This window comes from Pseudophaeobacter sp. C1-32P7 (assembly GCF_041008775.1).
Classification (GTDB): domain Bacteria; phylum Pseudomonadota; class Alphaproteobacteria; order Rhodobacterales; family Rhodobacteraceae; genus Phycobacter; species Phycobacter gallaeciensis_A.
Genome location: NZ_JAXGFR010000004.1, coordinates 281,292 through 335,536, shown reverse-complemented (window position 1 = coordinate 335,536; position 54,245 = coordinate 281,292). Strand labels below are relative to the sequence as shown.

Below are 54,245 nucleotides of genomic sequence, written 5' to 3'. Positions count from 1 at the left end.
ATATTTCCTGTCTCACGTCCTATCCCGGCGGCTGTCTCAACCCGAGAAATCGTAGAACCGTTTAGCGTGCAAAAAAGAATCACGCTTCAGCTCTGCTGTGGTTTGCGCCTCTTCATCGACGCCCCACTGCTCTTCCTGCCAGCGTTCATCCAGCCGGGACAACTGCCAGATCTCCTCGGCGTCGCGCCAGTCCATAGCGGCAGCAAAGCCCAGGATCAGAGACCCCGACATCCCCACGAGATCGTGAAACCCAGCGAGCTGAAATGGGGTCATCCCATGCACCCGGGCGCGCAGGTCAGCAATAGTGGCCGCATCCTGCGGCTGATGAAGAACACCGCTGCGCGGATACAAGCGTGCGCCCAGCGCCTCATGCGCCCAGTCGAGCGCCGGATCCCATTCCTCGGCCTGACGCGCGACCAGTTCCTTCGGGCTGTCGGCCCGGTAGCACAGCAAATCGGAATCGCCATATTCAGCCAGCATATCGGCCACTTCGGCGTGCTGATGGGTTACCTTGTCGATGGCAGCATTGGCCGAGCGGGTAAAAGGCATGGTGGCGGGATTGACCGATTCGGTCTGCGCGTCCCACTCCGCCGCGATGGCTTCGGCCATCTGCTGCGAGGGGACTTCAAGCAGAGCCTTTGCCGGGGTTTTAACCCGGCGCCCGTCCAGTTCAACGGTATAGCCGTCATCCGTTTCGGCGACTGCCGTGGCTTTCCAGAATCGTTTCGGTGCCCATTCGCTCATTGTCTTATGCCTTCCAGATCTTCTCTAGCAGCGGTTCCAACTCGGTAAAACTGCCGATCATATGGTCTGCCTGCAGCCGCTCTGCCGGGTGATAACCCCAGTCCACCGCGATGGTGGTGACCCCGGCCGCGCGGCCCATATCCATATCAAAGCTGGTATCGCCGATCATCACCGCATGGCGCGCGTCCACTCCGGTTTCAGCGAGCGCCGTCAGCACCATCGAGGGATGCGGTTTGGACGGGTGGTGATCGGCCACCTGCCGGGTCACGAAACAGTCCAGATCATGCGCCGCGATCAGCGCATCGAGGCCCCGCTGTGATTTCCCGGTCGCGACACCCAACAGGTATTCGGGCACCGCGTGCAGGGCGTCCAAAGCCTCCCGTGCGCCCGGAAACAGCGGCGAGTGCCCCGCCCCTGCAGCCTGGCGCGCCGACATATAAGCCTGCTTGTAACCGTCCACCAAAGCAGCCTGCGCCGTTGATCCCGCCTCGGGCGCCAGCTGTGCCATGGCCTGCGGCAGCGACAGCCCGACAATCGACAGGACCGCATCGCGCGAAGGTGCGGGCAGATCCACCGTCGCAAAGGCCGCGCTCATCGCGCCAGTGATGGCCGCCTGACTGTCGGCAAGGGTGCCATCCACATCGAACAGTACCAGCCGCAGCGGGGCACTCATAGGAGGCCCTCGAACGGATCCTCCGCCGCCAGATCCTCGGTCCAGCCAAAGGTATCCCAGCTGTCTTTCATATGCTCGGGCAACGGCGCGGTGACCGAGATCTGCTTTTTCGTCACCGGGTGCTCAAACGCCATCCGGCGGCAATGCAAATGCAGCTTCTTGCTGATGATGCCACCCAGTTGTGCGCCCCAACCGTCGCCCAGGTTTTCCTGACCCGAGCCACCGTATTTGCCATCGCCGACAATCGGATGGCCGATTTCGGCCATATGCGCGCGCAGCTGATGGGTGCGGCCGGTGACCGGCTCCATCGCCACCCAGGACGCACGCCCCGCCACCCGGTAGAGCGTGGCATAAAAGGTATGCGCCCGCTTGGCGCCTGGCGTGCTGTCGATCTCGGAAGGGTGCACCGCGATCATTTTTTCGCCTTCGCCGCTGCGACCATGGCCGCCCGCCTTTACAAGACCAGCCTTGATTTCGCCCAGGTATGGCGTCGGAACGCCGGCAACCAGCGCCCAGTAGATCTTGCGCGTGTTGCGATGGCGGAAGGCGGCGGTCAGCGCCTGCGCGGCTGCCCGGGTGCGCGCCAGAACCAGCACGCCCGAGGTATCCTTGTCCAGCCGGTGCACCAGTCGGGGTTTTTCGTCATAGCCAAAGCGCAGAGCCTCGGACAGGCCATCCACGTGTTTGGTGGTGCCACTGCCGCCCTGCACTGCCAACCCGTGGGGCTTGTTCAGCACGATGACATCGTCGTCTTTGTAGATCACGCAATCGCGGATCATCTTGGCATCCGCATCCGAAATCCGCCGCTTTTCCGGCGTGACCGGCTGGTGGTCGGCCGACGGCAGCGGCGGCACGCGCACGGACTGCCCGGCCTCAACACGGGTGCTGGCCTTGACCCGGCCACCGTCAATGCGGAGCTCACCCTTGCGGCACATCTTCTCGATGCGGCCCTGGCTGACATGTGGGAACAGGCGCCGCAGCCAGCGGTCCACGCGCTGGTCCGCATCCTCTTCGGTGACGGTGATTGTCTGAACGCCGCTCATGCGAAAACTCCTCTGGCGGCCATCAGGCCCAAAAACAGACCGCCAACAGACAGTCCCACAGACAGCACAATATAGAGAGCCGCCTGCCCCATTGCACCCCGTTCGATCATATTCGCCGTCTCAAGCGAGAAGGCCGAGAAGGTCGTGAAGCCACCCAGCATGCCAGTCATCACAAAGGGGCTGAGATGGGTCAGCCCCTTGTGCGCGGCGGTGACAGCAAAGACCCCCATGATGAAGGAGCCGATCACGTTGACCGTGATGATGGCCAAGGGAAAATCGCCATGGCCGAACAGTCGGACCACGCCAAGCCCGGTAAGATAGCGGCAGGCGGCCCCAAGGGCGCCGCCAAGGGCGACATATAGAACGGTGAGATACATGCGCGGTCTGTCGCGCGGTGGGCCACGGATGTCAAGTTTTCAACGCGCAAGGCGGCCAAACGCAAAATTCATGCCAACCTTCCAGTGGGTGGATGTCTTGTCAGACCTGCAGGCCCCCTTAGTTTGTCAGCCATCCACTGGGAGGAGACCCTTATGCCATCTCGCCGTTCCTTTCTCGCCAGCATTGCCGCGCTGCCGCTTTTGCCCCGCAGTGGCTGGACCGCGGCGCCGGTTCAGCTGGCGCTGGCGCCCCTGCAGCAGCAGATCGCGCCCGCGCAATATGGCAAGACAGATCTTTGGGGGGTGAACAGCAGCATGCCGGGACCGGCCCTGCAGGCCCGGCAAGGGGACCGGCTAAAGGTTCAGGTCAACAACGGGCTGCCGCAAGAAACCTCGATGCACTGGCACGGCATCCGCATTGAAAACGCCATGGACGGCGTACCGGGGCTGACGCAGGACCCCATCGCGCCGGGCGCAGAGTTCACCTATGATTTCGCCCTGCCGGATGCCGGGACCTATTGGTATCATTCCCACGCCCAGTCGGTCGAACAGGTGGAGCGCGGCATTCAGGGCCCGCTGATCGTTGCCGAACAGGACGCCCCCGATGTAGATCAGGATCTTGTGCTGATGCTGGATGACATCCGCCTCACGCAGGATGCGGCGGTGGACCCGGTGTTCGACCACCCCCACGACATGTCCCACGCCGGGCGCATGGGCAATGTGATGCTGACCAACGGACAGATCGAGGCGCGCTACCCCGTGCAGCAGGGCGACCGGTTGCGCCTGCGGCTGATCAACAGCGCCAATGCCCGGATCTTTGCCCTTGGGCTGCAGGGGCTGACAGGTTGGATCATGGCCTATGACGGCATGCCTCTGACAGCGCCGGAAGAGATCCCCGACCAACTGCTGCTGGCACCCGCACAGCGGATCGACCTGATCGTCGATGTGACGGCCGACGCGGGCGAGGATGCCTTTCTGGTGCAGTTCGAACGCGATGGCGGTTACGCGCAGGCGAGCTTTCCGGTCTCTGCCGGAACCAAGAGCACCCGCAACATGCCCGCACCGCTCCCACCCAACCCGGACCATGCGATCACCCTCGGCAATGCGCGCAGTGCGACCCTGCGCATGGAGGGCGGCGCCATGGGCGGCATGCGGGCTGCTGAGTGGCAGGGAGAGACGCAAGGCATGCGCTCGCTAGCGCAGGCAGGTCAATTCTGGGCGCTGAATGGCGTGGTCGGGCGACCGGACGCCCCGCTTGTGCGCGCGTCCATTGGCGAGACGGTCAAACTCACCATGATCAACGACACCGCCTTTCCCCATGCGATGCATCTGCACGGCATGCATTTTGCCGAAGTCCTGCCGGGCGGCAGGCTTGGTCCCCTACGCGATACGCTGCTGATGATGCGCGGGGAGACGCGGACCGTCGCATTCAACGCCCACAACCCCGGCAAATGGCTGCTGCATTGCCATATGCTATCGCATCACGCGGCGGGCATGGGCACCTGGGTCGAGGTCACCGCCTGACCTGATCCGCCCGTCACCCGGTCAACTGTTCCGCTGTAGCCGCAGCTTGGCAAAGAACTCGGTCCGCCGTTTCAATTCTCGTTCAAAGCCGCGCTCGACGGGCTGATAGAGAACCGGGCGTTTGACGCCTTCGGGGAAATAGTTCTGCCCGGAAAAGCCATCCTCGGCATCATGATCATACTGGTAGCCCGCGCCATAGCCCTGTTCGGTCATCAGCTTAGTAGGGGCATTCATGATATGTTTCGGTGGCGGCGTGCTGCCCGTTTCCTTGGCCAGACGCCGGGCGGCCTTGTAGGCCATGTAGCCCGCATTGGTCTTTGGGGCGAGTGCGAGGTAGATCACCGCCTGCGCCAGCGCCAGCTCCCCTTCCGGGCTACCGAGCCGTTCGTAGGTCTCCCAGGCTTGCAAACAGACAGCCTGCGCCTGTGGGTCCGCCAGCGCGATATCCTCGACCGCCATCCGGGTCAGCCGCCGGGCCAGAAAACACGGATCCTCGCCGCCCTCCAGCATGCGCGCATACCAGTAAAGCGCCGCATCGGGATCCGAGCCGCGCACGGATTTGTGCAGCGCCGAGATCAGGTTGTAATGCTCTTCGCCGGATTTGTCGTATTTCGCCGCCCGCCGCATAAGCCGGGTCGCCAGCGCCTCGCGCCCAAGCGGCGCCTCAACCCGCCAGGCAGAGACCTGTTCGATCAGATTGAGCAGCGCACGCCCATCGCCATCCGCCATTTCCTGCAGGGCGTCGCGCGCATCGCCGGTCAGCGGCAGCGCCCGGCCGAGTTCCTTCTCGGCGCGCTGGGTCAGCAGTTCCAGATCCGCCAGCGGCAGGCGTTCCAGCACCAGCACCTGTGAGCGCGACAACAGAGCGGCATTCAGCTCAAAACTCGGGTTTTCGGTGGTGGCCCCGACCAGAAGGATGGTGCCATCCTCCATATGCGGCAGGAAGCCGTCCTGCTGCGCCTTGTTGAAACGGTGGATCTCATCAACGAACAGCAGCGTGCCCTGCCCGTTGGCGCGCCTGTGCTTGGCCGCCTCGAACACTTTCTTCAGATCGGGGACGCCAGTGAAGATGGCCGAGATCTGCACGAAATGCAGATCGGTTTCCTTAGCAAGAAGCCGCGCGATGGTGGTCTTCCCCACCCCCGGCGGCCCCCAGAACACCAAAGAGGACAGTGATCCCGATGCCAGCATGACACCCAGTGGTGCCTCCGGTCCCAGCACCTGCTGCTGGCCGATCACCTCGGACAGGGAGCGCGGGCGCAGCCGGTCCGCCAGCGGCCTGTTCGGTTCTTCGCCGCCCGTGGGCTGTGGCGCGTCGCTGTCAAAAAGATCTGCCATGGATCAGAGCCGGAAACGCAGGCTGACGCGCTGCCCGCGCCGCAACAGGTCGATAACCAGCCAGCCCTGCGTGCGGCCCATCAGATCGACCACATTCTGCGGCGCCGTGACCGCTTCGCCGTTGATCCCGAGCAAGACATCGCCCCGCTGCAGCCCTGCCCGTGCGCCATAAGGCCCCGGATCGGCGATCACCACACCTTCGGCCGTCAACGGCAATTGCAAATCCACGATGAGCCGCGGGTTAATGCGCGCCACCGTCAGCCCGGGCAGTGGGCTGCGTTCGCCCAGTTGCACTGGGTCGGCCGCAGGACTGTCCGGGGCGCTGTACATCTCGACCCGCACCACTTTTTTCTCACCGCCGCGCCAGCGCGCCACGTCCGAGCTGCCGCCCAAACCGGCAATGGTCATGCGGAACACCATCTCGGACGGTGAATTTACCGGCTCTCCGTCCACCTCGATCACCACGTCACCAACCTCAAACCCGGCCTTGGCAAAGGGGCTTTCGGGGTGGAGTTCGGAGATTAGCATGCCTTCAGGGCGTGGCATCCCCAGCGAGGCCGCCAGATCCGCATCCACCGGCTGCCCGGTCATCCCCGCCCAGGGGCGCTGAAAGCTTTCCGCGCCCGCGCGGGCCTGATGCAGGAACTCCCGCACCAGATTGGCCGGAATGGCAAAGCCGATGCCGTTGGATCCGCCCGAACGGCTAAGGATCCGTGTGTTGATCCCGATGAGCTCGCCATTCACGTCGATCAGCGCCCCACCAGAGTTGCCGGGATTGATCGGCGCGTCGGTCTGGATGTAATAGCCAAAACCTTCTCCGGTGCCGGTGCCCGTGCGCGCCAGCCCCGAAATGATACCGCTACTGACCGTCTGCCCCACACCAAAGGGATTGCCGATGGCCAGGGCCAGTTCGCCGACCTCAACCTGATCGCTGTTGCGCAGACTGAGGAACGGCAGGCCCTCTGCATCTTCAAGCCGCAGGATCGCCAGATCGCTGGCCTGATCTGCGAGGACCACGCGGGCGTCATATTCGTGCCGGTCAGTGGTCACGACGCGGATTTCCGTCGCCATTCCAACCACGTGGTAATTCGACACAACGATGCCATCCTCGGCAAGGATCACCCCCGACCCCAATGAGTTCTGCACCCGGGGGCGCGGGTTGGAAAAACTGCGGAAGAAATCGTCAAAGAAGGGATCGCCCGCAAAAGGCGATGCCTGCGGCGCCTCGGTCACGATCTTGGCGTAGATATTGACCACTGCGGGGGCCGCCTGTTTCACAAGCGGCGCAAACCCAAGTGAAATCTCAGCCTGCGACTGCGGCACCCGCATTTCGGCGGGGGCCTGCGTCCCCAAAGCAAGAGCCAGCATCAGAGCGGTCAAAACAGCGCGGATCATATCGCCTCCATTCCTCGGTCAGAACAGGATATGCGGAGGCTGGCAGCGGAATGCAAGCGCAGCAACGGCGCCAGTTGCGGTCCCCCGCCGGACCGGCACGCGAGCACAGAATTGAAAAAGCCCCTGCAGGCACAGCTGCAGGGGCCAGAATGACAGACCGTTGTGGCCTGCAATTTATTATTCGTCGTCGGCAGCCGCTTCGGCTTCGGCAACGCGCGCCTTGTCGGCAGCGCCCTTGGCATTTACGTCGCGGTCAACGAATTCGATGATCGCCATCGGCGCCATGTCGCCATAACGGAAGCCGGCTTTCAGGATACGGACGTAACCGCCCTGACGATCCTTGTAGCGCGGGCCCAGAACGTCGAACAGTTTCGACACATACTGGTCTTCCTTCAGACGCGAGGCGGCGTTCCGGCGGGAGTGCAGGTCGCCTTTTTTCGCCAGCGTGATCAGTTTTTCAACGATCGGACGCAGTTCTTTTGCCTTGGGCAGAGTGGTTTTGATCTGCTCATGCTCAATGAGCGAGCCAGCCATGTTTGCAAACAGAGCCTTGCGGTGCTCATGGGTGCGGTTCAGGCGGCGATATCCACGTGCGTGACGCATTTTCTAGTTCCTTCTAAAGGTTTTGCTTTGTCTGTCAGCCGATGCGTGTCAGCTGCTCTCCTTGGGGCGGGTTTGCCCTGATTGTCCCCACCAGCGTGGGCATTTGTAGTTGGGGAGGACTTTCGCCCTCCCCTTATTCTCAGAACGAATCTTCGAATTTCTTGGCCAGATCTTCGATGTTGTCCGGCGGCCAGTCCTCGACATCCATGCCAAGGTGCAGGCCCATGCCCGACAGCACTTCTTTGATCTCGTTCAGCGACTTGCGGCCGAAGTTCGGCGTACGCAGCATCTCTGCTTCGGTTTTCTGGATCAGATCACCGATATAAACGATGTTGTCGTTCTTCAGGCAGTTCGCCGAACGCACCGACAGTTCCAGTTCGTCCACTTTCTTCAGCAGAAGCGGGTTGAACTCGAGACCATCGTCCTCGTCCTGGCGGCCAGCCGATTCCGGCTCGTCGAAGTTGACGAAGATCGACAGTTGGTCCTGCAGGATGCGCGCAGCATAGGCCACGGCGTCGTCCGGCGTAACGGAACCATCGGTTTCAACCTTCATGGTCAGCTTGTCATAGTCCAGAACCTGACCTTCACGGGTCGGCTGAACGTCGTAGGAGACCTTTTTCACCGGCGAGTAGATCGCATCGATCGGGATCAGACCGATGGGTGCGTCTTCCGGCTTGTTCTTCTCTGCCGAAACGTAGCCTTTACCGGTGTTGACGGTCAGTTCCATGAACAGGTCCGCACCATCGTCGAGGTGGCAGATCACGTGGTCACGGTTCAGAACTTCGATACCGGCGCTTTCCGAGATATCACCAGCGGTGACAACTGCGGGGCCTTTGGCATTGATCGACAGGCGCTTGGGGCCTTCGACTTCCATGCGCAGCGACACACCTTTGAGGTTCAGGATGATGTCGGTGACATCTTCGCGAACGCCAGCGACGCTGGAGAATTCGTGCAGAACATTGTCGATCTGAACGCTGGTGATGGCTGCGCCTTGCAGCGAGCTCATCAGGACGCGGCGCAGCGCGTTGCCCAGTGTCAGACCAAAACCACGCTCAAGCGGCTCTGCAACGATGGTTGCCTGCCGTGCGGGGTCATTGCCCGGCTTCACGTCAAGCTGTGTCGGCTTGATCAGCTCTGCCCAGTTTTTATGGATCATGCAGTCCCTCCATTCCTGTCCGTACCCCATGTCCGAAGGTGCAGACGCCCGAGGTTTAAAATGACGTACTGGGGCCCGACAAATCAAGCGGGGCCCCAGCGAAAGTCGTAAATAATTAGACGCGGCGGCGCTTTGGCGGGCGGCAGCCGTTGTGCGCGATCGGGGTCACGTCACGGATCGAGGTGATGTTGAACCCGATTGCGGCCAGGGCGCGCAGTGCGGATTCACGACCCGAACCGGGGCCCTGAACTTCGACTTCGAGGGTTTTAACACCGTGATCCTGAGCTTTTTTGCCTGCATCTTCTGCAGCCATCTGCGCCGCATAGGGCGTGGACTTACGGGAGCCCTTGAAACCCATGGTGCCAGCGGAGGACCAGGAAATCGCGTTGCCCTGAACGTCAGAGATCAGGATTTTGGTGTTGTTGAACGAAGAGTTCACATGTGCAACGCCGGTGGCGATGTTCTTGCGCTCTTTACGCTTCGTGCGGGATTTATCGCGTGCCATTGATCAAACCCTCCCTTACTTCTTCTTACCAGCGATGGCCTTTGCGGGGCCTTTGCGGGTGCGAGCGTTGGTGTGGGTCCGCTGACCGCGAACGGGCAGGTTACGACGGTGGCGCAGGCCACGGTAGCTACCCAGGTCCATCAGACGCTTGATGTTCATGGTCACTTCGCGACGCAGGTCACCTTCAACGGTGTAGTTTGCGTCGATGTGCTCACGGATGGCCAGAACTTCGGAGTCGGACAGCTCGTTGACGCGACGGGTTGCGTCGATGCCAACGGCTTCACAGATGGCTTTCGCCGAAGTGTTGCCGATTCCGGTGATATAGGTGAGGGCGATGGGGACCCGTTTGGCAGTCGGGATGTTTACGCCGGCAATACGTGCCACGTGTCACTTTCCTTTTCGTTGCGGTTCCGTAACTCCAGAACCTTTTTTCACAACACCTGATGTCGCCCCGAGAGGCTTTTCATCAGATAATGTATCGAGGTACTCACGCGGCACGGAATCGGGCCGCGTGGATTGATTCCCAAGAGGGATGGGCTTCCCTATTGAGAATTCCGCATGTCGTCAACCCGGCGCCCGGCGGAAACGTCAAAGTTTATGGGCCCAGGGGCAACATCCTTCCACATCGCCTGTACCGTGCCCGGACGACGCTAATCGGTGCAGGAATAAAACCGCGTCGTGTATTCGTTGCTGTCGAACAGTGCGATCTCCCCCGGGGCTTCTTGGGTCATCACGAAGGTAAACAAGGTTGGCATGAAAACCGGCCCGGGCGTCTGGCAATGCCCCACATGGGTCGTGACCTGATAGCCGTCCCAATGATACTGCAGATCCGGCTCGAAACTGCAGAAATACTCCATTGAGCTGAAGCCGTCCTCCTCCAGGATCAGCCCACCGTCATTGGCAAAATCCATCAACCGGTCCTGCTCCTCTGCGTTTGTCGGGCAGGCGGCGGGATCATTGACGAAATAACGTTCGGCAAATCCGGGGGACGTCGTCGCCAAACAGAGAACAGCCGCGGCGGTGATCATGGAACGGGTGGGTGTCGTCATTGGCAAGGTCCTTTTACAAGATCCGCCCACCCTCCCCTGTTCGCCTTTCCAAAAGGAAAAGAGCCGGGACATGCCCGGCTCTTTTTTCATTCTGTGCTGACATTTCAGATCAGCCGAGGACCTTGGCGATAGAGGCCTGAACCTCGTCGATGGATGCCAGACCGTCGATCTTGTTCAGCTTGCCCTTGGCATAATAGTAGCCGATCAGCGGCGAGGTTTTCTTGTAGTATTCCATCAGACGGGTCTTGAGGCTTTCCTCATTGTCGTCCGCGCGCCGCTTGATGTTGCTGCTGCCGCAGTTGGCGCATTTGCCATCGGCGGGCCAGGGTTTGGTTTCATCATGGTAGACTTCACCACAATCGCCGCAGGTCGACCGCCCGGTGATCCGCGCCACCAGCGCTGCATCGTCCACCGCCATTTCAACAACGGCGTCCAGGCTCTGCCCCATCTCGGCCAACAGGTCGGTCAGGGCATCTGCCTGCCCCAGCGTGCGCGGGAAGCCGTCAAAGATGAAACCACCCTCGGCGCCTTCGGCGATCTTTTCGCGGATCAGACCAATTACGATCTCATCCGTGACCAGCTCACCGCGGGCGATGACCTCGGCTACCTTCTTGCCCATCTCGCTGCCGCTGGCCTGCGCATCGCGCAGCATGTCGCCAGTGCTAAGCTGCACCATTCCCCGGGTTTCGACCAGATGACGGGCCTGCGTGCCCTTACCCGCGCCCGGCGGGCCCAAAAGAATAATATTCATCGACGAGCGGGCCCCCGTTTTGTGCGTTTCTTGCTGCGGCCACGCAGCTGGCTTTTCTCGATCAGACCTTCGTACTGGTGCGCCAGCAGATGGCTTTGCGCTTGCTGAATCGTGTCCATCGTGACCGAAACAACAATCAGAACCGAGGTGCCGCCAAAGTAGACCGGAATGGCGAACTGACCGCGCAGGATTTCCGGCAGCAGGCAGACAGCCGCCAGATAGGCCGAGCCCAGAACCAGAACGCGGTTCACAACGTATTCGATGTACTCAGCGGTCTTCTTGCCGGGACGGATGCCAGGGACAAAGCCGTTCTGGTTCTTCAGGTTCGTCGCCACTTCATCAGGTTTGAAGGAGACGTTGAAGGTGTAGAAATACGCGAAGAACACGATCATCGACACGAAGAACAGGAGGTACAGCGGCTGACCGGGGCCGAAGTTGGCCAGCAGCCAGGACATCACCGGACCAGAGGCCGAACCCGCCGAGAAGGTGGAGATGGTGGTCGGCAGCAGCAGCAGCGAGGAGGCGAAGATCGCCGGGATCACGCCCGCCGGGTTCACCTTGACCGGCAGGTGCGACGAGCCGCCATCATAGACCTTCATGCCCACCTGACGGCGGGGGTATTGAATGTGAATCTTGCGCAGGGCGCGTTCCATGAAGACCACAAACATGATTACCGCGACAACCATCACGATCACGCCAATCAGAACCGCCGGGCTGATGGCACCGGAGCGGCCGGAGGCAAAGAACTGCGCGATGGCTGCGGGAACCTCGGCGATAATGCCGACAAAGATGATCAGGGAGATACCGTTACCGATGCCGCGCTGGGTGATCTGCTCGCCCAGCCACATCAGGAACATGGTACCGCCCACCAGGGTAATCATGCAGGCCAACCGGAAGTACATGCCAGGGTCGGTCGCAAGATCGCCGGACTCCAGCGACACCGCCAGTCCGTAGGCCTGCGCCGTTGCCAGCGCGACGGTACCGTAACGGGTGTACTGGTTGATCTTCTTGCGGCCCTGATCGCCTTCTTTTTTCAGCTGTTCCAGCGCCGGAACCATGGAGGTGAGCAGCTGAACGATGATCGATGCCGAGATGTAAGGCATGATCCCGAGGGCAAAAATGCCCATCCGTCCAAGCGCACCGCCGGTAAACATCGACACCATGCCGCCGATGCCCTGCCCCGCCGACTCCATAAATTCGCGCAGTGCCGAGGCATCAATGCCCGGGACCGGAATGAATGTGCCAAGACGGTAGACGATCAATAGGCCGAGGGTGAACAGGATGCGGTTGCGCAGATCCTTGGCCTTGCCGAGCGCGGACCAGCTGGTGTTCGCCGCCATTTGTTCTGCTGCTGATACCATGAAATGGGTCTCTTTTTGCGAAAACGCCGCCCGGAACCGTTTTCCGGCTCGGGCGGCGTATGGAAAAACTGTGACCTATGTAAGCGGCATCGACGCCGCTCACAAGCCGTTACTCAGCAGCAGCTGCTGTCGCCACGGTCAGGGTGCCGCCCGCTTTTTCAACTGCCGCGATGGCAGATTTGGACGCGCCGGTCACGGTGATGTTGGATTTGGCCGAGAAATCGCCTTTGGCCAGGATCCGCACACCGTCTTTTTTGCGGCGCAGCAGGCCCGATTCGACCAGCGAATCTTCGGTGATGGTTGCCGCGTCCAGCTTGCCCGCGTCGATGAACTTCTGGATCAGGCCCAGGTTCACAACAGCGAAAGTCTTGCGGTTCGGCTTGGTGAAGCCACGCTTAGGCAGACGCTGGTAGAGGGGCATCTGGCCGCCTTCGTAGCCATTGATCGAAACACCCGAACGGGATTTCTGACCTTTGATACCACGGCCACCCATTTTACCTTTGCCGGAACCCGGGCCACGGGCCACACGGGTGCGTTTCTTGGCGGCGCCGGGATTGTCGCGCAGTTCATGAAGTTTCATATCGCTTCTCCTTGCCGGATGTGACCCCTGAAGCGTAAGCGGGCCAACCTCGGCTCTTCTTGATTGTTGATTCTGTGGCTTGGATTGCCACCGGGGGCGTATAGACGCTGTGCCGGGCGATATCAAGCCCTGCCTCCGGGTACGCCCCCCCTGTCCGCCCCAGGCTTCCCGCGCAAGGCGACGCCAGACAAATTAAAAACGCCCCTGCGCAGGGCAGAGGCGTCTTTCGATCCCGGCCAGTCCGGGGGAGGCAATAAGTCAGGCCGGGCTATGGTGTCCGATCAGTTACCGTAGGCGTGCAGCCGGGCAATGTTGCTGATATCGCAGCGCCGCACGCCGATATCGGCCAGCTCGCGGTTGGACAGGTTTTCCAGTTCCGCATAGGTGCGCCGATATTCGGACCAGCGGGCCAGAGTGGTGCGGAAGTTCGCAACTGCGGCGCGGATGCGGGCGCCAAAGGAATAGGTCTGGGTAGCGGAAGTTGTATAGGCCATCGTCGTCGTCCTTGATCTCGGCAAAACCGGGATCCCTTCCCGGCTGGTCGTTCATGTCTGTTTTGTGACACCGGGGAGATAGGTCGCATTTCATGACCTAACAACCGACACTAGCGTTTGACCGCTATGCGTTTTCGGAATAGCTATAAAACAGGCGATAATGGGGATTTTGCCCCCATCCATGCAGATAATCGCAAATCTCCCGAGAAATCCGTTGAGTTACGTGAACTGCTTCACACTTCGCGCTTGCGCATCGTGATAGCGGGCAGCGAATTGTAACAGTTTTTTAACAAGGCGGTTTCGGAATGATTGCGAGTCGGGACCTCGGTATAGCTACCTCTTATCTCAACTCAGGGGCCTACAAACCGGCCCTGAAGATTGCAAAACGCCTGCAAAAGACGACTCCGCGGGATCCACAGCCATTTAACATCGCTGGCATCTGTCTTTCGGCCATGAACAAGCTGCCCGAGGCGATCGCACAGTTTCAGCGCGCGATGAAGATTGACCCCGGCTTTGTTGACGCCCGGCACAACCTTGCACAGACGTTGATTCTGGCAGGGCGCCACGCTCAGGCGGTCAGGGTCGTCGAACCCTTGCGTGATGGCGACGCGACAGCCTGTTTTTTTCTGGCTCAGGCCCATGTGCAACTGGGCGATCTCACCGCGGCAGAGGTTGCGATCAATCAAGCGGTGACCTTGCGCCCGTCATTTGCGCCTGCCCAAAATCTGCGCGGCCTGATCCTTGCCAACCTCGGCGAAGAGACGGATGCAATCGCGGCCTACGAAGCGGCGCTAGCGCTCGATCCGAACAACGTGGAAACCCTCGTCAACATCAGCCTCCCGCTGGCCCGCCAGAACAGACACGCCGAAGGCCACGAGATGGTTGAACGCGCCGTTCAGCTCGCGCCCGAGCACATTGGTGCCCGGCTCCGGCTCGGAACCTCATTCATCGAGGCCGGACGGTTCGAAGAGGCCAAAGAACAATTCCGGGCTGTCCTGGCCCTGCAGCCCGCGCAGACACAGGCGTTTGAACAATTGTCGCTGTTGCTCGACAGGGACGAGATGAAAACCCTGGTCGGCCCCGCACAAAAGGCGCTCGGCAAACTCCGCTCAGGCTCGGTCGAAGCTGCCGAACTGCAGTTTGCCTTATCCCGGATCGAAGATGCCACTGGCGACCGGCAGGCCGCCGCCAAGGCGCGCGAGCGTGCAAACGGTATCCTTGCAAAACAAATGCCCTATGACGCAGAGGAGGACACCCGGCAGACTGAGCGCATCCTGAGCCGCTTTCCGGACATCACTCCCTCTCCGACCGACAAACCCGACGGACCATATCCCATCTACGTCCTCGGCCTACCCCGCTCCGGCACCTCGCTGGTCGAGGCAATGCTGAGCCGCCTGCCAAATGTGGAAACGATGGGCGAACGCGCGGCAACCGGGTTTCTGGTTCAGGATTTCGTGAGCAACGACATTCCGTTTGATGCCGAGGCGGCGCGCATCTTTGCCCATAAAGATGCAGCGCGGCTGCCCCCCTGCCCTGACGATACCCGCGCCTATGTCGACAAGATGCCGGAAAACTACCGCTACATCGGGTTTCTCAAAACGGCCTATCCGCATTGCAAGATCGTGCACGTACGGCGTGACCCACGCGACGTGGCCTTGTCGATGTGGAAATCGCACTTCACCGGTACAGCCCTGTCCTACACCTACGACCAGACGGCCTTGGCGTGGCGCGTCGGCCTATATGCGCGCCTCATGCATCACTGGCAAACCGTATTCCCGGATCAGATCCTGACGGTCGACTACGAAGACCTTGTTGCAGACCCGGTGGCGGGCAGCCGCGCAATTGCAGAATATTGCGGACTGGATTGGACCCCGGAAATGGCCGCGCCAGAAGGCAGCAGCGCCCCGACATTGACGATGAGTGCATCGCAGATCCGCCAGCCGGTTCACCAAAGATCCATTGGCAGTTGGCGTGCGCAGGCCGATGAACTGGCTGAATTCCTTGAGGCCCTAGACACGAGCCTCTGGCCGGATCTCGCGGACTGATCTGACGCCTCCGCGCCCAGTTCACTTTTCGCAAAGCCCAGCAGAGACCGTTCAAACGAAAAACGCCCCCGCAATGCGGAGGCGTTTGTCAGACTATGCCGGGTAAGGCTTAGCCTTTTTCTTCGACGATCTCGACCATGTGCGAAATCTTGTTGATCATGCCACGCACGGCCGGGGTGTCTTCCAGCTCGCGGGTTTTATGCATCTTGTTGAGGCCCAGACCGATCAGCGTCTGACGCTGTTTGGCGGGGCGACGGATCGGGGAGCCGATCTGCTTTACAACGATGGTTTTAGCCATGTGTCCGTCTCCTTACGCTTCAGCGGCTTCGGCAGCCGGTGCTTCGTCCCGCTTGGGCAGGATGTCGGCGACCTTTTTGCCACGACGCTGTGCAACGGCACGCGGGCTCTGCTCTTTGGTCAGGCCGTTGATGGTTGCGCGGATCATGTTGTAGGGGTTCTGCGAGCCGATCGACTTGGACACAACGTCCTTGACGCCCAGCATTTCGAACACGGCACGCATCGGACCACCGGCGATGATACCGGTACCTTCCGGAGCGGTGCGCATGACGACCTTGCCGGCACCGTGACGACCGTTCATGTCGTGGTGCAGGGTGCGGCCTTCTTTCAGCGGCACACGGATCATCTGACGCTTGGCCTGCTCGGTCGCCTTGCGGATGGCCTCGGGCACTTCTTTCGCCTTACCCTTGCCAAAGCCGACGCGGCCTTTCTGATCGCCTACGACGACGAGCGCGGCAAAGCCGAAGCGCTTACCGCCTTTAACGGTTTTCGACACGCGGTTGATCGCAACCAGGCGATCTGCAAATTCCGGTGTTTCTTCTTCGCGGCGGCCACGGCCACGGCGGTTTTCACGTTCTGCCATGAGGCATTCCTTTCTGACTGGCGCGTCCAACAGGCGGGGCGCCGGTTATCTCAATCCTGGTGAGGGACCCCATGCAGGCTCCCTCCCGGATCATCGGGGCGGCGAAACCGCCGCCCGCAAGTCTTAGATCTTCAGACCACCTTCACGCGCAGCGTCGGCCAGAGCCTTCACCTTGCCGTGGAACAGGAAGCCGCCACGATCGAAATAGGCCTCGGAGACGCCTGCCGCCTTGGCACGCTCGGCGATAACCGAACCCACTTTGGTGGCTGCTTCGACGTTGTTCTTGCCAACGAAGCCGAGATCTTTTTCCAGGGTCGAGGCCGCTGCCAGGGTCTTGCCCTGCACATCGTCGATCAGCTGAACCGAGATGTTCTTGTTCGAGCGGTGCACGGACAGGCGTACACGGCCTGCGTTGACCTTGCGAAGTTTGTTCCGGACGCGCAGGCGACGCTTCAGAAACAGGGTACGTTTGCTGTTTGCCATTTTGCTTGTCCTTACTTCTTCTTGCCTTCCTTGCGGAAGATAAACTCACCCTTGTAGCGGATGCCTTTGCCTTTGTAGGGCTCGGGACGGCGCCATTCGCGGATTTTCGCCGCGACTTCGCCCACCTGCTGCTGGTCGTTACCTTCCACAACGATTTCGGTCTGCTTCGGTGCGGTAATGGTGATACCTTCCGGAGCTACGAAGTCGACGTCGTGGCTGTAGCCGAGGTTCAGTTTCAGGGTGTTGCCCTGAACCTGCGCCCGGTAACCCACACCCTGGATCTCCAGCTCTTTTTTGAAGCCGGTGGTCACGCCGGTCACGAGGTTCGCGACCATGGTGCGGGACATGCCCCACTGCTGACGGGCACGTTTGGACTTGCCGCGCGGCTCGACCATTACAACGTTGTCGTCAACGGACAGGGTGACGTCGTCGGTGGCGGTGAAGCTACGGGTCCCTTTCGGGCCTTTCACTTCTACGGTCTGGCCGGATACCGAAGCGGAAACGCCGCTGGGCAGTGCGACCGGTTTTTTACCAATACGGGACATCTGTAAGCCTCCTTAGAAGACGGTGCAGAGCACTTCGCCGCCGACGTTGGCTGCGCGTGCGTTTGCGTCCGACATCACACCCTTGGGGGTGGAGACAATCGACACGCCCAGGCCCTGACGGACCGACGGGATGTCATTGACGCCCATGTAAACGCGACGACCGGGTTTGGAAACCCGCTTCAGTTCACGAATGACAGGTTCGCCATCGAAGTATTTCAGGCTGATTTCAATAGCCGGGTGGCCATTTTCACCAGTGGTCTTCTCATAGCCGCGGATGTAGCCCTCGTCCGCCAGCACATCCAGAACCCATGCCCGCAGCTTGGAAGCCGGGGTCAGGACGGTGGATTTACCGCGCAGCTGAGAGTTACGGATACGGGTGAGCATATCGCCGATAGGATCGTTCATATCTGTCTCTCCCTTACCAGCTCGATTTCACCATGCCAGGGATCTGGCCGTTCGAGCCCAGTTCCCGCAGAGCGATACGGCTGATCTTCAACTTACGATAGTAAGCGTGCGGACGGCCGGTCAGCTGGCAGCGATTGTGCAGACGAGTTGCCGACGAGTTGCGCGGCAGTTTCGCCAGTTTCAGACGCGCTTTGAAACGCTCTTCCATCGGGCGGTTTTCGTCATTCGCGATTTCTTTCAGCTCGGCGCGCTTTGCGGCATATTGTGCCACCAGGCGCTCGCGCTTCTTTTCGCGTTCGATCATGCTTTTCTTAGCCATGTCTCTTCCTTCCCGCGCTTAGCTGTTGAAGGGCATGTTGAAAGCTTTCAACAGCGCCTTTGCTTCCGCGTCGGTTTTCGCGGTGGTGGCAATCACAATGTCCATGCCCCAGGGCTCATCGATCTTATCGAAATCGATTTCCGGGAACACCATGTGCTCTTTCAGGCCCATGGCGTAGTTGCCACGACCGTCGAACGAGTTACCCGATACGCCGCGGAAGTCACGGATACGAGGCATTGCGATGGTGATCAGGCGGTCCAGGAATTCGTACATCCGTTCGCCGCGCAGGGTCACCTTGGCGCCCATCGGCATGCCTTCGCGAACGCGGAAGCCGGCGATGGAGTTCTTGGCCACAGTGGTCAGAGCTTTCTGGCCCGCGATTGCGGTCAGGTCAGCCTGGGCCGACTTGGCTTTCTTGCTGTCTTTGACGGCAGCACGACCACAGCCGATGTTCAGAACGATCTTGTCCAGCTTGGGGATCATCATCTCGTTCTTGTAGCCGAATTCCTCTTTCAGGGCGCCACGGATGGTGTCCTTGTAGAGATCCTTCAGACGCGGGGTGTAGTTAGCGGAATCAAGCATCGATCACGTCCCCCGTGGTCTTGGCAAAACGCACTTTCTTGTCGCCTTCCATGCGGAAGCCAACGCGGGTTGCTTTGCCGTTTGCGTCCAGCAGAGCCAGGTTCGACAGGTCGATCGGCAGTGCCTTGGGCAGCCGGCCACCCTGTGCAGTCTGGGACTGACGGGTGTGGCGGATCGCCATGTTCACGCCGTCAACAACAGCTTTACCGGCTTTGGGATCAACGGAGGCGATGGTGCCTTCTTTGCCCTTGTCCTTACCGGCCAGCACGACGACCTTGTCGCCTTTGCGGAGTTTAGCAGCCATGATTACAGCACCTCCGGAGCAAGCGAGATGATTTTCATGAAGTTCTTCGCGCGCAGCTCACGAACAACCGGGCCAAAGATACGGGTACCGACCGGCTCGTTGTTGTTGTTCAGGATAACGGCAGCGTTGCGATCGAAACGGATCGCGGTACCGTCTTCGCGGCGGACTTCTTTGGCGGTACGTACGACGACGGCCTTACGGACGTCACCTTTCTTTACGCGACCGCGCGGGATGGCTTCCTTGACCGAGACGACGATGATGTCGCCAACGGATGCGTATTTACGCTTGGAACCACCCAGAACCTTGATGCACTGAACTCGGCGAGCGCCGGAGTTGTCAGCGACATCCAGATTTGTTTGCATCTGGATCATGTGGTTTCTCCCGACCTTTGGGGCAGCGATGCGTGCTGTGATCCCCCAGGGTTTCGACTGTGCTAAAAAGCCTAGTCGCCAGGAGCCTCAAGTGAGGCTCTTAGGCTTCCAGAACTTCCCAGCGTTTCGTTTTCGATTTCGGCGCGCATTCGATGATGCGTACGGTGTCGCCGACCTTGAAAGCGTTCTTTTCATCGTGAGCCCGATACTTCTTGGACTTACGGATGGTTTTCTTCAGAACCGGATGCGTAAAGCGGCGCTCGACGGAAACGGTAACGGTTTGTGCGTTTGCGTCGCTGGTCACAACGCCTTGCAGGATACGTTTGGGCATCTCAGAGGCTCCTTATTCAGCTGCCGCAGCGGCTTTTTCGTTCAGGATGGTTTTAACACGGGCTGCGTTACGGCGCGCGTTGCGCACTGCAGCGGTGTTTTCCAGCTGACCGGTTGCCTGCTGAAAGCGCAGGTTGAAGCTCTCTTTTTTCATGGAGGCAAGCAGATCGCGGAGTTCATCCACGGTCTTTTCGCGCAGATCATTGGCGTTCATCGCCTTTGTTCCTTTTCCTTGGCACCAGAGGGCCCCTTTTGATGGGTCACCCTTACGTCTGGTGGGTTATGTAGCCCGCGCCCGAAGAGTTCAGGGCACAGAAAATGGATCACCGCGACTCATCACTGAGCGCGGTGATGGGTTCATATAGGAGAGTTGGTGGTTGGGGGCAAGGGAAAGATGCAGCTTGTGCCAAACGGGCGGCAGAGAACCACACAAGTCTATGCGCACAACTCAGTACGCCGTTTAAAGTCAGCCTGGAACGGGCTGACTGCCCGGGCCGCGCCCAACCCTCCCGACAGGGAGGCGCTTCACGCCCGCCCAGGGTCAGGCACTGCACTCATGTTGCGCAAATCCCAAGCAAGCAATGGACTCCGCCCGTTCGCGCCTGAAATGATCCCCCAGATCACTTCCAAGACGGCGCTCACTCCCACTTATAGTTGAAGCTCACCGAAATCCGCTCTTCCTCGGCCATGTTCAGCGGCACCTCATGGCGGATGAAACTTTCCCAGAGCAGCACATCGCCCACCTTGGGAGACTGATAGACGAATGTCTTCAGCTCCTGACGGCAGTCCTTGCGGCGCGGCGGGTGGGCCATCATCATCGCGTGGCGCGGGTCTTCCAGCTTCAGGGCGCTAGCGCCTTCGGGCATCGACACATATGTGGTGCCGGAGATTGCCGAATGCGGGTGGATATGGCTGGCGTGTGTACCGCCCTCGGGCAGAATGTTGATCCAGAGATCCTCCAGCACCAACGCGCGATCATCCAGATCCAGTTCCAGGTCCTCGGCAAAAGCCGCCACATGGGCATCCAGCGATTTCACCAGATCGGCGAAGATCGGGAACCGCCAGGGCAGATCCGTCAGCGAGGCATAGGAGGTATAGCCAGGATAGCCGTTCTCCTCGCACCAGTCCTGCCCGGCTTCATCATCACCGGCGATGACAAGGCAGGAGTTTTCAAGTTCGCCTGCGTCGATGTTCGGCCCGTGTTCGGACAAAGCAGCGCGGTAGAGACGGGTAACGAAGAGAGAGTCGATCTGTGCCATAGCTGCCTTTTATCCCTGCCCGGCGCACTTTTGCGAGTCCCAATTGGCTGCACCCCGCGCAATGGAATCCACTGCGGACAACGCCCACCACATTACAACATATATCAGCACGGCCAGCCATGACACTCTGGCAACCCTGCCATGCCCAGACCGCCACTGGGGCGCAACACAATATTAGCGCGGCACTGCTACCCTGACCCAGTATGACCTGAGTTCCGGTTGTCACCTAGCATCCCTATCTACCGAGTGCCCCACTATGAAGTTCAAAGTATCCATCAATCTCGCCATCCTGTCGATCATCGTGCTGGCCGCCGGCATCATGTTCACCCTGGCGGGCATTTCTCTTTATACCCATCAGGTTCGCGACGACATGCAAGTCCGGGCCGCTGAGATCGAAGCGGTCGACATGTCTCTTGTCGATCTGGAGCAGCAGTTTCTTTCGGCCCGCCGTGCTGAAAAGGATTTCCTACTGCGGAAGGACGAAAAGTACACTGAGCGCCATGCCGCGATCATGGATCAACTGGCCTCGACCTTTGACGGCCTGAAGCAAAATATCGCGCAGGTTCCCGAACTGCGGTCTACTGCCGTCACGCTGCCTGAACTGGAAACCGCGATCGCCGCTTATGGGGCAGCCTTTCTAAGTCTCGCGGTCAGCAACCGGCGCCTGGGGCTTGATGAAAACGACGGACTGCAGGGCAATCTGCGGACTGCGGTGAAGAACGTCGAGACCGAGTTGCAGGGCCTCGAACAGCCCGAGATGCAGGTCAAGATGCTGATGATGCGCCGCCACGAGAAGGACTTCATCATGCGCAAGGATCCGAAATACCTGGATCGGTTGAATGCACGTGTCGATGAGTTCCACGCCTTTCCCGAAAGCTATTACGCGGATCGCGCGCAGTTTCAGTTGATATCGGATCTGATGGACACCTATTAGACGTCTTTTGCGGCCTATGTTGATGAGACCCTGAAAGAACAGGATCTCCGGAAACAGATGTCAGAAACCTATGCAGCTGCGGAACCTTTGGTCGAAGCCCTGCACAAAGAGTCCCGTATCGTCATGAGTCAGATCCTTGCCGACACTGCCGCGATCAGCGAACAGGCCGCCAGTAACTCGACCCGCGCAGGTCTGGGCGGCGCAGCTGTTTTCATTGTGCTCGCGCTGCTTCTGGCCCGCGGGATTTCCCGGCCCCTGAAACGCACTGACAGGGTTCTGAAAAAGATGCGGGAAAACGATTTCACCCCTGCACTGCCCGTGACCCCTATCCGAGAAATCTCGGCAATCGCCGAGGCGGTTGGTGACTTCCGCAAGGACGAAGAGATTAAGCACCGTATGACCAAGGACATCGCCCGCGTCATCGACGCCTGCGCCGAAGGTGACTTTTCCAAACGGGTCGATACCGCTGGTAGCAGCGGCATGTTCGCAGAACTGGGCAACGGAGTGAACGCCATTGGCACCGTCGCCGAAAGGGGATTGAAGGACGTTCAAGAGGTGATCGGCGGTCTGGCAACCGGTGACTTGAACCAGGCGATGCAACCGGGGCAAAAGGGCGTGTTCCGGGAAATCTCTGATGCGATTGACCACCTGACCAACAGCCTTGATGGCATGATCCGGCAACTGACCGGCAGCAGTGAAATGCTGAACAACACCGCCAACGAGATTTCATCCGCCATGAACGATGCCTCGCGGCGCGGCGAAACCTCAGCCGCCGCGCTGGAAGAAACCGCCGCCGCGCTGCAGACCGTCAGCGACACGGTGCGTGACACGGCCTCCAGCGCGCAGGACGCCAAATCGCTGGTCGACAATGCGCAGAACAATGCAGAGGGCACCCGCTCGATCGCAGAACAGACCGTCACGGCCATGCAACGGATCAAGGACTCCTCGGATGCGATTTCCAAGATCACCGACATGATCGACGATGTCGCCTTCCAGACCAACCTGCTGGCGCTGAACGCCGGGGTCGAAGCCGCCCGCGCCGGAGAAGCTGGACGCGGCTTTGCCGTGGTTGCCTCTGAAGTCCGCGCGCTGGCACAGCGCTCATCGGATGCCGCTCAGGAAATCAACAACCTGATCAACACCAGCCGGGGCGAGGTCACCGTCGGCGTGAAGCTGGTCGACGAGACTGGCGAGTCCCTTGCAAAGATCGTTCAGACCATCATCCAGGTCGTGGAGCGCATGAATACGATTGCCGACAATACGGTGGAGCAGTCCAACGGGCTTGACTGAAGTCAATGTCGCTGTCGACTCGCTCGACAAAGACTCCCAAAAAAGTGCGGCCATGCTGGAGCAAACATCCGCTGCGGGTCAGCTGTTGCAACAGGAGGCCCACCGCCTGTTCGAGGCAATCTCGGGCTTCCGCCTGAAAGGCAGCCCCGCGCACCATGGCTCTGCCCCAGCCGCCCAGCAGCAAGACGATTGGGCCGCATAGGCCGGACGCTCTGGTCCTGCCCCCCGGCTTGACGCCTTGACGCGCAAGACGATGGCCCTCTCTGCACTCCGCCGAGCGGGCCATTTACTGCCTTCCCGACACTACGCAGCGCACCACGCCATACTGCCGTTCGCCTCAGGAAGGCAGACGGATTTTCCGGGAGTGACCACAAAGAAAAACCCCCGCCAATTTCTCGGCGGGGGTTTCTGATTTTCCAAAGAGCCTGGGCTTACCAGTCTTCGCGAACCACGACGCGGGTCTTGATCGGCAGCTTCATCGCAGCAAGGCGCAGAGCCTCGCGGGCGATGTCGTCATTGACGCCATCGATTTCGAACATCACGCGACCGGGCTTCACTTTGCATGCCCAATAGTCGACGGAACCTTTACCTTTACCCATACGAACTTCGACGGGCTTGGAGGTTACCGGGGTATCCGGGAAGATCCGGATCCAGACACGACCCTGACGCTTCATGTGACGGGTCATGGCGCGACGTGCGGCTTCGATCTGACGGGCGGTTACGCGCTCGGGCTGCAGAGCCTTGAGACCGTAGGTGCCGAAGTTCAGGTCAGAACCACCTTTGGCGAGACCGGAAATCCGGCCTTTGTGCATTTTGCGGAATTTCGTACGCTTTGGTTGAAGCATCTCATCCCCTCCTTAGCGACGACCGCCACCAGCACCACGGGGTGCAGGGCCGTCCTGGATTTCCTGAGACTTACGATCACGCGCCTGCGGGTCATGCTCCATGATCTCGCCTTTGAAGATCCAGACCTTGATCCCGATGATCCCGTAGGGGGTCATGGCTTCGGAGTGAGCGTAATCGATGTCGGCGCGCAGGGTGTGCAGCGGCACACGACCTTCACGGTACCATTCGGTACGGGCGATTTCAGCACCACCCAGACGACCCGCGACGTTCACCCGGATACCCAGGGCGCCCATGCGCATTGCGTTCTGAACGGCACGCTTCATCGCGCGACGGAAGGACACACGACGTTCCAGCTGCTGAGCGATGGACTCGCCAACCAGCTGTGCGTCCAGCTCGGGCTTGCGCACTTCAACGATGTTGAGGTGCAGTTCCGAGTCGGTCATCGCTGCCAGCTTCTTGCGCAGGACCTCGATATCGGCGCCTTTTTTGCCGATGATCACGCCCGGGCGCGCGGTGTGAATGGTCACACGGCACTTCTTGTGGGGGCGTTCGATGATCACGCGGGCCACACCGGCCTGCTTGCACTCTGCCTTGATGAACTCACGCAGTTTCAGATCTTCCAGCAGAAGATCACCGTAGTCCTTGGTGTCGGCGTACCAACGGCTGTCCCAGGTGCGGTTCACCTGCAGGCGCATGCCGACCGGATTGACTTTATGTCCCATTAGGCTTGCTCCTCAACTTGACGCACCTTGATGGTGATCTCAGCGAACGGCTTCAGGATCTTGCCGAAACGACCACGGGCCCGCGGGCGACCGCGTTTCATGGTCATGTTCTTGCCAACCCATGCCTCGGCGACGATCAGTTCATCGACGTCCAGGTTGTGGTTGTTCTCGGCGTTCGCGATGGCGGACTGAAGGCATTTCTTCACGTCCTGCGCGATCCGCTTGTTCGAGAAAGTGAGGTCGGTCAGAGCCTTGTCCACTTTCTTGCCACGGATCATCTGAGCCACCAGGTTCAGTTTCTGCGGGCTGGTCCGAAGCATGCGGGTTTTCGCCATTGCTTCGTTGTCGGCCACGCGGCGGGGATTTTGTACCTTGCCCATGACTTACTTCCGCTTCGCTTTCTTGTCCGCAGCATGACCATAATAGGTCCGGGTCGGCGAATACTCACCGAACTTCTGACCGATCATGTCTTCCGAGACGTTGACAGGGATGTGTTTCTTGCCGTTGTACACACCAAACGTCAGACCCACGAACTGGGGCAGAATGGTGGAACGACGCGACCAGATCTTGATCACTTCATTGCGGCCCGATTCACGCGCAGCTTCGGCTTTCTTAAGCACATAGCTGTCGACGAAAGGACCTTTCCATACAGAGCGAGACATAGATTAACGTCCCTTCTTCTTGGCGTGACGCGAGCGGATGATCAGCTTTTGCGACGCTTTGTTTTTGTTGCGGGTGCGCTTACCCTTGGTCGGCTTACCCCACGGGGTCACCGGGTGACGACCACCCGAAGTCCGGCCTTCACCACCACCGTGCGGGTGGTCGATCGGGTTCATAACGACACCACGGACCGAGGGACGCTTGCCCTTGTGGCGCATACGGCCAGCTTTACCGTAGTTCTGGTTGCTGTTGTCAGGGTTGCTGACGGCACCAACGGTGGCCATGCATTCCTGACGGACCATGCGCAACTCGCCCGAGGACAGGCGGATCTGAGCGTAGCCACCATCACGACCAACGAACTGAGCATAAGTACCGGCTGCACGGGCGATCTGGCCGCCTTTGCCGGGCTTCATTTCGATGTTGTGAACGATGGTACCGATCGGCATGCCCGAGAACGGCATTGCGTTGCCCGGCTTGATGTCTGCCTTCGCGGAGGCGATGACCTTGTCACCTACTGCCAGACGCTGCGGAGCAAGGATATAGGCCTGCTCGCCGTCTTCGTACTTCACCAGTGCGATGAAGGCAGTACGGTTGGGGTCATATTCAATGCGCTCGACGGTCGCGGCGACATCAAATTTATTCCGTTTGAAGTCAACGATCCGGTAAAGACGCTTTGCGCCACCACCACGGCGGCGAGAAGTGATCCGTCCGGTGTTGTTCCGGCCGCCCGATTTGGTCAGACCCTCAGTGAGAGACTTGACCGGACGCCCTTTCCAAAGCTCCGAACGGTCGATCAGAACCAGCCCACGCTGGCCCGGCGTCGTCGGTTTATACGACTTAAGTGCCATGCTTTCTGTCTTCCGTTTAGCGTGCAGTGCCTTAGGTTCTTGTCTTTGGCACCGCTATGTTAAAGCCCCCTGATGTGCCGCATGCGGCGGGTCAGGTGACCGATCTGAAGGGCCCCGAAGGTCCCAGGTTATTCGTGATCCCGACAAAAGAGACAGCCCCGGACGAATCCGAGGCCTTCAGGATTGCTGCCGTTTAGCAGAGGATGCTGGGGGTGGCAATGGGTAAGGCACATCCCATACAATGGGTAGGCACGATGTAGCATATTATTGCATTTCTCCCCCAGAAGCACACGTAGGCAAAGATTTTAGAGTATTTGACATGAGCAACAACCGCAGCACCAAACGTCCAAAACCCGAAATAGTGGATCGTGTTTTGGACGCTTTTTTCGTTTTCTCAGGAGATCCGCTGCTTGATCAACTACAGCGTCACCAAAATCAAACTCTACCGTGGGACCGCTGCACCACAGCCGCGTTCGAAGGCTTGCAGAGCATTATTCACGCAGCCGGTTTGCCATTTGAGTTGACTCAGCATTCTGTTTTACAGCGCCAATTTGACAGTCTACATACCGCTGAAAGGATCGAGGGGTTGAAGGAGGCGTCCCCCGGCGCTGGTTTGTCGCCCTCACAGGCAGCTTCAGCTCGTTCACGAGCCGAAAATAGAATGAGCGAGTTTCTTTACAGTTCTGAAGGTAGTGATTGGCTCCGAGACAGTGTTGTGTTTCAGCTTAACTCACATTTGGATACGCCAAAGCTTCGCATGGCTTCCCAAGAACTGCTAGTTCAAGCAGTTATCGGCAGTTGGACTGTATTCGAAAGCTTTGCTCGCGCTTTCATTATCACGTGGGTGAACTTAGATCCCACACGGGCATCCATCATCGTGAACGCGAAAGACTTAAGGGATGTGTTCGGCAAACAAGTGGTCAGCATCGAAACGATGGATGAACATGGGTTCAACCTCTCGAATTCGATGGGCACGGCGCTATTTTCAGGTCGGCGTTTAGATGGTCTAGCGACCACAAAAAAATCTTTAAGGCGCTATTCAACTCATCCAAACTACAGTCCTCGCTTGGCGAAGATCTTCATCTTCTAAACCAAAAGCGAAATCTATTTGTGCACAATCGGGGAGTAATTGACACCAACTACGTCACACATGTTGGCGATCAACTAGCCATTGGGGAACGACTAGTACTGAGTGCTGCTGATGTTGAACAAGGCTTACTGGCAGTTAACAAGGCTATGGTTGAAATTCTTTCAGTAGCAAAACAACTTTACGAAAGAAATTAGAGCATTCCAAACTCAGTGAAATCAGAGGCTACTTCCCTCAACGCACCCCAACGAAAAAGGCCCCCGCTTTCGCGAGGGCCTTCGATCTTTTCAAAGGAACAGATCTCAGAGTCCGGTGGACACGTCGATGGTGTTGCCTTCTTCCAGGGTCACATAGGCTTTCTTCACGTCCTTGCGACGGCCGATCTGGCCGCGGAAACGCTTGACCTTACCCTTGGTGATGGTGGTGTTGACCGCTTTGACCTTCACACCAAAGAGGGTTTCAACCGCCTCTTTGATCTGGGGTTTGTTGCTGTCGATCGCCACTTCGAACACCACTGCGCCGTTTTCGGACGCCATGGTGGATTTCTCGGTGATGATCGGCTTGCGGATCACGTCGTAGTGTTCTGCCTTCGCGCTCATTTCAGTCGAGCCTCCAGTGCTTCGACACCCGCCTTGGTGATCACCAGGGTGTCACGCTTCAGGATGTCATAGACGTTTGCACCCATCGTCGGCAGGATATCCAGACCGTCGATGTTACGCGATGCTTTGAGGAACCCTTCGTTCACGGCTGCACCGTCGATGACCAGCGCGCGTTTCCAGCCCAGGTTTTTCACCTGTTTGGCCAGAGCAGCGGTCTTGCCCTCTGCGGTTGCGTCCTCGATCACGACCAGTTCACCGGCTTTCGCCTTGGCGGACAGCGCGTGGCGCAGGCCCAGCTTGCGGAACTTCTTGGTCAGCTCGTGGCCGTGGCTACGCGGGGTCGGGCCCTTGTAGATACCACCCTTGCGGAAGATCGGTGCGTTACGGTCACCGTGGCGTGCGCCGCCGGTGCCCTTCTGGCGATAGATCTTCTTGGTCGAGTAGGAGGTTTCCGAGCGGGTCTTGACCTTGTGGGTACCGGCCTGCGCGTTGTTGCGCTGCCAGCGGACCACACGGTGCAGGATGTCCGCACGCGGCTCCAGACCGAACAGGTCTTCGGACAGTTCGATGTCGCCTGCCTTGCCGCCGTCGAGTTTGATCACATCAAGTTTCATGCTTCACCACCTTCCGCGGGAGCTTCCGCCGGTGCTTCGGTTGCTGCTGTCTTCAGAGCCGCCGGGAAGGGCAGACCTTCGGGCGCTTTCTTCTTGACGGCATCCTTGACGGTTACCCAACCGGATTTCGGACCAGGTACGGCACCTTTGATGAACACCAGGCCACGGTCGGCGTCGGTCTTGACGACTTCCAGGTTCTGGGTGGTCACGCGGGCAGCGCCCATGTGGCCGGCCATCTTCTTGCCTTTGAAAACCTTGCCGGGATCCTGACACTGACCGGTCGAACCGTGCGAACGGTGCGAGATCGACACACCGTGCGACGCACGCAGACCGCCAAAGTTCCAGCGCTTCATGGCGCCTGCGAAACCTTTACCGATCGAGGTGCCGGTCACGTCCACTTTCTGACCTGTCAGGAAGTGTTCGGCCGAGATTTCGGCGCCAACTTCGATCAGGGCATCGGCGGGCACGCGGAATTCAACCAGCTTCCGCTTGGGTTCAACCTTTGCAGCAGCAAAGTGGCCACGCATCGCCTTGGAGACGCGCTTCACTTTGGCCGAGCCTGCGCCCAGCTGAACGGCGGTGTAGCCGTCTTTGTCTTCGGTGCGTTGCGACACGACCTGCAGACCATCCAGGTGAAGAACGGTCACAGGGATCTGCTTGCCGTCTTCCATGAACAGCCGGGTCATGCCGACTTTCTTTGCGATAATACCAGAGCGCATATTCATTACCCTCCGATCTTACGACTGCAGCTTGATCTCGACGTCCACGCCAGCGGCGAGGTCGAGCTTCATCAGCGCGTCCACGGTCTGGGGAGTCGGATCAACGATGTCGAGCATGCGCTTGTGGGTGCGGATCTCGAACTGGTCACGGGATTTCTTGTCGACGTGGGGGCCACGCAGAACGGTGAATTTCTCGATCTTGTTCGGAAGCGGGATCGGGCCACGAACCTGCGCGCCGGTGCGCTTTGCAGTGTTCACGATTTCCTGGGTGCTGGCGTCCAGCACGCGGTAATCGAAAGCCTTCAGCCGAATGCGAATGTTTTGACTTTGCATTTCGTCAGCCTTTTATAGGCGTTGGAGTTGAGAGGAGGGCCCACGACCACCGCACACCCTCATCGAACCCAAAAGGCGGGAATCACCCCGCCTTGATATTCTCATTGAGAACTCGCGCGTCTTAAGCCTGCAGCGGCGGTATTGCAAGGGTAAATGAGGCCCGTGGGAATGCTCCCACGCTTTGGGCCCACCTCAGAAGCCATTACGGCGATCGGGCAAGGTCACTCCCCAGAAATCTTGCCGTCCCGTGTTAAAAACTGACGCAGAGCGGCCAGTGGCCCTAGTGGCGCTCTCCAAGTCCGGTTAATCTTGCGCAACGCCTCACAACGGACAACCCAATAGTGCCGCCTCACAGCCCCGAAACCGAGCAAGTTCTGCTGATTGCGCGCAGTATCGCTGGTGAAACCGGTCATGCGCTCCTGGCGCGCCTGGTTGAGGCCCTGAGCGAGCATCTGGATGCAGCCTTCGTCGCAGTCACCTATGGCGAAGGGGTGCCCCCCACCCACGCGCGGGCGCTCTACGCTCTGCAGGACCACAAGGTTGCTCGCGGGATACGCTACGAATTGCAGGGCACCCCCTGCGCCCGGGTATATGCCGGGGAGGTGGTGATCATCCCCTGCGGGATTGCCGACCTTTATCCCCGCGAAGCGAGGTTTGAAGGCTACATAGGTATTCCACTTCGCGACACCACTGGCGAGGTCACCGGTCATCTGGCTGTATTTTCCAACCAGGAGATCAAGGAATCCGAGATCGCCACCGCGATATCGACAATTTTTGCCCTGCGCGCCGAGGCCGAATTGCGCCGTCTCTCCGTGGAAAAGGAACGAAAGAAGCTAATCGCGGATCTCGCGCGGATGAACCGGCGCCTGCAGCAGGGCTATTCCGAGGTGCGGCGCGAAAACGCGGAAAAGATCGCGCTCATGGGTTTGATTGCCCACGATCTGCGCAGCCCGCTGGCCGCAGTCTTGTCGCAGGCCGAACTCGGGCTCGCCAGAACCCGCAGCAACGCGCCGGACCAGGCCCGGATCGAAACTGCATTTCAGAAGGTCATCGACAATGCGGACCGAATCGCGCAGTTGATCGACGCGACGCTGGACCGGGCTAGGGTTGAAGGCGAAGCGCTGCGCCTGGACCGCAAGCCGGTCGATCTGACCGGCTTGCTGCACATTGCAGCCGAAGCCAACCGGGAAGAGGCTGCACGCAAATCGATCTCCTTGTCCGTCGACCCACCGCAGCGGACCATCGCAGAGGTTGATGAAACACTGGTCATCTCTGCCATCGACAATCTGATTAGCAACGCCGTGAAATATACCTATCCCGGAGGCGAGGTCCGGATTTCGGTCGCGCAGGAAGGTGAAAGCGTCACCGTTGCCGTCTCCGATACCGGTCAGGGCCTGACGCCAGACGACCTGACGCGCGCCTTCGGCCGTTTTCAAAGGCTTTCCGCGCAGCCAACGGATGGTGAAAAGTCCACTGGCCTGGGACTCGCGAATGTACGCGAAATTGCCTGTGCGCATGGCGGCAGCGCTCATGCCGAAAGCGAAGGCCCGGGAAAGGGAAGTCGTTTCGTTCTGACGCTGCCCTGCCATCCGGACATTCAGCCCGCGCCCAGAGCCTAAGGCGTTCTGTCGTCTCAACCAAGAATACACCGGCCCGCAAAACCGCCCGGACGCCCCGCGTTTGTGCTGCGTCTGGGCCGCGCCCGACCAGGTCTCCGGGCGCGCGCCTGATCCGATCAAATCCGCCGAAGGCCAAACGGTTTCATTGCCGAAGCGGCCCCTGCCCTGCTCAGCTTTGTACACATAGGAAAAGGGCCTCCCAAAGGAGGCCCTTTCCATCCACAATCAGGAGACCTGATTACTCGATGATCTTCGACACAGTCTTTCTGGTGCGTCTCGGGATCATCGCGTTCAAACAAAAAGGGCGCCACTGGGGCGCCCTTTCCGTTTGATCATTCGCGAGTGCGAATTACTCGATGATCTTCGACACAACGCCAGCGCCGACGGTGCGGCCGCCTTCGCGGATGGCGAAACGCAGACCGTCTTCCATCGCGATCGGGGCGATCAGTTCAACTTCGAACTTCAGGTTGTCGCCCGGCATCACCATCTCGGTGCCTTCCGGCAGGGTCACGGTGCCGGTCACGTCGGTGGTCCGGAAGTAGAACTGCGGACGGTAGTTCGCAAAGAACGGGGTGTGACGGCCACCTTCTTCTTTGGTCAGAATATATGCTTCTGCCTCGAATTTGGTGTGCGGGGTCACGGAGCCCGGCTTACACAGAACCTGACCACGCTCAACGCCGTCACGGTCAACGCCGCGCAGCAGCGCGCCGATGTTGTCGCCGGCTTCGCCGCGGTCCAGCAGCTTGCGGAACATCTCAACACCGGTGCAGGTGGTTTTCTTGGTGTCGTGGATGCCGACGATTTCGATCTCGTCGCCCACGTTGATCACGCCGCGCTCAACACGGCCGGTCACAACGGTACCACGACCGGAGATCGAGAACACGTCTTCGATCGGCATCAGGAACGGCAGGTCAACGGCACGCTCGGGGGTCGGGATGTACTCATCCACAGCCGCCATCAGTTCCTTGATTTTGTTTTCGCCGATTTCCGGGTCACGGCCTTCCATCGCCGCCAGAGCGGAACCTGCGATGATCGGGATATCGTCGCCCGGGAAGTCGTAGGAAGACAGCAGTTCGCGGATTTCCATCTCGACGAGCTCGAGCAGCTCTTCGTCGTCGACCTGGTCAACCTTGTTCATGAACACGACCAGCGCCGGAACGCCAACCTGACGCGCGAGCAGGATGTGCTCGCGGGTCTGCGGCATCGGGCCGTCAGCTGCGTTCACAACCAGGATCGCGCCGTCCATCTGCGCCGCACCGGTGATCATGTTTTTCACATAGTCGGCGTGGCCGGGGCAGTCGACGTGGGCGTAGTGGCGGTTCTCAGTCTCGTATTCCACGTGGGCGGTCGAGATGGTGATGCCGCGGGCTTTTTCTTCCGGTGCGCCGTCGATCTGGTCGTAGGCTTTGAAGTCACCGAAGTATTTGGTGATCGCTGCGGTCAGCGTGGTTTTGCCGTGGTCAACGTGGCCAACGGTGCCGATGTTGACGTGCGGTTTATTACGCTCAAACTTTTCCTTAGCCATGGTGGCCTCCTTTTGATTGGAAGAAGGTCCGCGCGGGCCGCGAACCTTCCAATGTCATGACGCTTACGCGTATTTCGCCTGGATCTCGTCCGAGATGTTCTGCGGAACCGGATCGTAGTGACCGAACTGCATGGTGAACTGGGCGCGGCCCGAGCTCATCGAACGCAGGGTGTTGATGTAGCCGAACATGTTCGCCAGCGGCACGTTTGCGTCGATCGCAATCGCGTTGCCGCGGGGCTCCTGGCCGGACACCTGACCACGACGGGAGGTCAGGTCGCCGATGATACCGCCGGTGTATTCTTCCGGGGTGATCACTTCGACCTTCATGATCGGCTCCAGCAGCTTGGCGCCAGCTTTGCGCATGCCTTCACGCATGCACATACGTGCTGCGATTTCGAAGGCCAGAACGCTGGAGTCAACGTCGTGGAACTTACCGTCGATCAGGGCAACCTTGAAGTCGATCACGGGGAAGCCAGCCAGCGGGCCGCTATCCATGACCGAGTTGATGCCTTTTTCAACACCGGGGATGTATTCCTTCGGAACAGCACCACCAACGATGCGGGATTCGAAGGAGTAGCCTTCGCCGGCTTCTGTCGGCGAGATGATCATCTTCACCTCGGCGAACTGGCCCGAACCACCCGACTGTTTCTTGTGGGTGTAGGTGTGCTCGACCTCGTGACCGATGGTCTCACGGTAGGCAACCTGCGGGGCACCGATGTTGGCTTCAACCTTGAATTCGCGCTTCAGGCGGTCAACCAGGATGTCCAGGTGAAGTTCGCCCATGCCCTTCATGATGGTCTGACCGGATTCCAGGTCAGTTTCCACGCGGAAGGACGGGTCTTCGGCGGCCAGACGGGCCAGACCCTGGGACATTTTTTCCTGGTCAGCCTTGGTTTTCGGCTCAACCGCGATCTCGATCACCGGATCGGGGAAGGTCATGGTTTCCAGAACCACCGGGTCGTTGACGGCGCAGAGCGTGTCACCAGTGGTGGTGTCTTTCAGACCAGCCAGCGCGATGATGTCGCCCGCGAACGCTTCCGTGATTTCCTCACGGTCGTTCGAGTGCATCATCATCATCCGGCCAACGCGCTCTTTCTTACCCTTGGTGGAGTTCAGAAGGGTATCACCCTTGTTCAGAACACCGGAGTAGATGCGGGTAAAGGTCAGCGAACCGACGAAGGGGTCGTTCATGATTTTGAACGCCAGGCCCGAGAACGCCATATCATCATCCGCGCGGCGCGGGATGTTACGGGTTTCGGTTTCGTCACCGGGTTTGAAGCCCATGTAATCAACAACGTCCAACGGGCTGGGCAGGTAGTCGATCACGGCGTTGAGCAGCGGCTGAACGCCTTTGTTCTTGAATGCGGAACCGCCCAGAACCGGAACGAAGTCCAGCGCCAGGGTGCCCTTGCGCAGCAGAGCGCGCAGTGTTGCAACGTCGGGCTCTTCACCTTCCAGGTAGGCTTCCATGGCGTCGTCGTCTTGCTCGACGGCCGCTTCGACCATCTTGCCACGCCATTCGTCGGCCATGTCCTTCAGGCTGTCACGGATCTCGACCTGCACCCAGGAGGCGCCAAGGTCTTCACCCTGCCACAGCCATTCCTTCATGGTGACCAGATCGATCAGGCCTTCCAGCTCGTTCTCGGCGCCGATCGGAATACCAACCGGAACCGCGCGGGCGCCGGTGCGGTCTTCGATCATGTTGACGCAGTTGAAGAAGTCAGCACCGATCTTGTCCATCTTGTTGACGAAGACGATGCGCGGAACCTTGTAGCGGTCAGCCTGACGCCACACGGTTTCGGTCTGCGGTTCAACGCCAGCGTTGGCGTCCAGAACACAGACTGCACCGTCGAGAACCGCCAGCGAACGTTCAACTTCGATGGTGAAGTCAACGTGGCCGGGGGTGTCGATGATGTTCAGGCGGTGCTTCGGCGTGTCAGCAGTTTCGCCATCTTCGGTGCGTTCCCAGAAAGTGGTGGTCGCAGCCGAGGTGATGGTGATGCCGCGTTCCTGCTCCTGCTCCATCCAGTCCATGGTGGCTGCACCATCGTGCACCTCACCGATGTTGTGGGATTTGCCGGTGTAGTACAGGATACGCTCCGAGCAGGTGGTCTTACCTGCATCGATGTGCGCCATGATACCGAAGTTACGGTAATGGTTGAGTGTATAGTCGCGTGCCATAGGTCTAAGCCCCTTGGGTTACCAGCGGTAATGCGAGAAGGCCTTGTTGGCCTCTGCCATCTTGTGGGTGTCTTCGCGCTTCTTCACCGCGGTACCACGGGACTGGACCGCGTCCAGCAGCTCGCCTGCAAGGCGCTCTTCCATGGTGTTTTCGTTGCGGCTACGGGCGGCTTTGATCAACCAGCGGATTGCGAGTGCTTCGCGGCGCTCCGGGCGAACTTCGACCGGCACCTGGTAGGTTGCACCACCCACGCGGCGCGAACGAACTTCGACGGCGGGTTTCACATTATCCAGAGCTTCGTGGAAGACTTCCACGGGAGCGCGTTTGATCTTGGCTTCAACGCGATCGAACGCGTTGTAGACGATTTTTTCTGCGACCGATTTCTTACCATCGATCATCAGGTTGTTCATGAATTTGGTCAGAACGCGGTCGCCATATTTGGCGTCGGGCAGAACTTCGCGTTTTTCAGCAGCGTGACGGCGTGACATCTGTGCTTATCCTTCTTCTTACTTAGGACGCTTCGCGCCGTACTTGGAGCGACGCTGCTTACGGTCTTTGACGCCCTGGGTATCCAGAACACCGCGAAGGATGTGGTAACGCACACCGGGAAGGTCTTTTACACGACCGCCGCGGATCAGAACCACAGAGTGTTCCTGAAGGTTGTGGCTTTCACCCGGGATGTAGGAGATGACCTCGAAACCGTTGGTCAGGCGGACCTTCGCAACTTTCCGCATAGCGGAGTTCGGTTTCTTCGGCGTGGTGGTGTAAACGCGCGTGCAAACGCCACGCTTCTGGGGGCACTGCTCCAGATGCATGGATTTGGAGCGTTTAACTTTCGGCTGCCGCGGCTTGCGGATCAGCTGTTGGATCGTTGGCATTCCGGTCTATTCCCCGTTTCGCAACTTTCATGTCATGCACGCGCAAGGGCGTGCGGCTCATATTTCCGGCACTTACGCGTCCGCAAGCGCAAAAACCGCAATCGTTCCCATTCCGAGGTGAACGACGCGGTGGGTCTACAGAGGATCCGGACGATAAAACTGTCCGAACCTTGATCCACTACAATAGTGATATCGGCTTTAGGGGCGGCCCCCGGATGCCGGATAGGCGCGCGTATATGGGGAGTCGCGGAGCTTGTCAACTGTCAGGCGCCCAGTGACGCCCAGGGTCGGCGGATGGCTGCACGGGAACACGCCGCTGGCAATACTTCCCCTGCCACACCCGCTGTCTTGTCGCATCGGTACGGGCGATGCATAGTTCAACGGGCCGCAATCAGATTGGGCCATACGCTTACTCAGGACGCCCCATTCATGCAAGTCATCGGTCTTTGTCGTTTTTCTTATCCCGCGATTGGCGGCTTTCAGGTTGAACATGCCAGCCTGGAGGAGCGCATTGCCTACCTTTATGCCGAAGACCGTCTAGAGGAGCGGTTCCAACTGATGGAGACCGTCGCCCTGCCCTGTCTGCGCGAACAGACAGATCAGGATTTCGAGCTGAACATCGTCATTGGCGACAGCCTGCCGAAACAGCACCGGGAGCGGCTTCAGGACATCACCGCCGACATACCGCAGGTCCGCATTCACAGCGAACCGCCGCGCAAACAGCGCCAGGTAATGAAAGAGATCCTCAACAAAGCCCGCCGGGATCCAGACGCGCCGTGTCTGCAGTTCCGGCATGACGACGACGACGCAGTGTCGGTGGATTTCGTCGAACGTCTCCGGCAGACGGTTGAGGATTGTTCTGGCCTGGTCGAAAAGAGCAAAACGGTCGCCGTTGATTTCAACCGTGGTTATGTGGCCGAGGTTGGGGCGTCCGGGATCGCCGCGACCGAGATACACCGGCCCTACTATGTCGCTTCGCTTGGCATGTATGTGCGCGGCGGCTGTAACCTGACGATCATGAACTTCGCGCATGAGAAAATCCTGCGCTTCATGCCGACGGTCACCATCAGCGATCAGCCGATGTTCGTTCGCACCCACAATGGCTATAACGACTCGCGCCAGAAACGGGTCAAACCGGTGCCCGTCACCCCGCTGACGCCGGATCAGGTGGGTGAGTTTGAAGCGCGATTTGCCATCCGGCAGGATGATCTCAAACGGGTCTTCGCGGCTGACTAGCCCCCACGCTTTTGTTTTTGTACCAGGGATCGCATGTTATGCAGGTTATCGGATTGTGCCGCTTCTCTTATGTAGGGCACGGCGGCTACAAGCAGGAGCACGCCAGCCTTGAGGAACGCCGTGCCTATCTTTATGCGCCCGAACGGCTTGAGGAGCGGTTCCGCCTGTTCGAAACTGTCTGCCTGCCCTCGGTCATCGGTCAGACCGACGCGGATTTCCAGCTTCTGGTCGTGGTCGGTGAGTGCTTTCCCCTCCCCTATCTCGACCGGCTGCTGACCCTCACCGAACCTTTGCGGAATGTGGTCATTTCCGTGCAGCCGCCGGGCCGTCACCGGCGGGTGATGATCCAGATGCTGAACGACGCGCGCGAAAACCCGGATGCGCCCTGCCTGCAGTTTCGTCTAGACGATGACGATGCGATGGCGGTGTCATTTGTGGAACGGCTGAAACAGGCGGCGCAGGACCTAGAACCGGTCTGGCCGCGCTATCCGATGACCACCATCGATTTCAACCGCGGCTATGTCTATCGCGCCAGTGCCGATGGGCTGGCGATCAAACCGGACCGCTACCCCTACACTGCGCTTTCTATGGGAGTCGTAGTGGCGGGCGGGTCCAACCAGACGATCATGCATCACGGCCATCATACCCTTTGGCGGGTCACACCAACGCTGACCATTCCGGATGGCGACATGTACCTGCGCGGTTACAACAGCTTCAACGATTCCCGCTCCAAGGGGCGCGGCAAGGAGATCAACGTCACCCCTGTCACACCAGAGGAAGCGCACCATCTGAAACAGACCTTCAACGTCGATAGCGCCGCAGTCGCGCGGGCGTTCTCATCTCCCGGTCTGCTGCCGCTCCCGGTAGAAGGTGAATAGGCCGGCCGCCACAACGACAGCCGCGCCGGTCAGAGTAAGCACACCCGGCCAATCACCAAACACTGCCCAGCCGAGGAACAGCGCCCACAACAACCCGCTGTACCGGAAGGGCGAGACCACGGCGACGTCTCCGACCCGCATGGTCATGACCGAAAACAGATAGCCGGCAAAGATGAAGCAGGCCGCCCCCATAAGCAGACCCAGATGCCAGCCCTGCATCGGCCGCCAGTCCTGCTGGGTGCTGTAGATCAGGCCAAAACTCAGCACTGTCAAAGAGGCCATCAACGTCACCGTCATCGACGGAACCGCAGCCGACATCCGCCGGGTGAACAGATCCCGGGCCGTGACGCAGCCAACCGCACCCAAGGCATATAGGGACGCGCCATCGAACCCCTCTGGCCCCGGCTGCACGATCAGCAGCATACCGCAGAACCCCGCAAGGATCGCGGCCATGCGCCGCCAGCCGATGCTTTCGCCAAAGAACAGCGCCGCCCCCAGCGTCACGGTCAGCGGCAGCATTTGCAAAACCGCCGTCACATTGGCGAGCGGCATCAGCATCAGCGCGCTGAGGAAGAGGTAAGTCGCCCCCGCTTCGGACAGACAGCGGCCCAAAACCAGCATCCAGTCGCCCCGTGGCAGGTTCATCCGCAAGCTGCCCAGATAGCGCGCCAGCAGGAAAATCAGCAGTGACGCAACCCCGCCGCGGACCACAAGAATCTGCGACAGCGGCAGATCCGCCCCCACAGATTTCACCAGCGTATCATTGAAGGTAAAGGCCGCCATGCTGCCCATCATCAACAGGGCACCGGTCTGATTGGGTTTCATGCGCTATACCGCCTTCAGCTGCGACAGCGTCAGACCGAAATGGCGTTGCAGCGCGCTGTCGATCTCTTCCTCGGCCATCTGATGAGTGATCCCTTTTTGGGTGGGATCAGATTTATTGTCACCATGGATAGTGCGCAGGAAAGACGGCACCGAAATATCCGAATAAAGGCTGTAATGCCGCGCCAGTTTGCGGTGGTTGAACTTGTAGGGGTTCGCGGCGCTGCCAACCGGGGTCACCAGCGCGGTGCCTGCCGACAGGGGCGCCTGTTCGACCGCGTCGAAGACCTCCGGCCCATCCAGCGTCGCCCGCATGTAAAAGCCCCGGTTATAGGCAATGACAAAAGCACCGCCTTCGGGTTGCAGCGGCAGGATCCCAGCCGCCAGACGTTTTGTGCGTGCCACAAAATCAATATCAACCGCGTCATCATCATCCAGACGGAACAGGATGCGGTGACTGCCCTCCCCTGCCGGAATGGAATCATACCCCCGGCGTAACAGCCGGTAATGATTGCGGGTTCCAACCGGACGGCAATGCAGATTGGGATGGGGGGCCAATAGCGCCTTCAGTCTTTGCATATAGCGATCAGGCATCGACGCCGCAGTCAGCACCACTACGTCAAATTCGGGATCGCTTTGCCGAAGCAGCGAAGGCAGGCACAGCTCTTCGAAAACGCGAAAGCGGAGCTCCATCCGGTCCTCGGAAAACAGATGTGCCGCCGTTTCCTCCAGTGTGCTGAAGCGTTCGGAATAATAGGTAGGCGTAAGAACCGAGAACCGGACCAGTCCAACCATCTTCAACTGCTCTGACATTTCCCCTCCCCCGGCTGCGCGCACAGAAAACACCGGGGCGCAGCACTTGGGAAGAGGCATTCGCCGGTTGGGGGACGTCAGACAAAAGAAAACCCCCGCGCCATCGGCGCGGGGGCATTCATTTTCAAAAAGTCAGTCGACGGATCAGTCGCGGCTTTCCGGTGTTTCCACCAGATTGTCGAAGTCGCCACCGGACACGTCGTCCTCCATCACCGGAGCGGCCAGGGCAGCTGCGGCCTCGGCTTCTTCGCGGCGCGCTTCCAGAACCACATTGTCGCGGGACTGAGCGATATGGCGCATCTGCTGGGTTGCGCCACCGGTACCGGCCGGGATCAGGCGACCAACGATGACGTTTTCCTTCAGGCCAACCAGCTTGTCCTTCTTGCCCTGAACCGAAGCCTCGGTCAGCACGCGGGTGGTCTCCTGGAAGGAGGCCGCCGAGATGAACGAACGGGTCTGCAGCGACGCCTTGGTGATACCAAGCAGGATCGGTGCGCCCTGTGCCGGACGTTTGCCGCGCGACAGTGCCTTCTCGTTGGCAGCGTCGAACTCCTGCTTGTCCACGTGTTCGCCTTTCAGCAGCGTGGTTTCGCCGGAGTCGGAGATCTCCCACTTCTGCAGCATCTGGCGAACGATCACCTCGATGTGCTTGTCGTTGATCTTCACGCCCTGCAGACGATAAACGTCCTGAACTTCGTCGATCATGTAGTTGGCCAGAGCCTCGACACCCATAATTGCAAGGATGTCGTGCGGCGCCGGGTTGCCGTCCATGATGTAGTCGCCCTTCTGCACGAAGTCACCTTCCTGCACCGGGATGTGCTTGCCCTTGGGCACCATGTATTCGACGGTTTCCAGGCTCTCATCCGCGGGTTCGATCGAGATGCGGCGCTTGTTCTTGTAGTCGCGGCCAAAGCGCACGTAACCATCGATTTCGGCGATGATTGCGTGGTCTTTCGGACGACGGGCTTCGAACAGTTCGGCCACACGCGGCAGACCACCGGTAATGTCCTTGGTCTTGGCGCCTTCACGCGGGATACGCGCAACAACGTCACCGGCCTCGATCTGCTGACCGTCTTCACAGGACAGGATCGCATCAACGGACATCGGGTAGGTAACCGGGTTGCCCAGATCGTTGCGGACCGGCTCGCCGTCGCCATCCACAAGGATGATTTCCGGCTTCAGGTCGTTGCCTTTCGGTGCCGCACGCCAGTCGACCACGATCTTCTGGGTCATGCCGGTGGCTTCGTCGGTCTCGTCGCGGACGGCAAGGCCCGAAACCAGATCGACGTATTTGGCAGTACCCGGCTTTTCCGCGATGATCGGCAGGGTGTAGGGGTCCCATTCGAACAGCTTGTCGCCACGGGCTACGGATTGACCGTCGGTGACGAACAGCTTGGAGCCATAGCCCAGCTTGTGGCTGGCGCGCTCTTCGCCGTGCTCGTCCTGAATGATCAGCTTCATGTTCCGGCCAACCACCAGCGTTTCGCCGTTGGCGTTCTGCAGGATCTGAGCGTTCTCGAAGACGATCTTGCCTTCTTGGCTCGCCTCGAGGAACGACTGCTGACCACCCTGGGCAACACCGCCGATGTGGAAGGTCCGCATCGTCAGCTGTGTACCAGGTTCACCGATCGACTGCGCGGCGATGATGCCGACAGCCTCGCCCGAGTTGACCATGGTACCGCGCGCAAGGTCACGGCCATAGCACATGGCGCAGACGCCCTCTTCGCTTTCGCAGGTCAGAGGCGAACGGATCCGCGTGGAGGCAACACCGGCTTCCTGCACGGCATCCGCCATGCGTTCGTCGATGAGCTGCCCCTGTGCGACGATCACCTCTTCGGTGCCCGGACGTTTGATGTCCTCGGCCGCAACACGGCCCAGCAGACGTTCACCGATGCTGGCAACCACTTCACCGTCGTTGACCGCAGCCTCTGCTGTGATCGCACGCTCGGTACCGCAGTCGCGCTCGCGCACGATGCAGTCCTGCGCCACGTCCACCAGACGACGGGTCAGGTAACCCGAGTTCGCCGTTTTCAGAGCGGTATCCGACAGACCCTTACGGGCACCGTGGGTGGAGTTGAAGTACTCCAGAACCGTCAGGCCTTCTTTAAAGTTCGAGATGATCGGGGTCTCGATGATGTCGCCGTTCGGCTTGGCCATCAGGCCGCGCATACCGCCCAGCTGCTTCATCTGCGTAACCGAGCCACGCGCACCGGAGTGGGCCATCATGTAAACCGAGTTCGGCTCCATCACGGCACCGTTCTCGTCCCGCTTGTCGGCGGAGATGGTGCTCATCATCGCTTCGGTGACCTTGTCGTTACACTTCGACCAGGCATCGACAACTTTGTTGTACTTTTCGCCCTGAGTGATCAGGCCGTCCATGTACTGCTGTTCGAAGTCCTTCACCTGCTCGCGTGTCTCGTCGACGATGGTCCACTTGCCGTCCGGGATCACCATGTCGTCCTTGCCGAACGAAATGCCTGCCTTGAACGCTTCGCGGAAACCCATGGTCATGATCTGGTCACAGAAGATCACGGACTCTTTCTGACCGCAGTAACGGTAGACGGTGTCGATGACCTGCTGCACCTCTTTCTTCCGCAGAAGACGGTTGACCAGTTCAAACGGCGCCTTGGCGTTCTTCGGCAGCAGCGCGCCCAGACGAACACGGCCCGGGGTGGTCTCAAAACGCTTGAGAACCTCGTTGCCTTCTTCGTCGATCTGGGTGATCCGCGCGGTGATCTTGGTGTGCAGGTGCACTTCGCCGGCGTCCAGAGCGTGCTGAACTTCGTCGATGGTCCCAAAGACCTTGCCTTCGCCCACCATGCCTTCGCGTTCCAGGGTCACATAGTAGAGACCCAAGATCATATCCTGCGAGGGAACGATGATCGGCGCGCCGTTTGCGGGCGACAGAACGTTGTTGGTGGACATCATCAGGACGCGCGCTTCCAGCTGGGCCTCAAGGCTCAGCGGCACGTGCACGGCCATCTGGTCACCGTCGAAGTCCGCGTTGAACGCCGAGCAGACCAGCGGGTGCAGCTGGATAGCCTTACCTTCGATCAACGTGGGTTCGAAGGCTTGAATACCAAGACGGTGCAGCGTCGGTGCGCGGTTCAGCATCACCGGGTGCTCGCGGATCACCTCGTCGAGGATATCCCAGACTTCGGGACGCTCTTTTTCCACCAGCTTCTTCGCCTGCTTCACGGTGGAGGACAGACCTTTGGCCTCCAGACGCGAGTAGATGAAGGGCTTGAACAGTTCGAGTGCCATCTTCTTGGGTAGGCCACACTGATGCAGCTTCAGCTCGGGACCTGTCACAATGACCGAACGGCCGGAGAAGTCGACGCGCTTACCCAGAAGGTTCTGACGGAAGCGACCCTGCTTACCTTTCAGCATGTCGGAAAGCGACTTCAGCGGGCGCTTGTTGGCGCCTGTGATAACGCGGCCACGGCGGCCGTTGTCAAACAGCGCGTCAACGGATTCCTGCAGCATCCGCTTTTCGTTGCGGACGATGATGTCAGGCGCGCGCAGTTCGATCAGACGCTTCAGACGGTTGTTCCGGTTGATCACACGACGGTAAAGGTCGTTAAGGTCGGAGGTCGCGAAACGACCGCCATCCAGCGGAACCAGCGGACGCAGTTCCGGCGGGATGACCGGGATCACGGTCATGATCATCCACTCGGGACGGTTGCCCGACTCGAGGAAGGACTCGACCACTTTCAGACGCTTGATGATCTTCTTGGGCTTCAGTTCGCCGGTGGCTTCGGCCAGTTCGGCGCGCAGCTGCTCGGCTTCGGCTTCCAGATCGATCGCGGCCAGCATTTCACGGATCGCTTCGGCGCCGATATTGGCGGTGAAAGCGTCCATGCCGTACTGGTCCTGGGCATCCATGTACTCTTCTTCGGTCATCATCTGGCCGTAGGTGAGGTCAGTCAGACCCGGCTCGATGACAACGTAGTTTTCAAAGTACAGCACGCGTTCCAGATCGCGCAGGGTCATGTCCAGCATCAGGCCAATGCGCGACGGCAGCGACTTCAGGAACCAGATATGCGCAACCGGCGAGGCCAGTTCGATATGGCCCATACGCTCGCGGCGGACCTTTTGCAGGGTGACTTCCACACCGCATTTTTCGCAGACAACGCCGCGATACTTCATGCGCTTATATTTGCCGCAGAGGCATTCGTAGTCTTTGATCGGGCCAAAGATACGGGCGCAGAACAGACCGTCACGCTCGGGCTTGAAAGTCCGGTAGTTGATGGTCTCGGGCTTTTTGATTTCGCCATAGGACCACGACAGGATCCGCTCGGGCGACGCCAGCGACACCTTGATCTCGTCGAAAACCTTCGGCGGGGTCAGCGGGTTGAACGGGTTATTGGTGATTTCCTGGTTCATTTTGATACCTCAAATCTTGCGGAAGGGGGGACGGGAGAAGGGCAAGCGCCCTTACTCCTCAACCTCCGCATCCAGGAGTTCCATATTCAGGCCGAGACCACGGACTTCTTTGACCAGAACGTTGAACGATTCCGGTACGCCCGCCTCGAAGTTGTCTTCGCCCTTGACGATGCTTTCATAGACCTTGGTCCGGCCTGCGACGTCATCCGATTTCACGGTGAGCATCTCCTGCAGGGTGTAGGCGGCGCCGTAAGCTTCCAGAGCCCAGACCTCCATCTCCCCGAAGCGCTGACCACCGAACTGCGCCTTACCACCCAGCGGCTGCTGTGTGACGAGCGAGTACGGACCGGTCGAACGCGCGTGGATCTTGTCGTCGACCAGGTGGTGCAGTTTCAGCAGATACTTGATGCCGACGGTGACCGGGCGGGCAAACTGCTCACCGGTGCGGCCGTCAAACAGGATCGACTGACCGGATTTGTCAAAGCCCGCGCGGACCAGCGCGTCATTGACGTCATCCTCTTTGGCACCGTCGAAGACCGGAGTCGCGATCGGTACACCACGGGCAACATTGTTGGCCGCATCGATCAGGTCGGCTTCGGACATATCCGCAATGCCTTCGTCATAGACGTCCTGACCATAGGCGTGATGCATCGCATCGCGCACCGGGGTCAGATCGCCTGAACGACGGTATTCCTGCAGCGCCTCATCCACCTTGATGCCGAGACCGCGTGCAGCCCAACCCATGTGGGTTTCAAGGATCTGACCGACGTTCATACGCGACGGAACACCCAGCGGGTTCAGACAGAAATCGACCGGGGTACCATCCGCGAGGAACGGCATGTCCTCCATCGGAACCACTTTCGAAATCACACCTTTGTTGCCGTGACGGCCGGCCATCTTGTCGCCCGGCTGCAGCTTACGCTTCACAGCGATGAAGACCTTGACCATCTTCATCACACCCGGCGGCAGGTCGTCGCCGCGGCGGACTTTCTCGACCTTGTCTTCGAAACGGGCATCCAGAGCGCGTTTTTGCACTTCGTACTGCTCGTTCAGGGCCTCGACGATCTGGGCGTCTTTCTCGTCCTCAAGGGCGAGCATCCACCACTGACCGCGGCTGAGGGAGGCCAGCAGATCCTCGGTGATTTCCGAGCCTGCCTTGATGCCTTTCGGGCCTTTGACAGCGGTTTTGCCGACCAGCATGTCCTTTAGACGGGCATAGATGTTGCGATCCAGGATCGCCATCTCGTCGTCGCGGTCACGGGCCAGACGTTCGACTTCCTCACGCTCGATCTGCAGCGCACGTTCGTCTTTTTCGACACCGTGACGGTTGAAGACGCGGACTTCGACCACGGTACCGTAGTCACCCGGCTTCACACGCAGCGAGGTATCGCGGACGTCAGAGGCTTTCTCACCGAAGATGGCGCGCAGAAGCTTTTCTTCCGGCGTCATCGGGCTTTCGCCCTTCGGCGTGATCTTACCGACCAGAATGTCGCCCGGCTCAACATCCGCACCGATGTAAACGATGCCAGCCTCGTCGAGGTTGCGCAGCGCTTCTTCACCGACATTCGGGATGTCGCGGGTGATCTCTTCCGGACCCAGCTTGGTGTCACGGGCGGCGACTTCGAATTCCTCGATGTGGATCGAGGTGAAGACGTCGTCACGCGCAATACGCTCGGAGATCAGGATAGAGTCTTCGTAGTTGTAGCCGTTCCAGGGCATGAAGGCGACGACGACGTTCTTACCGAGGGCCAGTTCGCCCATATCGGTCGACGGACCATCGGCGATAACTTCGCCCTTGCGCACTTCCTGACCCACTTTCACCAGCGGACGCTGGTTGATGCAGGTGTTCTGGTTGGAACGCTGGAACTTGCGCATACGGTAGATGTCAACGCCCGCATCGCCCAGCTCCAGATCGGAGGTGGCACGGATCACGATACGCTGAGCATCGATCTGGTCGATGATACCGCCACGTTTCGCCATGATCGCAGCGCCCGAGTCGCGGGCCACGATTTCCTCGATACCGGTACCGACCAGCGGCGCCTCGGCGCGCAGCAGCGGAACCGCCTGACGTTGCATGTTCGAGCCCATCAGAGCGCGGTTAGCGTCGTCGTTTTCAAGGAACGGGATCAACGAGGCCGCAACCGAGACCAGCTGCTTGGGCGAAACGTCGATCAGGTCAACGTTTTCGCGCGGCGCCAGCGTGTAGTCGCCGGACTGACGGGTCGAAACCAGATCGTTCTGGAATTTGCCTTCATCATCCAGGGTCGCGTTTGCCTGCGCCACGGTGTGACGCATTTCCTCGGTCGCGGACATGTAGTGCACTTCGTCGGTGACCTTGGCGTCCTTGACGACGCGGTAAGGTGTTTCGATGAAGCCATACTTGTTCACGCGGGCAAAGGTCGCCAGCGAGTTGATCAGACCGATGTTCGGGCCTTCCGGCGTTTCAATCGGGCACATCCGGCCATAGTGGGTCGGGTGAACGTCGCGAACCTCAAAGCCTGCGCGCTCGCGGGTCAGACCGCCCGGGCCAAGCGCCGAGAGGCGGCGTTTGTGGGTGACTTCCGACAGTGGGTTGGTCTGGTCCATGAACTGCGACAGCTGCGAGGAGCCGAAGAATTCGCGAACAGCCGCAGCCGCCGGTTTCGCGTTGATCAGATCCTGCGGCATCACCGTGTCGATCTCGACCGAGGACATACGTTCCTTGATCGCGCGCTCCATGCGCAGCAGGCCGACGCGGTACTGGTTTTCCATCAGTTCGCCAACGGAACGGACACGACGGTTACCCAGGTGGTCGATGTCGTCGATGTCGCCCTTGCCGTCGCGCAGCTCCACCAGAGCCTTGATGCAGGAGACAATGTCTTCCTTGCGCAGGGTCCGCTGGGTGTCTTCGGCGTCCAGTGCCAGGCGCATGTTCATCTTCACACGGCCAACCGCGGAGAGATCGTAACGCTCGGAGTCAAAGAACAGGGTGTCGAACAGAGCCGAAGCCGCTTCGACGGTGGGCGGCTCGCCCGGACGCATCACGCGATAGATATCCATGAGCGCCGTGTCGCGGCCCATGTTCTTGTCCATCGCCATGGTGTTGCGCATGTAGGGGCCGACGTTGACGTTATCGATGTCCAGAACCGGAATCTCGGTGACGCCCGCGTCCAGCAGTTCCTTGACGGTACCGCCGATGATCTCGCCGTCCTTGTCGTATTCCAGCGTCAGCTCGTCACCAGCTTCCACATAGATGGCGCCGTTTTCTTCGTTGATCAGATCCTTGGCAACGAATTTGCCGACGATCTGATCGAAGGGCACCAGAAGTTCGGTGATCGAACCCTCGTCGATCATCTTCTTCACGGCGCGCGGTGTGACTTTCTTGCCCGCTTCGCAGATGATTTCGCCGGTTGCAGCGTCGACCAGGTCATAGGTCGGACGGGTACCACGGACGCGCTCGGGGAAGAACGGCGTGACCCAGCCGCGGCTTTTGTCCAGCTTGAAGGTGACGGTATCGTAATAGGCATCCATGATGCCTTCCTGGTCCAGCCCCAGAGCGTACAGCAGGGTGGTCACAGGCAGCTTGCGGCGACGGTCGATCCGGGCAAAGACGATGTCTTTGGCGTCGAATTCGAAATCGAGCCAGGAGCCGCGATACGGGATGATGCGGCAGGCGAACAGCAGTTTACCCGACGAGTGCGTCTTGCCCTTGTCGTGGTCAAAGAACACGCCCGGCGAACGGTGCATCTGGCTGACGATCACACGCTCGGTGCCGTTGACGACAAAGGTACCGTTCGGGGTCATCAGGGGCATATCACCCATAAAGACGTCTTGCTCTTTGATGTCCTTGACCGAGCGGGCGCCGGTGTCTTCGTCGACATCGAACACGATCAGACGCAGGGTGACCTTCAGCGGCGCCGAGTAGGTCATGTCGCGTTGCATGCACTCTTCGACGTCGTATTTCGGTTTTTCCAGCGCGTATTTCACGAACTCGAGAACGGAGTTTTCATTGAAATCCTTGATCGGGAAGACAGATTGAAAAACACCGTTGATACCTTCGCCGTCCAGCGGTGCTTCGGCGTCACCCGAGCGAAGGAAAAGATCGTAGGAAGATTTTTGAACCTCAATGAGGTTCGGCATATCCAGCACTTCGCGGATCTTGCCATAATATTTGCGAAGACGTTTCTGGCCAAGGAACGTTTGAGCCATGTCAGATGTCACCTTTCGAATTTCTCACCGGACAAGGATGCCGCCGGGCTTCGGCATCTTGCCCATACGAGATAGAGCGTTCGGATCAATTCATGGCCGCCGTCCCGAATGGCTGCCTCCCGATCCTGTGAACCGCGCCTAAGAAAGAGACCCAATCAAAAGGTCCCTTTCTGAGACAGGTTCGGCTGGACCCGGGTTTCCCCGGATCCAGCCAAATTCTAAGGGAGCGCAGAGCAAGATTTCGCAGGGAAACCGCTGCCCTTATGTCCCGCCAAAGGTGGCTTAGGCCACTTCGACTTCGGCGCCAGCTGCTTCCAGCTTGCCTTTGATGTCTTCGGCTTCAGCTTTGTCGATGCCTTCTTTGATCTTGCCGCCGGCTTCAACCAGTTCCTTGGCTTCTTTCAGGCCCAGGCCGGTGATCGCGCGAACTTCTTTGATCACGTTGATTTTCGAAGCGCCGGCGTTCTTCAGAACGACGTCGAATTCGGTTTTCTCTTCTTCAGCTGCGCCACCGGCGTCGCCACCAGCTGCAACCATCACAGCGCCGCCAGCTGCGGGCTCGATGCCATACTCGTCTTTGAGGATGGTTTTCAGTTCTTGTGCTTCAAGCAGGGTCAGACCAACGATCTCTTCTGCCAGTTTCTTCAGATCAGCCATTTTATCAGCTCTTTCCGTTTGTAAGTATGTGTTTCCAGCGTATGGACATTTGCTCCACGCCAGTCATTCAGTGCCAACCGCTTACGCAGCTTCCGCCTTCTCTTCGATGGTCGAAAGGATGCTTGCGATGTTGCTTGCAGGTGCGCCAACTGCGCCAGCGATGTTGGAAGCGGGTGCGCCAAGCATGCCTGCGATGGTAGCAATAAGCTCCTCGCGGGACGGCATTTTCGACACGGCTTCGACACCGGCACGGTCCAGAGCGTTCTCACCCATTGCGCCGCCGAGGATCTCAAACTTCCTGTTATCCTTGGCGAAGTCCTCGGCCACCTTGGCTGCTGCCACGGGGTCCTCGGAATAGGTCAGTACGGTCATCCCTGTCAGCAGGTCAGACATGCTTTCACACGGCTTACCCTCGAGGGCGATTTTGGCGAGCCTGTTTTTGGCAACACGCACGGCACCGCCCGCGTCACGAGCACGTGCGCGAAGGTCCTGCATCTCGGCAACTGTCAGACCGGTGTAGTGGGCTACGACCACCACGCCAGAGCTTTCGAAGATCTGGCCGAGTTCCTCGACCAATTTCTCTTTCTGGGCTCTATCCACAGTTCTCTCCAGGTTTTGGGGGGCTTGCGCTCCCCGGCTCTTTGATGTGCCGAACCAGATGGCCCGGCGTTCAAGTCCGCAATACGGGGTTAGCCAAAGTCGCCCGAGGGTATAGAAACCCTCGATCTATTGGTCTTTCCCGTCTCAGGAGGGAAATTAAGGCCCGATCGAGAGGCCACCCACCATCTTGGACGAAATGAAATAAAGCGCACGACGAATCGCACGCTTTACCTCATGGCCGTAGTTAAAGCGTTGAGACGTGATTTCCAAGCGGAAATTTGACCCACAGAGCAGTTCGCACTCAGGCCGCCGATCGCCCTGGCAGGGTCAGCACGGAGAGATCCAGCATTCGCGCCAGCGGCGCGGCCGTATCCACCTCTGCTTCTAAACATACACCATGGGCCCGCATGCGCGCCAGCACTTCGAGACGGACCCGGTGCAACCGGTTGTAAAGGGCCAAAAGCGCAGCCTCTCGCGCCGCCTCGGCGTGCCCCGCTGCCTCAATCTCCCGGATGCAATCTCCGACGTATTTGGTGAAGCCGCTGGACGCCAGACGCCAGGCCATCTTGCGGCGCCAGCCCTCATACTCCGGGGCCAGGTAATGCAGCAGGTAAAGCCCGCTAGCGGCCCCCAATACGACTTCAGGCAAGCGCTGACCCTCGGCGTCATGCGCCCAGTGCTGGCGCAGATAGATACCCTGCTGCCTAGCCCGGATAAAGGATTTCCCCTGCGGGTGACCGACAAGCCCCATCCGGCGCGGCCCAAACAGCGGCACATCCTCGCCATAGACATCACGCCGGACCGCCCGTGGCATCGGGGTGCGGAACACGGTCTTCTTAGACCGCTCAAGCGCCGGCACCACCTCGGCGGTTTCAATCCGAAGCGCCTGTGTCTCTGACCCCTGCCCGGCCAGCGCTGCGCGGATATCACCAGCCCCGCCGTTCGCGAATAGAAACTCATCCGCATCGACGGACAGCACCCACCCAGAGGCGATCTGGCGATAGGCCCAGGTCAGCGCCCGGATCTGTCGCTTGGGAAACCGGGCGCGCGCGGCAATGCCGATGCTGCGCCAGAACCCGGTTGTGCAGGGAATGCAGGTGATGGCTGGATGTGGGGAAAGTACAGGGATGGCCGGATCATCGGGATTGTCGAACAGCAGGATCAGACTGCGCGCGCCAAGGTCAAGATACCAGCTGGCAAAACGCAAAGTTTCCTCCAGCGGCTCATTGACCACTGCGATCAGATGCCAGGCATTGCTCCCCTCTGCCATCCGCTGCTCCTCTAAGAATCGGCCCACCAAACAAAAAAAGGGCGGCGCCAGCGGCACCGCCCTTCGACATTTATCATGCCAGCTTATTCGCTGACAGCTTTTTCCACGTCGACGGTGACGCCCGGGCCCATGGTCGAAGACAGCGCGATCTTCTTCATGTAAGCGCCCTTGGCACCCGACGGCTTTGCCTTGGCAACAGCCGAAACAAAGGCGCGGACGTTTTCGGCCAGCTTGGCTTCGTCGAAGGAGGCTTTGCCGACACCTGCGTGCACAACGCCGCCTTTTTCCGCCTTGAACTGAACTTCACCGCCTTTGGCTGCTTCCACGGCCGCTTTCACGTCCATGGTCACGGTGCCAACCTTGGGGTTCGGCATCAGGTTGCGCGGGCCGAGGATCTTACCCAGACGGCCAACAACAGGCATCATGTCCGGGGTTGCGATGCAGCGATCAAATTCGATGGTGCCGCCCTGGATGGTTTCCATCAGGTCTTCGGCGCCAACGATGTCCGCACCGGCTTCCTTGGCTTCGTCCGCCTTGGCGCCACGTGCAAAAACAGCAACGCGCATGGATTTGCCGGTGCCGTTGGGCAGACCGATCACACCACGAACCATCTGGTCGGCGTGACGGGTGTCGACACCCAGGTTCACGGCGATCTCGATGGTTTCGTCGAATTTCGAAGTGGCGTTGGCCTTCACCAGGGCAACAGCTTCTTCGATGGTCAGGTTCTCTTTGCCAGCGAAGGCTTCGCGCGCTGCGCGGGTACGTTTACCGAGCTTTGCCATCTTACTTCACCTCGATGCCCATGGAGCGGGCGGAGCCCAGGATGATCTGCATCGCCGCTTCGATATCGTTGGCGCTCAGATCTTTCATTTTCGCTTCGGCGATTTCCTTCACCTGAGCAGCGGTCACCGTACCAACGGTTTCACGGCTCGGGGTCTTGGCACCGGATTTCACCTTGGCAGCCTTCTTCAGGTAGTAAGACGCGGGCGGCGTCTTGATGTCCATGGTGAAGGACTTGTCCTGATAGTAGGTGATCACGGTCGGGCACGGCGCGCCGGGCTCCATGTCTGCGGTCTTGGCGTTGAACGCCTTGCAGAATTCCATGATGTTGATGCCGCGCTGACCCAGAGCCGGACCAACCGGCGGGGAGGGGTTCGCTTGACCTGCAGGAACCTGCAGTTTCATTGTACCAGCAAGCTTCTTGGCCATCTGGTTTCTCCTTTTCCAACACCCTCGGGACGCGTCCTTCGGGCCTTACTGTTGTGTGGTCTGGTCCGGGTGCCGCGGCCCCCTCGCCTCCCACGATGTACGCGCACCGCACAAACGGCGCGCCAAAATCACATCAGGCCTGTTTGGTGACCTGTGTGAAATCCAGTTCGACCGGGGTTTCCCGGCCAAAGATCGATACGGTGACCTTGAGCTTCTGATGCTCGTCGTCGACCCCTTCGACGGTGCCGTCGAAATCCTCGAACGGGCCGTCGTTGACCTTGACCCGCTCACCGATCTCAAAGGAGATCAGGGTACGCGGTGCTTCTTCGCCTTCCTGAACGCGGTTCAGGATACCGTTCACCTCGGCGTCGCGCATGGGCATCGGACGACCCTGCGGACCAAGGAAACCGGTCACGCGGTTGATCGAGTTGATCAGGTGATAGCCCTGATCGGACATTTCCATGTGCACCAGCACATAGCCCGGCATGAAACGGCGCTCGGTCGAGACTTTCTTGCCTCGACGAACCTCGATCACCTCTTCTGTGGGGACCAGAACTTCGTCGATTTCGTCCTCAAGACCATTTTCGGCAACCGAGGCGCGGATCTGCTCTGCGATTTTCTTTTCGAAGTTCGAAAGAACGCTGACCGAATACCACCGTTTCGCCATGAGCCTGATCGTCCTTGTTTTGCCGGGCGCGCTGCGCCGCCTTCACTTAAATTCGCTAACAGCCTCGGGACTGACCCTTTGGCTGTGCCCTAACAAAAATCGGCGCGCAACACGATTCGCCGCACGCCCATGCCAGAGTTACCGGCTCACCTACCGTCCAAAGGGATCAAGATCAAGAGGTAGGGAGGTATTTCCATGCAAGGAAACCCCTGCTCCGGAATCACCCTGCGGCTGTCAGCCGAACATGCCCAGGATGCCGGTCAGACCGGTGCGGATCAGCAGGTCGACCAGAGCAAAGAACACAGCCGTCAAAGCCGCCATGACAAAGACCATCACGGTGGTCAGCAGCACTTCGCGGCGGGTCGGCCATACGACTTTGCCAACTTCAGCGCGAACTTGCTGGATGAACTGAACGGGATTTGTGGTGGCCATGTGGCTTGGTCTCTCTGCTAGCAGGTTGGCCGGGATTTAGCCGTTGCGAGCGCTGAATTCAAGCCCGGAAGCACGGAACGCCTTCACTCAACGCCGCAAGCAGGAGCCAAAACGGACCAAATCGGCTGCGTCACATTTACCTGCTGCGGTCGCGAACAAGATCAATCCGATATTAATGCTCTTCCTTCATGGTCGGGACCAACGCCCCGTAAGCCACCAGAAGGTGCAGAGGCTGACCATAGCGTGCAATTGAGACAGGATGCCATGACCATCGCAACTTCTATGAACGAGGCTCAGCGCCTTGAACGCGACGCAAAGCTGGATGACGCAGCGCTCGTCTACACCGATATTCTGAACCGGTTTCCCAAAAATGCGCGGGCACGCAAGGCTCTGGAAGCCCTGCAGCAGCGGATGCAGCATGAACAGGAACTCCCGACCGACGCAAAAGAAAAACTGTCGGCCAGTTTCGCAGCAGGTCACTACCCACAAACGGCCTCTGTCTGCGCCACCCTCCTGAATACTTACCGCAAGTCTCACTTTCTTTGGGATACACTGGGTCAATGCCACCTCCACTCCGGCAATCTGGATGAAGCCGCAACCTGCCTCAACAAGGCGTGCGAGCTGAATCCGCGTGCGCCGGGCACCTATTCGGCAATGGGCGACGTCTGCGCCAGAATGGGCCGCACGAGTGATGCGATTGCCCTCTATAAAAAAGCCCTGTCGCTCGATTCCGATCACATTGTCGCCTTGAACAATCTGGCCAATCTGCTGGCAGGCCAGGGGCAGCAAGGTGAAGCCGCGCAACTGCTTGAACGTGCTTCCTCACTGGCCCCGAATAATCCGAGCCTGGTCTACAACCACGCCAACACTCTGCGCCGCCTTGGGGATCTGGCCAAGGCCAAGACCCTGTTCGAAAAAGCCGCCACGCTGAACCCCGATTTGACCGAAGCACGCTTCAATCTGGGTCAAATGGAATTGGCTGCGGGCAATCAGCATGAGGCCATCCGCAATTTCGAGGCCGTGTTGCAAACAAACCCCGGGAACGACCGTGCCCGCGTCCAGAAACTGCACATGATGGCACAACTGAACGACTGGAACTGGGTCACTGAATACAA

The 54,245-nt window shown here is 59.5% G+C and carries 61 protein-coding genes (1 of these 61 only partly in view); 10 read left to right on the top strand and 51 right to left on the bottom strand.

Annotated features, from left to right (window positions below):
- Window positions 1–36 precede the first annotated feature (36 nt).
- The 4 genes from SM763_RS08440 to crcB are packed head-to-tail and all read right to left on the bottom strand — an operon-like array spanning window position 37 to window position 2,837.
- A complete protein-coding gene (locus tag SM763_RS08440) occupies window positions 37–744 on the bottom strand; it encodes an ATP12 family chaperone protein (protein ID WP_368998213.1) in 708 nt (235 codons plus the stop codon).
- Window positions 745–748: 4 nt separating this feature from the next.
- Entirely contained in the window at window positions 749–1,417 is a 669-nt protein-coding gene (locus SM763_RS08435; RefSeq protein WP_368998212.1) for an HAD-IA family hydrolase, read from the bottom strand.
- A complete protein-coding gene (locus tag SM763_RS08430; RefSeq protein ID WP_368998211.1) occupies window positions 1,414–2,460 on the bottom strand; it encodes an RluA family pseudouridine synthase in 1,047 nt (348 codons plus the stop codon). The genes SM763_RS08435 and SM763_RS08430 overlap by 4 nt, the downstream gene beginning before the upstream one ends.
- Entirely contained in the window at window positions 2,457–2,837 is a 381-nt protein-coding gene (crcB, locus tag SM763_RS08425; RefSeq protein ID WP_065271442.1) for a fluoride efflux transporter CrcB, read from the bottom strand. The genes SM763_RS08430 and crcB overlap by 4 nt, the downstream gene beginning before the upstream one ends.
- 153 nt (window positions 2,838–2,990) lie before the next feature.
- Between crcB and SM763_RS08420 the strand changes: the two genes are divergently transcribed.
- Window positions 2,991–4,361, top strand: a complete 1,371-nt coding sequence (locus tag SM763_RS08420; RefSeq protein ID WP_368998210.1) for a multicopper oxidase family protein — start codon at window positions 2,991–2,993, stop codon at window positions 4,359–4,361.
- A 21-nt stretch (window positions 4,362–4,382) separates the two neighbouring features.
- On the opposite strand, the gene SM763_RS08415 is transcribed toward SM763_RS08420, so the two are convergent.
- From SM763_RS08415 to SM763_RS08365, 11 genes are all read right to left on the bottom strand, one after another.
- Window positions 4,383–5,699 (bottom strand): replication-associated recombination protein A, encoded by a 1,317-nt coding sequence (locus SM763_RS08415; protein ID WP_368998209.1) that lies wholly within the window; start codon window positions 5,697–5,699, stop codon window positions 4,383–4,385.
- Between the two features lie 3 nt (window positions 5,700–5,702).
- Window positions 5,703–7,094, bottom strand: coding sequence for a trypsin-like peptidase domain-containing protein (locus SM763_RS08410; RefSeq protein WP_368998208.1), 1,392 nt, complete (start codon window positions 7,092–7,094; stop codon window positions 5,703–5,705).
- Between the two features lie 177 nt (window positions 7,095–7,271).
- On the bottom strand, window positions 7,272–7,697 hold the full coding sequence (rplQ, locus tag SM763_RS08405; RefSeq protein WP_065271446.1) for a 50S ribosomal protein L17: 426 nt from the start codon (window positions 7,695–7,697) through the stop codon (window positions 7,272–7,274).
- 139 nt (window positions 7,698–7,836) lie between these two features.
- The gene (locus tag SM763_RS08400) at window positions 7,837–8,853 is read right to left on the bottom strand and encodes a DNA-directed RNA polymerase subunit alpha (RefSeq protein ID WP_065271447.1); all 1,017 of its coding nucleotides are present in this window, start codon (window positions 8,851–8,853) and stop codon (window positions 7,837–7,839) included.
- Between the two features lie 115 nt (window positions 8,854–8,968).
- Window positions 8,969–9,358, bottom strand: a complete 390-nt coding sequence (gene rpsK, locus SM763_RS08395) for a 30S ribosomal protein S11 (RefSeq protein ID WP_065271448.1) — start codon at window positions 9,356–9,358, stop codon at window positions 8,969–8,971.
- Window positions 9,359–9,373: 15 nt separating this feature from the next.
- Window positions 9,374–9,742: a 30S ribosomal protein S13 gene (rpsM, locus tag SM763_RS08390; RefSeq protein WP_065271449.1), complete on the bottom strand. Its 369-nt coding sequence runs from the start codon at window positions 9,740–9,742 to the stop codon at window positions 9,374–9,376.
- A gap of 266 nt (window positions 9,743–10,008) precedes the next feature.
- Window positions 10,009–10,407 carry a hypothetical protein gene (locus SM763_RS08385; RefSeq protein WP_368998207.1) on the bottom strand — a complete coding sequence of 133 codons (399 nt, stop codon included), beginning with the start codon at window positions 10,405–10,407 and terminating at the stop codon, window positions 10,009–10,011.
- Window positions 10,408–10,516: 109 nt separating this feature from the next.
- Complete coding sequence (locus SM763_RS08380) at window positions 10,517–11,158, bottom strand: adenylate kinase (protein WP_274830250.1); 642 nt, start codon at window positions 11,156–11,158, stop codon at window positions 10,517–10,519.
- Window positions 11,155–12,519 (bottom strand): preprotein translocase subunit SecY, encoded by a 1,365-nt coding sequence (gene secY / locus SM763_RS08375; RefSeq protein WP_274834265.1) that lies wholly within the window; start codon window positions 12,517–12,519, stop codon window positions 11,155–11,157. Before secY ends, SM763_RS08380 begins: the two co-directional genes overlap by 4 nt.
- 109 nt (window positions 12,520–12,628) lie before the next feature.
- Entirely contained in the window at window positions 12,629–13,099 is a 471-nt protein-coding gene (gene rplO, locus SM763_RS08370; protein ID WP_065271453.1) for a 50S ribosomal protein L15, read from the bottom strand.
- A 281-nt stretch (window positions 13,100–13,380) separates the two neighbouring features.
- Complete coding sequence (locus SM763_RS08365; RefSeq protein WP_368998206.1) at window positions 13,381–13,593, bottom strand: DUF1127 domain-containing protein; 213 nt, start codon at window positions 13,591–13,593, stop codon at window positions 13,381–13,383.
- 305 nt (window positions 13,594–13,898) lie between these two features.
- Here SM763_RS08365 and SM763_RS08360 point away from each other — a divergent pair, with 305 nt between their 5' ends.
- Window positions 13,899–15,638 carry a tetratricopeptide repeat-containing sulfotransferase family protein gene (locus SM763_RS08360; RefSeq protein ID WP_368998205.1) on the top strand — a complete coding sequence of 580 codons (1,740 nt, stop codon included), beginning with the start codon at window positions 13,899–13,901 and terminating at the stop codon, window positions 15,636–15,638.
- A 109-nt stretch (window positions 15,639–15,747) separates the two neighbouring features.
- Here the strand turns inward: SM763_RS08360 and rpmD are convergent, their stop codons facing one another.
- From rpmD to SM763_RS08300, 12 genes are all read right to left on the bottom strand, one after another.
- Complete coding sequence (gene rpmD / locus SM763_RS08355; RefSeq protein ID WP_065271456.1) at window positions 15,748–15,936, bottom strand: 50S ribosomal protein L30; 189 nt, start codon at window positions 15,934–15,936, stop codon at window positions 15,748–15,750.
- A 12-nt stretch (window positions 15,937–15,948) separates the two neighbouring features.
- A complete protein-coding gene (gene rpsE, locus SM763_RS08350) occupies window positions 15,949–16,518 on the bottom strand; it encodes a 30S ribosomal protein S5 (RefSeq protein ID WP_065271457.1) in 570 nt (189 codons plus the stop codon).
- 123 nt (window positions 16,519–16,641) lie between these two features.
- On the bottom strand, window positions 16,642–17,001 hold the full coding sequence (gene rplR / locus SM763_RS08345) for a 50S ribosomal protein L18 (RefSeq protein ID WP_065271458.1): 360 nt from the start codon (window positions 16,999–17,001) through the stop codon (window positions 16,642–16,644).
- An 11-nt stretch (window positions 17,002–17,012) separates the two neighbouring features.
- A complete protein-coding gene (gene rplF / locus SM763_RS08340; protein WP_065271459.1) occupies window positions 17,013–17,546 on the bottom strand; it encodes a 50S ribosomal protein L6 in 534 nt (177 codons plus the stop codon).
- Between the two features lie 12 nt (window positions 17,547–17,558).
- Window positions 17,559–17,951 carry a 30S ribosomal protein S8 gene (gene rpsH, locus SM763_RS08335; RefSeq protein WP_065271460.1) on the bottom strand — a complete coding sequence of 131 codons (393 nt, stop codon included), beginning with the start codon at window positions 17,949–17,951 and terminating at the stop codon, window positions 17,559–17,561.
- Between the two features lie 13 nt (window positions 17,952–17,964).
- Window positions 17,965–18,270: a 30S ribosomal protein S14 gene (gene rpsN, locus SM763_RS08330; protein WP_065271461.1), complete on the bottom strand. Its 306-nt coding sequence runs from the start codon at window positions 18,268–18,270 to the stop codon at window positions 17,965–17,967.
- 18 nt (window positions 18,271–18,288) lie between these two features.
- Entirely contained in the window at window positions 18,289–18,852 is a 564-nt protein-coding gene (gene rplE / locus SM763_RS08325; protein WP_065271462.1) for a 50S ribosomal protein L5, read from the bottom strand.
- A complete protein-coding gene (gene rplX, locus SM763_RS08320; RefSeq protein WP_065271463.1) occupies window positions 18,845–19,156 on the bottom strand; it encodes a 50S ribosomal protein L24 in 312 nt (103 codons plus the stop codon). The genes rplE and rplX overlap by 8 nt, the downstream gene beginning before the upstream one ends.
- Before the next feature lie 2 nt (window positions 19,157–19,158).
- Window positions 19,159–19,527 (bottom strand): 50S ribosomal protein L14, encoded by a 369-nt coding sequence (gene rplN, locus SM763_RS08315; RefSeq protein ID WP_005621870.1) that lies wholly within the window; start codon window positions 19,525–19,527, stop codon window positions 19,159–19,161.
- A gap of 100 nt (window positions 19,528–19,627) precedes the next feature.
- A complete protein-coding gene (rpsQ, locus tag SM763_RS08310) occupies window positions 19,628–19,858 on the bottom strand; it encodes a 30S ribosomal protein S17 (RefSeq protein WP_008555996.1) in 231 nt (76 codons plus the stop codon).
- 12 nt (window positions 19,859–19,870) lie between these two features.
- The gene (gene rpmC / locus SM763_RS08305; protein ID WP_065271464.1) at window positions 19,871–20,071 is read right to left on the bottom strand and encodes a 50S ribosomal protein L29; all 201 of its coding nucleotides are present in this window, start codon (window positions 20,069–20,071) and stop codon (window positions 19,871–19,873) included.
- A gap of 424 nt (window positions 20,072–20,495) precedes the next feature.
- Window positions 20,496–21,116, bottom strand: coding sequence for a TIGR02466 family protein (locus SM763_RS08300; protein WP_368998204.1), 621 nt, complete (start codon window positions 21,114–21,116; stop codon window positions 20,496–20,498).
- 256 nt (window positions 21,117–21,372) lie between these two features.
- Here SM763_RS08300 and SM763_RS08295 point away from each other — a divergent pair, with 256 nt between their 5' ends.
- From SM763_RS08295 to SM763_RS08285, 3 genes are read left to right on the top strand one after another with little or no spacing between them, the layout of a single operon-like run.
- The gene (locus SM763_RS08295) at window positions 21,373–22,050 is read left to right on the top strand and encodes a hypothetical protein (protein WP_368998203.1); all 678 of its coding nucleotides are present in this window, start codon (window positions 21,373–21,375) and stop codon (window positions 22,048–22,050) included.
- Between the two features lie 57 nt (window positions 22,051–22,107).
- Entirely contained in the window at window positions 22,108–23,340 is a 1,233-nt protein-coding gene (locus tag SM763_RS08290) for a methyl-accepting chemotaxis protein (protein ID WP_368998202.1), read from the top strand.
- A 52-nt stretch (window positions 23,341–23,392) separates the two neighbouring features.
- Complete coding sequence (locus SM763_RS08285; RefSeq protein WP_368998201.1) at window positions 23,393–23,542, top strand: hypothetical protein; 150 nt, start codon at window positions 23,393–23,395, stop codon at window positions 23,540–23,542.
- Between the two features lie 229 nt (window positions 23,543–23,771).
- Here the strand turns inward: SM763_RS08285 and rplP are convergent, their stop codons facing one another.
- The 5 genes from rplP to rplB are packed head-to-tail and all read right to left on the bottom strand — an operon-like array spanning window position 23,772 to window position 26,416.
- The gene (gene rplP / locus SM763_RS08280; protein ID WP_065271467.1) at window positions 23,772–24,185 is read right to left on the bottom strand and encodes a 50S ribosomal protein L16; all 414 of its coding nucleotides are present in this window, start codon (window positions 24,183–24,185) and stop codon (window positions 23,772–23,774) included.
- Between the two features lie 12 nt (window positions 24,186–24,197).
- Window positions 24,198–24,908: a 30S ribosomal protein S3 gene (rpsC, locus tag SM763_RS08275; protein WP_065271468.1), complete on the bottom strand. Its 711-nt coding sequence runs from the start codon at window positions 24,906–24,908 to the stop codon at window positions 24,198–24,200.
- A complete protein-coding gene (rplV, locus tag SM763_RS08270; RefSeq protein WP_065271469.1) occupies window positions 24,908–25,288 on the bottom strand; it encodes a 50S ribosomal protein L22 in 381 nt (126 codons plus the stop codon). Before rplV ends, rpsC begins: the two co-directional genes overlap by 1 nt.
- 3 nt (window positions 25,289–25,291) lie before the next feature.
- Window positions 25,292–25,570: a 30S ribosomal protein S19 gene (rpsS, locus tag SM763_RS08265; RefSeq protein ID WP_065271470.1), complete on the bottom strand. Its 279-nt coding sequence runs from the start codon at window positions 25,568–25,570 to the stop codon at window positions 25,292–25,294.
- Between the two features lie 3 nt (window positions 25,571–25,573).
- Window positions 25,574–26,416: a 50S ribosomal protein L2 gene (gene rplB / locus SM763_RS08260; protein WP_065271471.1), complete on the bottom strand. Its 843-nt coding sequence runs from the start codon at window positions 26,414–26,416 to the stop codon at window positions 25,574–25,576.
- A 319-nt stretch (window positions 26,417–26,735) separates the two neighbouring features.
- Between rplB and SM763_RS08255 the strand changes: the two genes are divergently transcribed.
- Entirely contained in the window at window positions 26,736–27,506 is a 771-nt protein-coding gene (locus tag SM763_RS08255; protein ID WP_368998200.1) for a hypothetical protein, read from the top strand.
- A gap of 299 nt (window positions 27,507–27,805) precedes the next feature.
- Here SM763_RS08255 and SM763_RS08250 read toward each other — a convergent pair whose 3' ends face one another.
- Genes SM763_RS08250 through rpsJ form a run of 4 tightly spaced genes read right to left on the bottom strand, consistent with a single transcriptional unit; the run spans window position 27,806 to window position 29,768 of the window.
- The gene (locus SM763_RS08250; protein ID WP_065271474.1) at window positions 27,806–28,102 is read right to left on the bottom strand and encodes a 50S ribosomal protein L23; all 297 of its coding nucleotides are present in this window, start codon (window positions 28,100–28,102) and stop codon (window positions 27,806–27,808) included.
- Window positions 28,099–28,716, bottom strand: coding sequence for a 50S ribosomal protein L4 (gene rplD / locus SM763_RS08245; RefSeq protein WP_065271475.1), 618 nt, complete (start codon window positions 28,714–28,716; stop codon window positions 28,099–28,101). Before rplD ends, SM763_RS08250 begins: the two co-directional genes overlap by 4 nt.
- Window positions 28,713–29,435: a 50S ribosomal protein L3 gene (gene rplC, locus SM763_RS08240; RefSeq protein ID WP_065271476.1), complete on the bottom strand. Its 723-nt coding sequence runs from the start codon at window positions 29,433–29,435 to the stop codon at window positions 28,713–28,715. Before rplC ends, rplD begins: the two co-directional genes overlap by 4 nt.
- Window positions 29,436–29,453: 18 nt before the next feature.
- Window positions 29,454–29,768: a 30S ribosomal protein S10 gene (gene rpsJ, locus SM763_RS08235; protein ID WP_058289455.1), complete on the bottom strand. Its 315-nt coding sequence runs from the start codon at window positions 29,766–29,768 to the stop codon at window positions 29,454–29,456.
- Between the two features lie 341 nt (window positions 29,769–30,109).
- Here rpsJ and SM763_RS08230 point away from each other — a divergent pair, with 341 nt between their 5' ends.
- Window positions 30,110–31,387, top strand: coding sequence for a sensor histidine kinase (locus tag SM763_RS08230; RefSeq protein WP_274869118.1), 1,278 nt, complete (start codon window positions 30,110–30,112; stop codon window positions 31,385–31,387).
- 349 nt (window positions 31,388–31,736) lie between these two features.
- Here SM763_RS08230 and tuf read toward each other — a convergent pair whose 3' ends face one another.
- The 4 genes from tuf to rpsL all read right to left on the bottom strand — a co-directional run bounded on the left by tuf (window position 31,737) and on the right by rpsL (window position 35,972).
- Complete coding sequence (tuf, locus tag SM763_RS08225; RefSeq protein ID WP_065271478.1) at window positions 31,737–32,912, bottom strand: elongation factor Tu; 1,176 nt, start codon at window positions 32,910–32,912, stop codon at window positions 31,737–31,739.
- Window positions 32,913–32,975: 63 nt separating this feature from the next.
- On the bottom strand, window positions 32,976–35,093 hold the full coding sequence (gene fusA, locus SM763_RS08220; RefSeq protein WP_274830259.1) for an elongation factor G: 2,118 nt from the start codon (window positions 35,091–35,093) through the stop codon (window positions 32,976–32,978).
- A gap of 18 nt (window positions 35,094–35,111) precedes the next feature.
- The gene (gene rpsG / locus SM763_RS08215) at window positions 35,112–35,582 is read right to left on the bottom strand and encodes a 30S ribosomal protein S7 (protein ID WP_065271480.1); all 471 of its coding nucleotides are present in this window, start codon (window positions 35,580–35,582) and stop codon (window positions 35,112–35,114) included.
- 18 nt (window positions 35,583–35,600) lie between these two features.
- Complete coding sequence (gene rpsL / locus SM763_RS08210) at window positions 35,601–35,972, bottom strand: 30S ribosomal protein S12 (protein WP_005621086.1); 372 nt, start codon at window positions 35,970–35,972, stop codon at window positions 35,601–35,603.
- A gap of 429 nt (window positions 35,973–36,401) precedes the next feature.
- On the opposite strand from rpsL, the gene SM763_RS08205 reads away from it, so the two are divergent.
- Window positions 36,402–37,208 (top strand): putative rhamnosyl transferase, encoded by an 807-nt coding sequence (locus tag SM763_RS08205; RefSeq protein ID WP_368998199.1) that lies wholly within the window; start codon window positions 36,402–36,404, stop codon window positions 37,206–37,208.
- A gap of 38 nt (window positions 37,209–37,246) precedes the next feature.
- On the top strand, window positions 37,247–38,086 hold the full coding sequence (locus tag SM763_RS08200; RefSeq protein ID WP_368998198.1) for a putative rhamnosyl transferase: 840 nt from the start codon (window positions 37,247–37,249) through the stop codon (window positions 38,084–38,086).
- Here the strand turns inward: SM763_RS08200 and SM763_RS08195 are convergent.
- From SM763_RS08195 to secE, 11 genes are all read right to left on the bottom strand, one after another.
- On the bottom strand, window positions 38,045–38,911 hold the full coding sequence (locus tag SM763_RS08195) for a DMT family transporter (protein WP_368998197.1): 867 nt from the start codon (window positions 38,909–38,911) through the stop codon (window positions 38,045–38,047). The genes SM763_RS08200 and SM763_RS08195 overlap by 42 nt on opposite strands.
- Before the next feature lie 3 nt (window positions 38,912–38,914).
- Complete coding sequence (locus SM763_RS08190) at window positions 38,915–39,721, bottom strand: glycosyltransferase (protein WP_274834304.1); 807 nt, start codon at window positions 39,719–39,721, stop codon at window positions 38,915–38,917.
- A gap of 144 nt (window positions 39,722–39,865) precedes the next feature.
- Window positions 39,866–44,107: a DNA-directed RNA polymerase subunit beta' gene (rpoC, locus tag SM763_RS08185; protein ID WP_274869231.1), complete on the bottom strand. Its 4,242-nt coding sequence runs from the start codon at window positions 44,105–44,107 to the stop codon at window positions 39,866–39,868.
- 51 nt (window positions 44,108–44,158) lie between these two features.
- Complete coding sequence (gene rpoB, locus SM763_RS08180; RefSeq protein WP_274830265.1) at window positions 44,159–48,295, bottom strand: DNA-directed RNA polymerase subunit beta; 4,137 nt, start codon at window positions 48,293–48,295, stop codon at window positions 44,159–44,161.
- A 282-nt stretch (window positions 48,296–48,577) separates the two neighbouring features.
- On the bottom strand, window positions 48,578–48,952 hold the full coding sequence (gene rplL, locus SM763_RS08175) for a 50S ribosomal protein L7/L12 (protein WP_065271487.1): 375 nt from the start codon (window positions 48,950–48,952) through the stop codon (window positions 48,578–48,580).
- 81 nt (window positions 48,953–49,033) lie between these two features.
- Entirely contained in the window at window positions 49,034–49,552 is a 519-nt protein-coding gene (gene rplJ, locus SM763_RS08170) for a 50S ribosomal protein L10 (protein WP_368998196.1), read from the bottom strand.
- A gap of 301 nt (window positions 49,553–49,853) precedes the next feature.
- Window positions 49,854–50,822, bottom strand: a complete 969-nt coding sequence (locus SM763_RS08165) for a glycosyltransferase family 2 protein (protein ID WP_368998195.1) — start codon at window positions 50,820–50,822, stop codon at window positions 49,854–49,856.
- Between the two features lie 83 nt (window positions 50,823–50,905).
- Window positions 50,906–51,604 (bottom strand): 50S ribosomal protein L1, encoded by a 699-nt coding sequence (rplA, locus tag SM763_RS08160; RefSeq protein ID WP_065271490.1) that lies wholly within the window; start codon window positions 51,602–51,604, stop codon window positions 50,906–50,908.
- Between the two features lies 1 nt (window position 51,605).
- Complete coding sequence (rplK, locus tag SM763_RS08155) at window positions 51,606–52,031, bottom strand: 50S ribosomal protein L11 (RefSeq protein ID WP_065271491.1); 426 nt, start codon at window positions 52,029–52,031, stop codon at window positions 51,606–51,608.
- A 133-nt stretch (window positions 52,032–52,164) separates the two neighbouring features.
- Window positions 52,165–52,698 (bottom strand): transcription termination/antitermination protein NusG, encoded by a 534-nt coding sequence (gene nusG, locus SM763_RS08150; RefSeq protein WP_065271492.1) that lies wholly within the window; start codon window positions 52,696–52,698, stop codon window positions 52,165–52,167.
- Between the two features lie 234 nt (window positions 52,699–52,932).
- Window positions 52,933–53,130 (bottom strand): preprotein translocase subunit SecE, encoded by a 198-nt coding sequence (gene secE, locus SM763_RS08145; protein WP_065271493.1) that lies wholly within the window; start codon window positions 53,128–53,130, stop codon window positions 52,933–52,935.
- Between the two features lie 264 nt (window positions 53,131–53,394).
- Here secE and SM763_RS08140 point away from each other — a divergent pair, with 264 nt between their 5' ends.
- On the top strand, window positions 53,395–54,245 hold the start of the coding sequence (locus SM763_RS08140; RefSeq protein WP_368998194.1) for an O-linked N-acetylglucosamine transferase, SPINDLY family protein. The gene runs 1,339 nt beyond the window's last position; the window shows 851 of its 2,190 coding nt (coding positions 1–851); its start codon is at window positions 53,395–53,397; its stop codon lies beyond the right edge, outside the window.

What these genes read in the sequence shown, in the direction of transcription:
- rplX (WP_065271463.1), bottom strand. Translation starts at nt 19,156, where the DNA reads ATGGCTGCTAAACTCCGCAAAGGCGACAAGGTCGTCGTGCTGGCCGGT.
- SM763_RS08255 (WP_368998200.1), top strand. Translation starts at nt 26,736, where the DNA reads ATGAGCAACAACCGCAGCACCAAACGTCCAAAACCCGAAATAGTGGAT.
- rplK (WP_065271491.1), bottom strand. Translation starts at nt 52,031, where the DNA reads ATGGCCAAGAAGCTTGCTGGTACAATGAAACTGCAGGTTCCTGCAGGT.
- rpsS (WP_065271470.1), bottom strand. Translation starts at nt 25,570, where the DNA reads ATGTCTCGCTCTGTATGGAAAGGTCCTTTCGTCGACAGCTATGTGCTT.
- secY (WP_274834265.1), bottom strand. Translation starts at nt 12,519, where the DNA reads ATGGTATCAGCAGCAGAACAAATGGCGGCGAACACCAGCTGGTCCGCG.
- rpmC (WP_065271464.1), bottom strand. Translation starts at nt 20,071, where the DNA reads ATGAACGCCAATGATCTGCGCGAAAAGACCGTGGATGAACTCCGCGAT.
- rplP (WP_065271467.1), bottom strand. Translation starts at nt 24,185, where the DNA reads ATGCTTCAACCAAAGCGTACGAAATTCCGCAAAATGCACAAAGGCCGG.
- crcB (WP_065271442.1), bottom strand. Translation starts at nt 2,837, where the DNA reads ATGTATCTCACCGTTCTATATGTCGCCCTTGGCGGCGCCCTTGGGGCC.
- rplE (WP_065271462.1), bottom strand. Translation starts at nt 18,852, where the DNA reads ATGCTTGATTCCGCTAACTACACCCCGCGTCTGAAGGATCTCTACAAG.
- rplF (WP_065271459.1), bottom strand. Translation starts at nt 17,546, where the DNA reads ATGTCCCGTATTGGTAAAAAACCGGTCGCACTGCCCAGCGGCGTTTCC.
- secE (WP_065271493.1), bottom strand. Translation starts at nt 53,130, where the DNA reads ATGGCCACCACAAATCCCGTTCAGTTCATCCAGCAAGTTCGCGCTGAA.
- SM763_RS08400 (WP_065271447.1), bottom strand. Translation starts at nt 8,853, where the DNA reads ATGATCCATAAAAACTGGGCAGAGCTGATCAAGCCGACACAGCTTGAC.
- rplQ (WP_065271446.1), bottom strand. Translation starts at nt 7,697, where the DNA reads ATGCGTCACGCACGTGGATATCGCCGCCTGAACCGCACCCATGAGCAC.
- rpsN (WP_065271461.1), bottom strand. Translation starts at nt 18,270, where the DNA reads ATGGCTAAGAAAAGCATGATCGAACGCGAAAAGAAGCGCGAGCGCCTG.
- SM763_RS08410 (WP_368998208.1), bottom strand. Translation starts at nt 7,094, where the DNA reads ATGATCCGCGCTGTTTTGACCGCTCTGATGCTGGCTCTTGCTTTGGGG.
- fusA (WP_274830259.1), bottom strand. Translation starts at nt 35,093, where the DNA reads ATGGCACGCGACTATACACTCAACCATTACCGTAACTTCGGTATCATG.
- rpsE (WP_065271457.1), bottom strand. Translation starts at nt 16,518, where the DNA reads ATGGCAGAACGTGAAAACCGCCGTGGCCGTGGCCGCCGCGAAGAAGAA.
- rpsK (WP_065271448.1), bottom strand. Translation starts at nt 9,358, where the DNA reads ATGGCACGCGATAAATCCCGCACGAAGCGTAAAGAGCGCAAGAACATC.
- rplD (WP_065271475.1), bottom strand. Translation starts at nt 28,716, where the DNA reads ATGAAACTTGATGTGATCAAACTCGACGGCGGCAAGGCAGGCGACATC.
- SM763_RS08165 (WP_368998195.1), bottom strand. Translation starts at nt 50,822, where the DNA reads ATGGCAGAGGGGAGCAATGCCTGGCATCTGATCGCAGTGGTCAATGAG.
- SM763_RS08420 (WP_368998210.1), top strand. Translation starts at nt 2,991, where the DNA reads ATGCCATCTCGCCGTTCCTTTCTCGCCAGCATTGCCGCGCTGCCGCTT.
- rpmD (WP_065271456.1), bottom strand. Translation starts at nt 15,936, where the DNA reads ATGGCTAAAACCATCGTTGTAAAGCAGATCGGCTCCCCGATCCGTCGC.
- rplN (WP_005621870.1), bottom strand. Translation starts at nt 19,527, where the DNA reads ATGATCCAGATGCAAACAAATCTGGATGTCGCTGACAACTCCGGCGCT.
- SM763_RS08435 (WP_368998212.1), bottom strand. Translation starts at nt 1,417, where the DNA reads ATGAGTGCCCCGCTGCGGCTGGTACTGTTCGATGTGGATGGCACCCTT.
- tuf (WP_065271478.1), bottom strand. Translation starts at nt 32,912, where the DNA reads ATGGCTAAGGAAAAGTTTGAGCGTAATAAACCGCACGTCAACATCGGC.
- SM763_RS08300 (WP_368998204.1), bottom strand. Translation starts at nt 21,116, where the DNA reads ATGGCACAGATCGACTCTCTCTTCGTTACCCGTCTCTACCGCGCTGCT.
- SM763_RS08290 (WP_368998202.1), top strand. Translation starts at nt 22,108, where the DNA reads ATGTCAGAAACCTATGCAGCTGCGGAACCTTTGGTCGAAGCCCTGCAC.
- rplB (WP_065271471.1), bottom strand. Translation starts at nt 26,416, where the DNA reads ATGGCACTTAAGTCGTATAAACCGACGACGCCGGGCCAGCGTGGGCTG.
- rplA (WP_065271490.1), bottom strand. Translation starts at nt 51,604, where the DNA reads ATGGCAAAGCTCGGTAAACGTACCCGCGCAGCGCGCGAAGCCTTCGCT.
- SM763_RS08440 (WP_368998213.1), bottom strand. Translation starts at nt 744, where the DNA reads ATGAGCGAATGGGCACCGAAACGATTCTGGAAAGCCACGGCAGTCGCC.
- rpsG (WP_065271480.1), bottom strand. Translation starts at nt 35,582, where the DNA reads ATGTCACGCCGTCACGCTGCTGAAAAACGCGAAGTTCTGCCCGACGCC.
- SM763_RS08285 (WP_368998201.1), top strand. Translation starts at nt 23,393, where the DNA reads ATGCTGGAGCAAACATCCGCTGCGGGTCAGCTGTTGCAACAGGAGGCC.
- SM763_RS08195 (WP_368998197.1), bottom strand. Translation starts at nt 38,911, where the DNA reads ATGAAACCCAATCAGACCGGTGCCCTGTTGATGATGGGCAGCATGGCG.
- SM763_RS08200 (WP_368998198.1), top strand. Translation starts at nt 37,247, where the DNA reads ATGCAGGTTATCGGATTGTGCCGCTTCTCTTATGTAGGGCACGGCGGC.
- rpsJ (WP_058289455.1), bottom strand. Translation starts at nt 29,768, where the DNA reads ATGCAAAGTCAAAACATTCGCATTCGGCTGAAGGCTTTCGATTACCGC.
- rplO (WP_065271453.1), bottom strand. Translation starts at nt 13,099, where the DNA reads ATGAAACTTCATGAACTGCGCGACAATCCCGGCGCCGCCAAGAAACGC.
- rpsQ (WP_008555996.1), bottom strand. Translation starts at nt 19,858, where the DNA reads ATGCCCAAACGTATCCTGCAAGGCGTTGTGACCAGCGACGCAAACGCA.
- rpoB (WP_274830265.1), bottom strand. Translation starts at nt 48,295, where the DNA reads ATGGCTCAAACGTTCCTTGGCCAGAAACGTCTTCGCAAATATTATGGC.
- SM763_RS08430 (WP_368998211.1), bottom strand. Translation starts at nt 2,460, where the DNA reads ATGAGCGGCGTTCAGACAATCACCGTCACCGAAGAGGATGCGGACCAG.
- nusG (WP_065271492.1), bottom strand. Translation starts at nt 52,698, where the DNA reads ATGGCGAAACGGTGGTATTCGGTCAGCGTTCTTTCGAACTTCGAAAAG.
- rpsH (WP_065271460.1), bottom strand. Translation starts at nt 17,951, where the DNA reads ATGAACGATCCTATCGGCGATATGCTCACCCGTATCCGTAACTCTCAG.
- SM763_RS08415 (WP_368998209.1), bottom strand. Translation starts at nt 5,699, where the DNA reads ATGGCAGATCTTTTTGACAGCGACGCGCCACAGCCCACGGGCGGCGAA.
- rplL (WP_065271487.1), bottom strand. Translation starts at nt 48,952, where the DNA reads ATGGCTGATCTGAAGAAACTGGCAGAAGAGATCGTTGGTCTGACCCTG.
- rpsL (WP_005621086.1), bottom strand. Translation starts at nt 35,972, where the DNA reads ATGCCAACGATCCAACAGCTGATCCGCAAGCCGCGGCAGCCGAAAGTT.
- rplV (WP_065271469.1), bottom strand. Translation starts at nt 25,288, where the DNA reads ATGGGCAAGGTACAAAATCCCCGCCGCGTGGCCGACAACGAAGCAATG.
- SM763_RS08250 (WP_065271474.1), bottom strand. Translation starts at nt 28,102, where the DNA reads ATGAGCGCGAAGGCAGAACACTACGACGTGATCCGCAAGCCGATCATC.
- SM763_RS08365 (WP_368998206.1), bottom strand. Translation starts at nt 13,593, where the DNA reads ATGGCCTATACAACTTCCGCTACCCAGACCTATTCCTTTGGCGCCCGC.
- SM763_RS08360 (WP_368998205.1), top strand. Translation starts at nt 13,899, where the DNA reads ATGATTGCGAGTCGGGACCTCGGTATAGCTACCTCTTATCTCAACTCA.
- SM763_RS08190 (WP_274834304.1), bottom strand. Translation starts at nt 39,721, where the DNA reads ATGTCAGAGCAGTTGAAGATGGTTGGACTGGTCCGGTTCTCGGTTCTT.
- rpsC (WP_065271468.1), bottom strand. Translation starts at nt 24,908, where the DNA reads ATGGGACATAAAGTCAATCCGGTCGGCATGCGCCTGCAGGTGAACCGC.
- SM763_RS08385 (WP_368998207.1), bottom strand. Translation starts at nt 10,407, where the DNA reads ATGACGACACCCACCCGTTCCATGATCACCGCCGCGGCTGTTCTCTGT.
- SM763_RS08380 (WP_274830250.1), bottom strand. Translation starts at nt 11,158, where the DNA reads ATGAATATTATTCTTTTGGGCCCGCCGGGCGCGGGTAAGGGCACGCAG.
- rplC (WP_065271476.1), bottom strand. Translation starts at nt 29,435, where the DNA reads ATGCGCTCTGGTATTATCGCAAAGAAAGTCGGCATGACCCGGCTGTTC.
- SM763_RS08295 (WP_368998203.1), top strand. Translation starts at nt 21,373, where the DNA reads ATGAAGTTCAAAGTATCCATCAATCTCGCCATCCTGTCGATCATCGTG.
- SM763_RS08205 (WP_368998199.1), top strand. Translation starts at nt 36,402, where the DNA reads ATGCAAGTCATCGGTCTTTGTCGTTTTTCTTATCCCGCGATTGGCGGC.
- rpoC (WP_274869231.1), bottom strand. Translation starts at nt 44,107, where the DNA reads ATGAACCAGGAAATCACCAATAACCCGTTCAACCCGCTGACCCCGCCG.
- rplR (WP_065271458.1), bottom strand. Translation starts at nt 17,001, where the DNA reads ATGGCAAACAGCAAACGTACCCTGTTTCTGAAGCGTCGCCTGCGCGTC.